Below are 43,935 nucleotides of genomic sequence, written 5' to 3'. Positions count from 1 at the left end.
GACCGGGGTGCGGTCCGGCCGGTGCGGGCGGCCCTCTTCCCCCTCCAGGAGAGGGCCGCGCTGGGGTGCGGCCCGGGACCCCTCCGGCCCGGGTCGCACGGCGGTGGGTGCGGCGGCGTCCCATGGGAGGTGATGCCGCCGCACCGGCTTTTTAGGCCGCGTCCCGGTAGGGGCGGCGGGGGTGGTGCGGCGCGGCGGCGAATGCCGGGGAAGGAACGCCGCCGCACCTGCTCGGGGAAGACGAGGGCACCAGGGGCGTCGGGAGAGGCGAGGACGCCGAAGGTATCGGGGACGCCGACGCGGCCGACGTGGTCGGAGGGGCCGGGGCGGTGAGGGGAGTCTCGCGGCGGACGGTCACGGCCATGACCGCCTCATACATCCGCCTCTCCAGCTCCTCGGCGTCGGCGCCCTCGATCATCAGCGGCTCGGACGTCGCCCAGGCGGCCAGGGCGTAGAAGCGGCGACTGCCGACGCCGTACAGGATCGTCCAGCTCGGCCATGCCTGCGCCAGCCGTTCGGCCTCGGCTCGGGCCGGGCCGTCCCACAACCGGCGGTGCACCGTCGTGGGGCGGACCTGCCCGGCGCGGTGACGACCGGAAGTACCGGAGGGGGGCGAGTCGTGAAGGGCGCGGCGCCACATCATGACGTCACCTTCCCCGCCGCCGTCTCCTCCTGGCGGGCGGTCTCGGCCCGCAACTCCTCGAAGGTGTCGGCGTCCACGGTGCGCTCGGCCCCGGCGTAGGCGGCCTGGCTGGAGAACGGCTCCCGGCGGCTGGCCCAGAAACGGCCCCTGTCGCTGAGGAACACCTGCCACCCGGGGATCACCGGCCTCGCGGACTGGGGCGTTGTGGATCTACCATCGTGCATGGATCGGACCTCCAGTGTCCGGTTGAGGGCTCGTCTGGACGCCGGCAGCGTCCGGCGAGCCCGTTTTATGGGGTGGGGAAGAAGGCTCTGGAAGGCGCCGTACGGGGTCGGCGGCCGGTGCGCAGGCGGGGTGGTCTCGGTCTCGCGAAGGCCGTCGGCGCTCGGAGGCAGGCCGCGGGGTGCGTGGCGCCGGCCGTCGGGGTGCGGGACGTCGGCCGTTCGCACGCCGGGGTGGCGCGGCGGTGGCCCTGAACGGGGGCGCCGGACGGGGCTGGGCGCCCGTTTGGGCAGCGGCGGTCGTACGGCGGGCGCAGCTGGAGCGATCGCGGGCTGTTCGGGACGGCGCTGGGCGGGCACCAGGGGGATGACCTCGGTGGGGGCCACGTCGGCGGGTGGCTCGAAGACGGGCAGGGGGTGGCCGAGGCGGCGGGCCTGAAGGCGCATCCGCATCAGCGCGCCGGACGGCTGCACGTACTCGTGGTCGGTGGACTGGCCGGGACAGCCGTGCGCGTAGGGCGCGTGGCCGCAGGCGGCGCACCCCATCGGCATGGGTACAGCGTCGGCGAAGCAGCCGCAGCCGTCTCGGGGCGCCGTGGTCCGGTCGAGGACTGGAGCACTAGGGTTGTTCATGGGTCAGGAGGTCCTTCCTGATCAAGGACCCGTCATCGGTGTGCGATACCGGTGGCGGGTTCGCTTTGTCTAACGCAGTAAATCGAAGGGTAGGGCGCGTCTAGGCATGCCTAGGCGTGTCCATGCGTGCTTAGGCATGTCCGATATCGCCCAAGCGCGATGCAACCAAATACCGTCGCTTCCATGATCGAATTCGAGCCTGGTCGGCCGAAGTGGGAGCAGATCGCCGAGGTCTACGAGCAGCGTATTCGCAGTGGCGAGTGGCCGCCTGGGCACAAGCTCCCGAGCATTGTGGCGATCATGGGGGAGCATGGCGTAGGGAACAACACCGGTCGTCACGTTCTCCAGCACCTGCGGGATCTCGGGCTCGTGAAGCTCGTACCGAGCTTGGGCACCTTCGTACTGCCGCAGGGGTAAACCACCGTTCGGAACGGCTAATCCGCGTACCCCTGTCATGATGACCTCACTCACAGTGGTGATATTGAGAACTCATCATGCGCGTGCCGACGGCACGCGCGCAAGACGTCGGCACAGAGAAATATCGCGCTGGACACGGCACACTGGTGCCCATGCCTATGAGGTCCCCCACTGTCCGGCATCGTCGCCTGGGTCGTGAGCTGCGCAGACTCCGAGAGGAGGCTGGTCTCGGTACCAGTGAGGCGGCGCTTCGGCTCGGATGGTCGCTCAGTAAAGTCCATCGCGCCGAGGGCGGCCGGATCACGGTTTCCGAGACGGACTTGATCCACGCCTGCGATCTGTTCGGGGTCGACAGTTACACCAAGGGCGGGCTGATCCAGCTCGCTCGTGATGCCAACCGGCGCGGCTGGTGGACGGCGTACTCCGACGTGTTCACCGGTAACTACGTCGCACTCGAAGCGGAGGCCACGGCCATCCACACATGGGAGACGGCGGTGATTCCCGGTCTGCTCCAGAGCGAGGACTACGCGCGAGAGGTCATCCGCGCCCGGCACCCGGACCTGAGCGCGGGCGAACTGAAGCGGCGTGTGGACGCCCGCATGGTTCGCAAGATCAATGTCGTTGGGCCGAACGCTCCGACACTGCACGCCTTGATCGACGAGGCGGCCATACGTCGTCCTGTGGGCCTGCCTGACACCATGGACCGCCAGCTCGGCGATCTTCTCCAGGTCATGGAATGGCCGCACATCACAGTGCAGGTCTTGCCGTTCAGTGCGGGAGCGCATCCGGGGATGGAAGGGGCCTTCTCGGTCCTGAGCTTCGACCCAGAGGATCCAGACGTCGGCTACGTTGAGAGCCCGGCGGGAGAGGTGTACGTCGAAGCAGCCGACCAGGTGCGGAACCTTATCCTGCTGTTTGAGCGCCTCGCCGGCGCGTGCCTGTCCCCCGAGGAGTCCGCGGTGCTCGTCGCCGCGGTGAGGAGCAAAGCATGATCTCCCCCGACCTGTCCGGCGCTGAGTTCCGCACGTCGAGTCTTAGCGGCGGCAATAACAACTGCGTTGAAGTGGCGACGAACCTTCCCGGTGTAGTTGCCGTCCGCGACAGCAAGGACCCCTCCGGCCCGGTGCTGACTTTCTCCCCGGCGGTCTGGAGCGACTTCCTCGCGGGCATCCGCAGCGGAGACCTCTGACCTCAACCGCGAAAGGCGCCGCGTGGCCGGGCACCTTGGGATGCCGGCCGCGCGGCCCCGTTGTCCCTCGCCGCTGTGGAGGCCGTCACGGTAGCCCCCCGGCACGGTTTCAGCGCCGGCGGTTTCGCCTATTGCCCAGGACCGAGCGCTTTCCGAAGCAGGGCGCCGGCTTTTGGTCACGCCGCCGCCCCGATGCAGCCCGACGATCGCCTCATCGTGGTTGAGGTCTGCTGTGGTCGGGGCGATCGAAGATCCAGGGTTCGTTTCTCACCCTGACTCACCGGGGATGAGGGTGAGCGCCTTTGCATCGAGAGGGAAGGAGGCGCAAGAGCATGTACGGCCGCCGTAGCGGCCGTGTGCCGCGGACGATTCGTCCTAGCCCAGCGACGGCGCCTAAGACCAACCAATATGGCCTTGCCCTGGTGGGGGCGAGGCTATTCGGGCACAGCAGCGGCTGGGCTCCAGTCGCCACCTGACGAGCGTCTTCGTGCGGCTATCCTCTACACCGCGCGGGAACGGCCACACACGGCTATCAGGCGTCCGTTCGACACACGTCGATTACGGCACGACTACTTCATGAAGCCTCGTGAAATATTTGGACTGCTCTGAAGCGATAACCATCCTGCGGAAATTCTTCCCACGTGAATGTGACGGTTTCTCCTACAGTAAGCGCTCGATATCCGCTTGCAACGATCAGAGAAAAATGCGCCCACACTTCTCCTGGGACATCGGGGGACGAGATAACTCCCCAGCCCTCTATGTCGTGCCAGGCGGTTACCGTGCCGGTGACCGCATCATGATCGCTGCTTGATGTCACTATGAACTGGCCGCCTCGTACTGGAGTTCGACGTCGGATGTGTACGTGTCTTCCATGCTACTCTGCCAGGCGCCATCGAAGTTCGAAAGCCGGTATTGGAACATGAATCTCAGGGTCGCCGTTCCACCTCCACTGACGTTGTGGCGGAACGTGCAGTTCCCCGAGAGGGCGTAGTGCCAGTTCTGGCTCACCTGGTGAGGGCCAGGAACGTAGGCGTGCCAGATGTACCCCACCCGCTGGACCTTGTGTGCGCTCCAGCTGGGGAAGCTGGGCAGCCTCGCGTTGCAGGTCATGTCGCTGACCGCTATTGCCTGGACTGCCGGGCATCGAAGGCCGAGTTCACATCCGTAACCCTGAATACGGTGTCCTTTTTCGTGAAGACATGCACTCCGGTGAGATCGGCATGGGCAGTTCCACCGAAAGCGGTGGCGAGCAGAGCCGTGGCGGCTGCGAGCGCGCGGGCCCGTACACGTAATTTCACTTAGCATTTCCCATCGCTCGATGTGCGGGAAATTACGCATTGCCGTCTGGGATGCCACAACTCGAATCATGCTTCGTCAGACAATTCCTCCGGCGAGGATCACTTGCTTGGCGGTACATGATTAAAGCCGGGACTCACAACCCCAAAAAAGGATTTTCCCCACCATGAGAACACGCGACACCCGCCGTGAACCGGCGACTACTGAAACCGACGGTCACTGAGGTGATCTCAGCGATTTTCATTTCAGGTAGCCGTGTTCGAAATAGGTGAGAACGAGTGCGGCTTTGACGAGGTCGCCGATTCTGCTGGGGCCGGCGGTAATGTGCTGGAGGGTGCGCCGACGTTGGGTGAGCAGGGCGAAGCCTCGTTCTCCCAGACAGCGCAGGGCGCGCAGGAGCGCGTTGCGGGTACGGGTGCCGAGGTCGAGGGGCCGGCCGTCGGAGGGGTGTCCGACCGGGGTGAGAATGCCGATGTCGATGCCGTCGTAGCCGGAGTCGGCCAGGGTGGGAAGCCCGTCGGCGGCGGCCTTGTACAGCGCCCCCGGGACGTGTGCGCGGGCGGCGGTCAGGTCGTGTACCGATCCGGGTTCGACGTCGGAGACCCACAGCGGCAGGCCGCAGGGCGCGGACAGCGCCTGGATGTTGCCGCCGTGACGGTGGGCCTTTCCGGAGTACCACAGGTCGATGGGCTCGCCTTTGACGCTGATGGTCTTTTCGGCGCAGCGGTCGGTGGTGATGACCGTGCCGTCCAGGATCAGGTGGGTGAGGCCCTCATCGACGGCGCGCCGCAAAGCCTGGTGCAGGTCGGGTGCCTGGTCGGCCAGGACGTCGATGACCTCGTCGATGTAGCGGTAGGCGGTCGCGCGGGAGACGCCGTGGCCGCGGCCGAGGGCGGCCCGGTCGGTGCGGTCGCGAAACCAGCGCAACCCCATCACCGCCTGGTCAAAACAGGTCAGCGCCCGAGAACCCGAGCGGGTGCCCAGCCGGCGGCGCTCGGCCGCCAGGAGCAGGGAGAGGTGGCAAACCAGCTCCCGAGAGACGTCGAGCGTGGCTCGATAGGTGATCACGTGGGGCTTTCTGGACTGAAGACGGCTTGTGGTGAGACCTCTTCCACCGAAAGCTCCACGCCTATTTCAGGGGGATCGCGATCCATCCCGATTCATGTCTGCCTATGTCGCTTTGAAGGCATCGAATCGCAACCGCCCTTATTGATCTTGCTGAGATCACCTTACTGAGGTGGGCCTGGCTCATGCACACCCGGTCTGTGGAGTGACCGGCGAGGTTGGTGAGCGCGGAACGCAAGTCAACCCACCACTGTTCGGGCAGATGCGGATCCGTGGTGATGTCCCCGGTCGCCGAGAGCGCCGGGTCGTCCACGCGAGTCATCTCGTCAGCGCGCCACACGACACCGCGGGGCGGATCTGACCAGACGGCCGCGGCCGACCACTGCGGGCGCGGTACCCCCTCGATGGCTGCTGCCGCCTCGAAACCGGACCATGCCTGAGTGTCGATCTTTTCGGTCCGGCGCCAGGCAAGGCGCACCCAGGTGCCCGCGTCGGTAGGGAATCCGGCGGTGCCGTTGTATTTGCTGTAGTGCCCGTCCTGCCGCTTGAGCTGCCGCCCCAACCGCCGCTCGACGCTCTCCAAAACGTCGTCGAGCGGAACGGTGGACAGATTGTCCAAGTTGAGTTGCACCGCCGGTCCTTTCCGGCTGCGCCTTATTGGCTCACCGTAGCCTTCCGACGCAGCAGTGCCCGATATCGTTGCACCGTCTCGGCGTTGACCTCCAGAGAACCGGCACGCGTCAACTCGGCAAGGTGATCGAGACGCGAGGTGCTGACGGCGAGCTGGGTCACCTCTGGAATCGCGAACGCCGCCGCGATCGCCGTCTGTAATGCTGTTCCCCGCTGCCTCGGAGCAAGGAACAGCGGGATGCCGACAGGTCACGTCCAGCGGCTGCGGGTAGGGGCGGCTGGGGACCTGCATGTGGCGCCTAGGACGCAGGCGATCACGGCGGACGGGTCAGCAGAGGGCCCAGCGGCTCCTCAGTGAGAACGGAGGGGGATCGGCGATGCATGAACCTATCGCGGAAACGTCTACCAAGCCCCTTTGTGTGACTCTACGCTTACGGGCGAACGCTCCACGTCAAGGGTCAAGTAGGGAGAAGCACATGGGAACACATGAAGGTCCCCGCAAGCCACCCCCGAAACCCATAACGCTGCCGAAACCGCACCCTGACGGCAGCCCGCCACCGGGTCAGCACGAGAAACCGACGCCGAAGTGACCGCCGCCGTAAAAACACCCTGGCAGGAATTACGAGAACTCCTGCTGAAGACCGGGACGATGGCGCCGGACTGGGCGCAGGCGGGCGACGCGGTTCCACGAGGGGTCTTTCTCCCCGACCTGATGTGGCCCTTCGACAACGACCTGGACATCCCCGTCTCCAAGCCGGCCGACCCTGAGGCGTGGAGCCGCTGGGCCGATTCCAACGTCCCCATCACCACCCAATGGGACGACGGCCACCACACCGGGATCGCGCCCGGGGAGTGGCGGACCAGTTCCAGTTCCACACCCAGCCTGGTGTTCTCCATGTTCCGGGACCTATCGGTGTTCGACGGCGCGAGAGTGCTGGAGATCGGGACGGGGACGGGCTGGTGCGCCGGTCTGCTGTCGGCCCGGCTGGGTGAGCGCAACGTCGTCTCGGTCGAGCTCGACGAGGCGGTGGCAGACCGTGCGCGCGGGGCGCTGCACGCGGCCGGATGGCATCCGGAGATCGTCACCGGCGACGGCCTGCTCGGCTGGCCGAACCGGGCACCGTACGACCGGATTCTGGTGACCGCCGCCGTCCGTGACGTGCCCCGGTCCTGGATTGACCAGGCCCGGCCCGGCGCCGTCATCGTGATGCCCTGGGGCACGCGCTACAGCTATCGGGACGCCGTCGCCCGCCTGGTCGTCGCCGACGACGGGACCGCGGGCGGACGTTTCACCGGGCCTGCGGGGTTCATGCCGTTGCGCTCCCAGCGTCTGGACTGGCCGCGGCACACCGATTACATTCCCGGCGACGACTGGCCCGCGGGCACTCGTGAGTCGGTGACCAGGCTGGCCGCGTCGTCGGTTGTTCCGGAGAACTCCTACGCCGCCGCCGTGTTCGTACTCGGGCTGCTGGTCCCCGACTGCGTCCACAACCACGGCCGTGCTGACGACGGCACGCCTGTCATGTGGCTGTACGGGCTGGCGGATCGGTCATGGGCGGCGGTGTACTTCTACGGTGTAGACGGCCGCTCAGTCTCTCAGGTGTATCAGGGCGGTCCGCGCAACCTGTGGGACCAGGTGGAGGCTGCCCACGGGTGGTGGGTTGATCGGGGGCGGCCGGGACATGAGGAGTTCGGGCTCACCGTCACCGCCGACGGGCAACAGCGCGTGTGGCTGTGTGATCCCTCCAACCTGGTCTCCCGCATGACGGCTGGGCCCGGCGGGACGCGGTGAGCACGCCCTTTCCCATCGAAAATCCCGGTGGGGGACCTCGCCTTCAGATGATGGGGAATGCCGTCCTTAACGGCCCGGTCTCGTACACGCGGAGGATGGTTGGTGACCTGTGTACTTCTCGCCGAGGATGACATCGTCGGCCCCGCGCCTGCGGGGATGGTCTGCTCGGGTACGGCGTGGCCCTTAACGACGTCGTGGTGCTGGCCGCCGCCCTGGAGCGCACCGGCTGAACCCATGGTGAAGCACCCCACTCCCGCGGGCGGGGCGCTTCACCCAGCCGGCTCCAGACCCTTTACCAGCATCTCGGCGCGGGCTCCCACAGCGTCGACATCGTCCAGTGAGTGAACCTGCGCCCCCAGGCCGGCGAAGATCTCCTTCGCCTCGTCGAAACAACGCTCCTGCGGCGGGGTCTCCGGTGGCATGACGACCACCTGCAGGTCCACCGCCGCGTCGATCGTGCTGATCTGCCGGGTGGTTGTGTCGATCACCCGGGCCTCTTCGCCGCCTCGGAGCCGATCCAGTGCGTACCCCCATGCCTTCACCTGCATCGACACCTCATCGAGGCTGGATCGCCTGAACGACCACGCCTGCGTCAACTGCACCGCGTGCCCGTTGGCGATCGCGAAGTCCACCGTGTAGTTCACATGAGCGCCCACGAACACCTGGGGGCGCTTGCGCACCAGCGATGGATCGATGTCCACGCGGCGGTACACGTCTCGGAGCTCGCGGGTGATGGCGTCTTTGTTCATTGAGGCCTGACGGGGCTGGGTCACCGGATCAATGATCATGTGCCCGAATATGAGCTCCAACGCTTCTTGGGCGCTATTCGCCAGGATCGGTGCCGGCGGGCTGAGCTGAATGGTATTGCGGTGATCGTGGTGCAATCCCCGCAGCCACTCCTCGTCGAGGATCTCACTCTCCAAAGGCGTGCGCTGGGCATCGATCATCGTCTCCAGTCGCAGCATGAAACCGCTTGCGACGTCCAGCACGGCGACGGGGGCGAACCTGCGGATCCGGTCGGTCTTGCTGAGCCTGCGGATGCCCCAGTCGCCGGTGACCGGATCTCCCGCTATCGCCCCGTAGTTGACAAACTCGCCTGTTTGTGGATCGGGGAGACATCTGATGATCGAGTAAATATAGCGACTCATCTGGACTTAACCTCCCTTCCAACCAATGCTCGGATACGACTGGCGACAGATGGCGCCCGGTATTCAAGGAACCAGCCGAGCGCCTCCAGATCGTCGTTACTGACTGGCCACGATGCTGGCACGCCGCACAGGATGTTGACGAGAGCATCGCGATTGATTTTCTCAAGGGCCACCGACACTTCCTCAACCGCCTCCTCGTTGAGGTCACGCGGAGCGTCGGGGAGCTCGTTGGGCTCGTCGGCACACTGGATCAGATACCGCCTCCCCCAGCTTCCGTCGTTGGAGGGCAGGTAGAGGCCGTGGTCGTGGCTGTAGACGCTCTCGTCGTTGTCGAGGTCGTACAGCCATTGAGGATCACTTCCAAAGCACCAGTCCCACATCGCGTAGACGCCCACCCGCCGCCTGGGGTTGTCGTCGTGCGTGTGCGACGCCAGGGCGGGCCGCCGTTCAATGACTTTGGACAGTGCGAGGCTCGCGTGTGCGATCCCTGCTTGGAGGTGTCCTTTACCCAACGGCCAGCCGGCCAGTTCCTCGGGGATGCGGATGAGGTTACTTTCGCATACGGGCGCGTTGATCAGCCGTCCGACGCTGGACACGATGTGCTCGATAGCCACTGACATTTTGGAGTGTTGTGGGTATGTGTCGATGCACTTGACCCAGTAACTTCTGCCGTCATCGGCGGCTGCCAGGAACGGGCGCGCGAAGCTGTTTCCACCTGTCGCCAGGAGAGCGGTCATCCTCAAGTCGTCGAAGTCGTCGTTCCGATCCTTGATGAGACCGTTCCGGTCTTCCAGCTCAACCAATGACCACTTCTCGTAGTGGAGTGGAGGGGCCCCGCCTTGGAGCACCTTAGAGCAATGGCGGAATCGTGGTGTCAGGTTTTGTCGGATAGAGACAGGTGGAAGGGATCTGCGGTTCAATGTGGATTGCGGACTTTGCTGTTATATCGGGCGCCCTGGAGCTCTTTACTCTTTTTCGTGAGGTTTTTGGGTTGAGCCACCGGTGGGGGAGGTGTCCCGGGCGATGATGACCTGGGGCCTTCGTGGATCTGGCGATCGGAGGCGCGGCTCGGTGGTCGGTCGGTGGGCGCATGGCGGAGTGGCCGGTGCGGTGGTTGTGCCGATGGTGGCGCGGCCTGTCTCCTCAGCGGTGCCGCCACGGAGGCGTTCGCTCCAGGGGGCGGGTCGAAGATGATCGGGCCGCCGCGGTCGTCCTTCTCTGTGGGGGTGTCGTCGGCCGGCCGGGGACAGGGGGCGGTCTTGGCCAGGGGGTCCGCGGTTTGGTGACGCTGGGTGATGGGTGCTTCGGGGTGAATGTGCAGGTCGCGACAGTCACCGTGCCGTTTAGACAGCAATGCGTGGCGTTTGGGTAATCAGTTCACCTGCTGGCCAGGCGTAATGTGCTTTTTCGCACTGCCTGCCGGGATGGGCCCCCTGCCAGGCTCCAGACACGGTTTGCTCAGTAACCACGATGCCTGCAGCATAGGCGTGGCTTTCCTGGAACAATCGACAGGGCGGTTAGAGTAAGTGCTTGACCATGGTTAACGGGGTCGGGAGTAATACGACACCGCGTCAGCCGGGGGATTGGCGCGAGCGGAGGCAAGATGGCTCGAAGGTCAACCGTCCGTGATCCTCGGATCACCGGCGACCCTGAGCTGTCGGCATACCCGGGGTCACCGCACGACCCCGAGTTCGACCGCGCTCCGGCTCAAGGCAGGGGGGCGCCGTCCCGGGCCCGCTGGTCCGGTGGTGGCGGGCGCTGGCTGGTGTGGACCGGCCGTGCCGTGCTTTGGGCGCTGATAGTGGTCATCGTGGTGAACGGAGTTCGTGCACCTTTTGAGCGCTTCACTCAGCAGAGCGGTTCGGGCGGGGCGTCCCCCGTTTCCCCGGACACCGGATTTCCCGTCACCCGGGCCACCTCTTTCGCCGGTCAGTTCGCCGCGGTCTATCTGAATTTCGAGGCCGTCCGCTCACAGGAAAGGGCGGCCAGGCTGGCTCCCTACCTGCCCGACGGCGCCGAGCCGCAGTTCGGCTGGGACGGGCTCGGGCGGATGGCCGCCGGCGCGGTGCAGCCGTACGGCTCGGAGGTCGTCGATGAGGAGAACATCGTCGTGACGGTGGCCTTCCAGTCGGGAAGCCGCCGCCAGCTGCTGTCCGTGCCGGTCTTCTACGACGCCGGAGCGGACAGGTTCGTTGTCTCCGGGCGTCCCGCCATCCTGCCGGCGCCGGCGCCGGCCGATCTGCCCCCGGTGGGCGCGGGCGAGAGGGACGACGCCGCCGAGGCCGAGCTCCGCACGCCCTTGGCCGACTTCTTCAAGGCGTACGCCGCGAGCGACACCGTGTCCCTGCAGCGCTACGCCGCGGCCGGGGTCACACTGGAGGGCTTCGGCGGCGCGTTCACCTTCGTGAACCTCAAGGACCTCGCCGTTCCCGCCGGTGGTGGCGCCACCCGGGACGTGACCGCGACGGTCGTGTGGGGGGTGCCCTCGGGGGCGACCCCGTCCGCCAGCCCCAGCCCCTCCGACCCGGGGGACATGGGTGGGAAGCTGGAGCAGTCCTACCGGCTCACCGTGGTCAAGCAGGGCGACAAGTGGTTCGTCAAGGACATCCGAGGCGCGAAACGGTCTGTGGGGTAACACATGATCGAATGGTGCCGGTTCACAGTGAGCAGACCCCCCCTGATCGGCGATCCGGCGTTGGGCGGGTTCGAATATGCGCGTCGCGAGCCCGTGACCCCCCGGGGCGCGATCACAAGCACGGAGGACGAGAAGTGATCCTGAAGACCATCCTGTTGAACGTGATCGACCTCGCCCAGCCAAGCACCCCTCCGGCGACCGTGAACACGCAGGGCCTGGCCGACTTTCTCCGTAAGTTCTTCGGCCCGCTCTTTCTTGTGATCGTCTCCGTTGTCGCCCTCTTCTTCCTCTTCACCCGTGAGATCACCAGGTTCATGCAGTTCATCATCCTGGCGATCGCCATCGGAGTGATCTTCTACGTGCCCAACATCATCGAGGTGACAGCCAAGGCGATCGCGGGCGCGCTGGGCATCACGGGGGGTTGAGACCGCCTCCGAGCGGTCAAACAACGAGTGGCGGAGAGGAGGAGCGCGTGGACCTGCCCACATATACCAATATCTGGAGGATTGAGAAGCGGCTCTACAAGCTGTACGACCTACGGCTGCCAACGCCGCTTCCGATCGTCTGGATCGGTGTGTTCGTGGGTGTGGTGGCCCCGTGGTCGCTTCTGCTCGCGTTTCTCGGCCTGCCCTTCGACGCGCCGTGGCACGTGCTCTACCTCGTACCGCCCGGGATCGTCACCTGGCTGTCCACCCGCCCGGTGATCGAGAGCAAGCGGCTCACCGAGCTGCTGCAGTCGCAGGTCCGTTACGTGGGCGAGCCACGCACCTGGTGCCGGATGGCCCCCGCAGCCGAGCCCTCGGAGATCACCCTGGCCGGCAGGGTGTGGCGGGCCGCCCCCGAGCCGGTCGCCGAGACCCGAGGCAAGGTCGCGGGCAAGGTTGGGCGCAGGGCCTGGTACGGCCAGGCCGGGCGGGCGGCGGCACCCTCTGGCGAGGTCCGTCCCGCCGTGGCCGCCGCCGTCGCGGTGGCCGCCGCTCCCACCGTCCGTGAACGTGCCCGGGGTACGGCTCCCGCTTCCCGCCGGGGCGCCGCTCCGGCCCTCGGCCGGTCCGTTGCCGCCGAGATGTCCAGGGGGGCGGCCTTCACCGGGCCGGCCAAGGCTCCGGTGCCCTCGGCCGGGTCCGTGCCGCCGCCTTCCGCCGAGTTTGTGCCGCCGCTGTCCGCCGGGTCCGTGCCGCCGTCCTCCGCCGGATCAGTGGCCCCGGCCTCCGCCGGATCGGCGTCCTCCGCCGCACCTGTTATCTCGGCTTCCGCCGTACCGGCCGATCGGGATCCCGCGCCTGGGGCCTCGACGCCCGCCGTACCGGCCACCCGGCCGGATCCGGACCCGGCCGGTTCCGCTCCCGGTGCCCCCGGCCCGAGCGCCGCCGTGCCGAGCGCCGCTGCGCCGAGAACTTCTGTGCCGAGGACAGCGGCTGTCCCCGCTGAGACCGAGGCTTCCGCGTCCGCGGCCTCGAAGGCTCCGGACGCTCCGATCGGCACCGAGGCGCTGCGGCGGCTGCGCAGGCTCGCCGCCTCCGCCGAGGTTGAGCGCGCCACCTCGTTCCGGGCCGAGCCCATCGCGCCCCCCGCGCCTTCGAGGGCTCCCAGGATCTCCGGAACCTCCAAGGCTCCCGGAGATGCCGGGGCTCCGGGGACGGCCGTGCCACCGCCTCCCGCACGTCGCTCCGACGGCCCCGATCCCGCCGAACGGTCCTCCGCGCCGAGGTTCGTCGGCCCCGCCCCGGCTGGACGGCGTGCCGCCGAGCCCGTGGAGAGGGAGGCGGACAGTTCACCGAGGGACATTCCGGCGGCTGAGGTACCGGCGGACGTTCAGCCGGAGGACACCCCGCCGGGAGACGCGTCGAGGGACGTGCCGGTGAGTGATGTTCCGTCGAGTGACTCCCGGGCGGCTGACGTGCCGGTGGGAGGTGTTTCGCCGGGGGACGCGCCGGTCGGGGAGGTTCCCGCCACGGTCGAGGAGGACGCTCGGGCCCAGCATCGCAGGGGACAGCCCGCACCGGCGGCGCAGTTCGCCGAGCAGCGGCGGGCGCGACCGCAGGAGCGGCCCACCGGGACACCGGCGGGCGTCTCGATCCGGGCGGTTTCCTCAGGTCCGGTCACCCCCGATCCGGTGGCGCCCGCTGTGCCGGTGCCCCGGCCGGCCCAGGCCGAGACCAGGGTCCGCCGGGTGGAGTCGGTCGTCGGCAGGGATTCGGCCGGTGGCTGGCGGCGGCTGGCACAGGTGGTCATCGGACCGGGCGGCGGGAGCCGTACGGACGGGTCGGAGCTCGACGAGGCGCGGGCCAGGGCGCTGTTCAGCGGCAGCCGCCGGGTGGTGGTGCTGGGCTGCACCGGCGGCGCCGGGCAGACCACGACCGCGCTCATGCTCGGTCACACCCTCGCGCGTTACCGCGAGGACAGGGTTCTCGCGGTGGACGCCAGCACCGGCGCCCACGCCCTGTCCCGCCGGATCGAGGCCGAGTCGCCGGAGACCCTGACCTCCCTGCTGGCCGGTCTCGACAACGTCCACGGCTATCTGGGCATGCGCGCCTACACCAGCCGCTGCGCCTCGGGCTTGGAGGTCGTCGCCGGGGACGCCGACTCCGGCGCCGAGCAGCGGCTCTCCGACCGCACGCTCTTCTCCGACCGGAGGCTCGGCAGGACCATGGACATCCTGGACCGGCACTACCGGCTGGTCGTCGTCGATCCGGCCGCGGCGCTGGCCGCCCGGGTGCTCCCCTACGCCGACCAGCTCGTCCTGGTCGTCCCGGCCAGCGAGGACGGGCCGGACGCGGTGGCCATGACCTACGAGTGGCTCGACGGGCACGGCTGCGCCGACCTGCGCCGGCGCGCGGTTCTCGTCGTCAACGGGGTGAGCCGCCGGAGCATGGGCGACGTGGAGCAGGCCGAGGCGGTCGCGCGCGGCCGGTGCCGGGCGATCGTGCGGGTGCCCTGGGAGGACGAGCTCGCCCCCGGCAGGTCCGAGCGGGTGGAACCGTCCCACCTGCGCGCACCGGGGCGCCGGGCGTATCTCGCACTGGCCGGGGTCGTGGTGGCGGGCTTCGGAGCGGTGCAGGCGGTTCGACCGAGCGAGGAGGAAGTGGCCCAGTGATCCCCCGGGCGCGAGGAGCAGCGGTGAACGGGCGTAACGAGGTTCTCAGGTGAGCGCACGCGGCGAGCGGGCCGGTGGTTCCGGCGGCCAGGCCGTACGAGCGCCGGCCGTACGAGGGGTGACGGTACGACCGGTGACCGTACGAGGGGTGGTCGCGCGGCCCGCGGCTGTACGGCCGCCGGCCGTGCGAGAGGTGACCGTGCGAGCGGTGAGGGAGGGGATGTGAGCCGTCCCTCGCGGGCACGCAACCGCCTTGCCGTCCGATACTTCGACGACCGCATCCTGCTGACCGACTCCTCGGTCTGGGCCTACTTCCGGCTGCCGACCGTGAGTTACGAGTTCATCACACCCGAGGAGCGGGAGGCGCTGGCCACCAACGTCACGATCGCGCTGGCGGCGATCCGGATGCCGGACGCCGAGGTGCACCTGCGGGTGGCGCACCGCACCTATCCGGCGGCCGAGTGGGCGATGGCGCTGAACGCCACCTCCGACGAGGGCCCCGGCTGGCGTGACTACCTGGAGGAGATGTACCGGCACGTCTGGGCCAAGGACTTCTGGACCAAGGAGGTCTACCTCGGCGTACGGCTCGGCGCACGTGGCAGGCAGCTGGGCGCCGGGGTGCTCTCCCAGCTCTTCGGCTTCTACCAGCGGGGTGAGAAGGCCCTGGGCATCGAGGACGACCACGTGCCCAAGGCCGAGGTCGCCAGGTGGAGCGAGCAGGCCGAGCGGCTGGGCCGGGCGCTCTCGTCGAGCGCCCTCTATGCCCGGCACGCCACCTCCACCGAGATCGCCTGGCTGTTCCAGCACGCCGCGACCGGTTCCCTCGGCGACCCCCCGGCCTCGGCCAGCCCCAAGCGGCGCTGGGGCAGGGGGGAGATCGAGGCCCTCGTCGAGGGGCAGGTCCACAACGGCAGGTCGCTGCTGCGGATCGAGCAGCCGCACGGTGACTCCTACGTCGCGCACCTGTCCTTCGCCCGGTTCCCCGACCTGATGCCGTTCCCGGACGGCGAGCCGTGGATGCACTTCGCCGACCAGCTTCCCTTCCCGGTGGAGGTCAGCTCCAGGATGCGGCTGATCTCGCCGGTCAAGGCCAGCAAGGACGTGGCGCGCAAGCTCGCCCACGCCCGCGACATGGACATCCACATCCGGGAGGCGGGCGCGGAGGCGCCGCTGGCCCTGGCCGAGCAGATCGACGCGGCCCGGATGCTGGAGCACGGCATCACCAAGGAGCGCCTGCCCTTCGTGTACGGCTGGCACCGGCTGATCGTGTCCGCCCCGACGGAGGAGATCTGCGTGCAACGGGTCGAAGCTGTGGTGGAGCACTACCGCGACATGGGCATCGACATCGTCAACTCCACGGGTGACCAGTTCTCGCTGTTCTGCGAGGCGCTGCCCGGTGAGAAGGTCCGGGTCAACGCCTACGCGCAGCGGCAGCCGCTCCGCACCATCGCGGGCGGCATGGCGACCGCCACCGTGGACCTGGGCGACCGGGTGGACGAGGGCAACGCCGGCTGGATGGGACCGTACGTCGGGGAGACCCTGGGGCGGGCCCGCAGCATCGTGCACTTCGATCCGCTGGTGGCGGCGACCCGCAACCGGCCGACCGCCATCGCGATCACCGGTGAGCCGGGCGGCGGCAAGACCACGCTGGCGCTGCTGATGATCTATCAGATGGCGTTGCGCGGGGTGACGGTCGCGGTCATCGACCCCAAGGGCGACGCGGACTCCCTGGTCCAGCTGTTGCAGCGGCGGGGCAGGAAGGCGCGGATCATCCCGCTCGGCTCGGCCGCGCCCGGCCTGCTCGACCCGTTCTCGTTCGGGGACGACCTCGCGGCCAAGAAGACGATGGCCAGCGAGACCCTGCGGTTGCTGCTTCCCCGCATGTCGGAGGAGCGCGAGTCGGCGATGATCCAGGCGGTCGCCGCGGTCTCCAACGGGGACGGTCCCTCGCTGGGCAAGGTGGTCGACCACCTGGAGCAGACCGAGGACGCCGCCTCCAAGAACCTGGGCGCCGTGCTCCGCTCGATGTCGGAGATGCACCTCGCCCGGCTCTGCTTCGACCCCTCGGGCGGCGACCAGATCGACACCGAGGGCTGGACCACGGTCTTCACCCTGGGCGGTCTGACCCTTCCCGACGCCTCCACCGGCCGTGACGACTACTCCTACGAGCAGCGGCTCTCGGTGGCGCTGCTCTACCTGGTCGCGCAGTTCGCCCGGGGGCTGATGAACGGCCTGGACCGGCGGACGCCCAAGGCGATCTTCCTGGACGAGGCGTGGGCCATCACCTCCACGCCCGAGGGGGCCAAACTGGTCCCCGAGGTCAGCCGGATGGGCCGGTCCCGTAACACCGCGCTGGTGCTGGTCTCGCAGAACGCCGGCGACCTGCTGAACGAGCAGGTGACGAACTGCCTGTCGTCGGTGTTCGCGTTCCGCTCCACCGAGCGGGTCGAGGTCGACCATGTGATGGCGCTGCTCGGGGTGGAACCCTCCGAGGAGCACAAGGCCGTGCTCCGCTCACTGGGCAACGGCGAGTGCCTGTTCCGGGATCTGGACGGTCGTGCGGGCCGTATCGGGGTGGACCTGATCTCCGACGAGCTGCTCCGCTGGCTCGATACGAATCCGACCCACGACAAACCCGACGAGAACATGCATGATCTCATCGGGGGCGATGGAGTCAGTAGGCCGGGGGCCGCGGCGCTGGAGGTACGGTCATGAAGGGCTCCCGCAAGGGACGCGGGCACTCCCGCAGGGGACGGCTGACCAAGCGGATCGCCATCGCACTGGTGGCCCTGTCCGCCTTCCTCGTCTTACCGATGCTGCTGCCGACGGGCACGTCCACCGCCGTCGCGGCAGCCCCCTGTGACCTCTCCCCGGACCTGTCTCCCGAGGTCGCGGGGTCGGGCGTGGACGGGCTGCTCAAGCCGCCGCCACCGGATCCGGTCGCCCCCGGCGTGTCGGCGGTGCCCGCCCCGGTCGCCCCGCAGGGCAACTACGCCACCTACGGCATGAGCGGTCTGTACTGGCACACCCACAACCTCGGCTGCGACGACGTCGCCGCGGTGATGGGCAACATGACGGCCAACACGATCTTCGCGTGGGCCAAGGCGCTGAACCGGCTGACCATCACCACCTACCAGGCGGCGGCGACCGAGGGCCCGCTGGACTCGATCAAGAACGTCGTCGACGACATCGTGATCAACCTGTCCGAGGCGATGTACTGGCCGTTTCTGCGGCCGATCGTCATCCTCGGCGCCATCTGGCTCGCCTGGTACGGGCTGATCCGCAAGCGCGCGACCACCACCGCCGAGGGCGTCATCTGGATGGTCCTCGCGGTGACCGTCGCGGTCTGGTTCTTCAGCCGTCCCGGTGACCTCACCGGGCTGGGCAAGGTCGTCACCGACAAGACCGGTGAGGTTGTCAACTCCGCCTTCTCCGGTCTGCCCCGCGCGGGCGGGGTGTCCTGCCTTCCGGCCAAGGGTGACGCCAATCCCCAGGTCAAGCCCGGTGGTTACGGTCAGAGCGGTGTGCCGGGAGTCGACCAGAACGCCGAAGCCCTCTGGTCCACCCTGGTCTGCAAGCCCTGGTTGATGGGTGAGTTCGGCACCGCCGACCCCAAGGCGCCGGTGGTGCAGGTGTTCGGTGCGAAACTGCTGGACATCCAGGCGCTGGACGCGACCGAGATGCGTGCGGCCCAGACCGCCAACACCAATGCCCACCAGGCACGGTATGAGGAAGAGGTCGCCAACAAGCTGCAGAACACGCCCATTTTCTTCCTCTTCCAGGGAAAGGATTGGACGAACCGCCTTGGCATCGCGATCGGCGCGCTGATGGCGGCCATGGTCGCGGGGCTGCTGATCTTCCTGGTGGCCGTCTCGCTGCTGGTGCTGAAGGTCGGGTTCCTGCTTCTGCTGATCCTCGCGCCGGTCTTCCTGCTGCTCGGCGTCCATCCGGGCTCCGGCCGGATCATCGCGATGCGCTGGGTGGAGATGCTGGTCGGCACGTTGCTCAGGCAGGCGGTGCTGGCCCTGGTCCTGAGCGTTCTGGTGTACGGCTACGCGCTGATCATCTCCACCCCGATGCCGTGGGGCATGCAGGTCATGTTCATGGCCCTGCTGACGATCGCGGTGTTCTTCTACCGGCGGCCGTTCCAGCACCTGTTCGCCTCCATGGACGGGCACACGCTCACCACCCGCATGCTGGGTGACGCGGCCTCCGCGCCGACCCTGCAACGTGCGGCGGGGGCGCTGCCCCCGGTCACGGCGGCCAGGGTGGGCCGCTGGGGCATGCGCAAGGCCGAGCCCGTCCTCCAGGCGGCGGCCATCGCCGGTGGCGCCTCCGTCGCGACGGCCGCCGCGACGGTGGCCCAGGGCAAGGTCCGCGGCGAGGACGGCGGCCAGGGCGGCACCCCCTCGGGCACCCGGGTCCCGGCCGGGGCGCAGCCCACACCGCTGGACACCGACTCCCAGACGGGCACGCGGCGCAAGGGCGCGGGGCGTCCGGTCACCGCGGCCCGTGCCGGTTCGGCGCCGCCGCTCAACCTGTCCGGCGGTGCGGCGGGCGGCGCGTCCCCGGCCAGGTCGCCCGGCCCGGCCCGGAGCGGCGCCGGTGGCGGCTGGTTCGGCGGCCGGCCCGGTGGCGGCTGGGCCCCGCAGGGCGGCTCGGGTTCGGCGGCCGGTTCGGCCCCGGCCTCCGGCGGCAGGCCCTCCGCGCCCTCGTCAGGGGGCAGGTCCTCCGGCGGGTCCGCGGGGGGCGGCCGATCGGGCGGCGGCATCTTCGGCGGAGGCGGCGGTGCCGGTGGTGGCGGCGGCAGCATCTTCGGCGGTGGTGGCGGTTCCCGGCGCTCGGAGCCGAGTTCCCGCGGCTCGGGCTCGCGGAACGGCTCCGGTTCGCGGAACGGCTCCGGTTCGGGGAACGGCTCCGGCTCCCGGGGCGCTTCGAGGTCGGGCGGCGGCATCTTCGGCGGGGGCTCCGGCTCCTCCGGGTCGAGGGGCAACGGCTCCGCGCCCGGCGGCCGGTCCTCCGACGCGCCCCCGCTCTGGCTGCCCAGCCGGCCGGACCGCGGCAGGGAGGCCGACGAGGTGGCCGCGCCGTTCTGGCTCCGTGCCTCGAATCCCGATAAGGACTGACGATGATCGAGGGGGGCAACCGCAGGGGATTCGTCTTCGCGGTGCTGGTCGTGATGCTCGCCGCGGTCGGCGTCTACCTGACCATGTGGCCGGACTCCGACGGCGGGAAGAGGCCCGGGAGCGGTTCGGCGCCGAGCCGTACGGCGTCGGGGGCGAGGGTGAGCGCCGAACCTGAGCGTCCACGGGCGACGGCCAGCAACGCCCCCTTCGACGTCTACTCCTACCTGCCGATGACCAGGCAGGAGCTGGCCGCCGCCGCCGACTACGCGCAGCGGTTCACCGCCGAGTACGGCACCTTCGGCTACGACGAGGAGCCGGCGGCCTACGGCGACCGGCTCAAGGGGTACACCACGGACGAGTTCGCCGGGGTGCTGCTGCGCACGATCACCTCGCCGGGCACGGTCGAGGCGAACCGGGCCGACCAGGTCGTCTCCGTCGGGACGGCGAAGGTGAAGAAGATCCGGCAGATCGAGGACGCCTCGGTGGTGTTCGTGGTCACCGGGACCCAGAAGGTCACCGCCAAGACCGGGGTGAAGGAGCGGATCGAGGACTACGCCGTGACCCTCATCGAGGTCGGTGCCGACTGGCGGGTCCACGACCTGCAACCGGCCGACTCCGGCCAGGACGGAGACGACCAGTCCGCGCAGACCGGCGCGCCCGGATGACGGGCGACCGGAAGGTCTACGTCGCGCTGGCCGTCGCCCTGGCGGGCCTCTGCCTGCTCACGATGGTCATGGCGCCGATGATGATGGTCAGCGCCATCCCGTCCTTCACCGGGCTGAGGCTGCCCGACTGTGAGGACAAGACCCGGCTTGTCGCCGACGAGTCGGACACCGCGAGCTCCGACATCCCGCCGGACTATCTCAAGCTGTACCGGAGGCACGCGGAGAAGATCGGCGTGCAGTGGAATGTGCTGGCCGCGATCGGCAAGAGGGAGACCGACCACGGGCGCTCGACGCTGCCCGGGGTCGGCAGCGGCACCAACTACGCCGGGGCCGCCGGGCCGATGCAGTTCCTGATCAGTACCTGGGGCGGCAAGGCGAAGATCAAGATTCCGTCGAAGTTCAACGGCTACGCCTCCGACGGGGACGGCGACGGGTGGGCGGACGTCTACAACCCCGCGGACGCCATCCTGGGCGCGGCGAAGATGCTCAAGCGCAACGGCGCGCCCGAGCAGGTGCGGCGGTCGCTGTTCGTCTACAACCGGGCCTGGTGGTACGTCGACCAGGTCATGGAGATCGCCGGAAGGTACGCCAGGGACGGCGCGGTCGGGGTGCCGCCGCAGGCGGACGCGGCCTGTGACGATCCGCTGCTGGAGGCGGCGCCCTCGGGTACGGTGGCCGGGATCCTGCAGTACGCCCTCGCCCAGCGGGGCAAGCCGTACCTGTGGGGCGGCACGGGGCCGGACGCCTACGACTGCTCGGGGATCATCTACATGGCTTACCGGAGCGTCGGCCTGACCATCCCGCGCACCACCTTCGGGCAGTGGCCCTTCGGGGTGAAGGTCCCCGACGGTGAGGAGCAGGCGGGCGACCTGGTCTTCTTCAACGCCGGTCCGGGCACCGGGGTGGACCGTCCGGGCCATGTGGGCATGGTGGTCTCGCCGGGCACCATGGTCGAGGCCAGATGCCGCCTCTGCGGACCGATCAAGGTCACTTCCTACAGAGAACGCACCAGTATCGTGGGTTTCACCCGGCCGTTGCAGAATCCCCAGATCCTGGCGCAGCTCAAATTGAAGGAGCAGGGCTGACACAATCGGGTCCCATGAACAAGGTCGTTGTGGGAGCCGCGATCGTCGACGGCGACGGCAGGCTGCTCGCCGCCCAGCGCGCCGACCCGCCCGAACTCGCCGGTGGCTGGGAGTTTCCCGGGGGGAAGGTCGACCCCGGTGAGGACGATCGCACGGCGCTGATCCGGGAGTGCAAGGAGGAACTCGGCGTCCTGGTCGAGGCGGGGGAGCAGGTCGGCGGCGACTGGCCGCTGGCCGGTGGCTACGTGCTCCGGGTCTGGCTGGCGGAGATCGTGGAGGGGGAGCCGGAGGCCAGGGAGCACCTTGACCTGCGCTGGCTGACCGCGGACGAGCTGTACGACGTGGAGTGGCTCCCCGCCGACCTGCCGATCGTGCGGGCCGTACAAGGCCGGCTCGACGAGGGTTGATCGGCTACGTGCTGTGACATAAAAGCACTGGACGTGTTGTTGTTGTCGCGTGTCCGTATCGGGGGATCGGAGAAATGCGGTGACCGGATGGTGGCGGCGTGCCCGGGTCGTGTCGGCTGTGGGGGCGGGAACGCTCGTTCTGGGTGGGGGATCGGCGGTCTACGCGATCGAGACGGGTGAGTCCGTCGCCGCGCCGTCGGACGTGTCGGGCGTGTCGGGCGTGTCGGGCGCGGAGGATCTCAACTCCCGGTCACGATGGGTCCGCACCGGTGACGTGATCCGGTTCCGGGTGTGGCTGCGCGGGCCGGGGAGCGACGCGCGGCTGGTGGTCGTGACGACACCCGCCGGGGCGTTCAGGGGCATCGACTGTCCCGCGCCGGGGGGTGACCGTGAGCCGGTCCGGATCGAGCGGCGGATGTGCCCCGTGGGCGAGGTGGGGGCGCGCAGGCCGGTGGACGTGCTGCTCGCCGTGCCCGAGGACGACCAGGACATCGAGTTGACCGCCGTGGCGCGGATGTTCACGCCCGAGGGCGAGTGGACGACCCAGACGGCCCGGACCAGGATCGAGGCCCCGGTGGCCCTGGCCGTGCAGGCGGCCGGGGCCGCCGCGCGGGAGAAGGCGCCGGGAACGCCGGATTCGCCGGGAACGGTGGGAACGGTGGGAACGGCGGAGGCCGCGGAGGTGGGGCGGGCCGGGCGGGCGCTCACGGCGAGGGGTACGGAGGTGCCGGGGCTGGAGGCCGACCTGGTGCCGACGCCGGCTCCCGGCGTGTTCCCCGAGGCCCCGGGGACGGTTCCCGCGGACTCCCGGACGTCTGCCGGAGTTCCCGCGGGTCCGGGGGCGGCCGGTACGGGCTCGGGGGGACCGGCGACAGGTACGCCGACGCCGGGCGCGGCTGAGCCGTTCTCGTCGCTGAGCCCGTCGGTGCGTGAGGTTCTGGAGGTCCCGGGGGTGCTGCGAGACCTCGGGGTCGTGGGGGAGCCCGAGGCGCATGCCGTACCGCCGGTTCCGCGGCCGGAGGCGGTCCCGGCGGCCTCGGGGTCCACGGTGCCGGAGGGTGGCGCGGTGCCGGAGCCCCAGATCGGGGAGCCGGAGTCGGCCGTGTGGCCCGACTCTCCGCCGCTCAGGCCGCTCAAGCCGCTCAAGGGCCGGAAGTCGTCCCGTCCTCCGGCTGCCGGGCCGGTCGCCGGGACGGCACCCGCGGCCCCGGTGGCGCCTCCCGCCCCGGCGGGGCTGGCCGAGGCCGGGCAGATGCCTCAGCTCTGGAACGACCCCAACCTGAGGATGCCGCTCGCCGCGCCCACCCCGATCGTGTCGCCGCCTCCTCCGCCCGTGGCGGACTCTCAGCCTCCGGGCGCGCCGCTTCCCCGTGATGTGGACGGGCCGGGGCCGGAGACCACGCCGGTCGCCCTGTCAGGCCCGTTCCTGGCGGGGGCGCGGGGGCTTCCGGCGGTGGGGGCGGCGGTGGGCGGTCTTCTCGGCCTGCTCTGGTTGCAGGCGAGGATTCAGCGTCGGCGTGGACCTCGCCCTGTGTAATAAAAAGGGCTTTGCTGTTAGTTTTACCCAACTAGTATTTCCTTGACTGACTCAGCGTGCAGAGGAAATTCTCGGAGGGCATCCGTGACACGATCCCGGCGTGCGGCAGCTGTCTCCGCCGTGTTCATGTCCTTGGGGCTGTGCGGTGCGGTGGTGTTCGCCTCCGGGCCGTTCACCGCCCCCAACTCGGCCGACGCCGCCCAGATGGCCGCGGTGAATCCCACCGAGATCCCGGGGTGTGACGTCGACCCCGCGGGCCCGTGCGAGACGGTGACGGAGGAGCCCAACCCGGTCGTCACCGTCACGGTCACCGCCGACACGTCGCCTCCGGTGCCGCAGAAGACGGTGACCACCACGGTCACCGTGCCTCCGGCGACCTCTCCCGCCAAGCCCAAGCCCCCGAAGGTCAAGCCTCCGAAGGTGACGGTTCCGGAGACGTCGGCGCCCGTGGTGGTCCCGCTGCCGACCTCGGCTCCCGTCATCCAGCCTTCCGCGGTGGTCCCGGAGCCGACGCCCACGGAGCAGGATCCGGTCTTCCCCAGCACCGAGCAGGTTCCCTCGCAGCTCTCCACCGCCCCGGCCGAGCCGACCTCGGTCGCCACGTTCGACGACCCCACCGCCGCCTCGGTGCCCTACGAGATCCGCAACGCGGGTTCCGGGTTCAACGCCCCCGAGCTGAGCCGTCAGCTCGGTATCCCGGCGCTGATCCTGGTGCTGCTGGTGCTGTTCGGTGTGCTGATCTTCGAAGGCAGGCTCCGCCGCCTGGCCCACGCCTCCGCCGTACGGCGGGCCGGCCCCCGAGCCCCCGGGCAGCGCGACTTCGTGGGCCCGATGGGATACCCGGCCGGTCCCGGCTACGTGCCCGCGCCGGGTTTCCCGCCCACGGTCTACCAGAACGGTACGGCCTACGCCCCGATCATCAGCTTCGTCCCCATGCAGATGTATCCGGCGACCCCGGAGGACTACTCACCCGAGCAGTACCCCCAGTCGTACGAGCAGCCGACGGCCCACATCCCGGGGCAGGACGACGCCCCGCACCCCTTCACCGGCCCCTTCCCGCGGAGTTCCGAGGGTTTCCCCGGCGAGGCGTTCCCGCAGGAGCCGCCGCTTTCCGGCGGTCAGGGGGCGGAGCCGTTCGACTACTTCGGCGGCCGCTCCGGGACGGCCGCGCCGGAGCGGCCGGGGCTCCGGGATGACGGCGTGGCGCAGCAGGGGGTCGGCGAATTCCCGGGGGCGCCGTTCCCCCAGGAGCCGCCGCGCGGCGGCCGGGGACCGTTCGCGGTGGGGGGCCGGTCCGGGAGTGAGGCGCCGTTCTCCGGGCCGCAGCCCTCTCCGCCCGGGGCCGCCGAGCTCAACGAGACGGCGGTCTATCCGCTGCCGGGCCAGAAGGACGGCAGGAGGAAACGCGGTCTCTTCCGCCGTTCCAGGTGATCCTCCGCTCCGGGGGGCCGTGCCGGTTCTCCGGGCGAGACACGCCGGACGCGCCGACCACCCCGCCGGACGCGAAGGCGCCGGTCACGTGGACACGTGACCGGCGCCGTGGGGCGGGGGGTCAGCTCTTCGCGCCGGAGCGCTTGAAGATCTTGTTGCCCAGCCAGACCAGCGGGTCGTACTTGCGGTCGACGACGCGCTCCTTCATCGGGATCAGCGCGTTGTCGGTGATCTTGATGTGCTCGGGGCAGACCTCGGTGCAGCACTTGGTGATGTTGCAGTAGCCCAGGCCGTGCTCCTCCTGCGCGGAGTCCTTACGGTCGGCCACGTCGTAGGGGTGCATGTCCAGCTCGGCGATCCGCATCAGGAAGCGCGGACCGGCGAAGCCGGCCTTGTTCTCCTCGTGGTCGCGGATCACGTGGCAGACGTTGTTGCACATGAAGCACTCGATGCACTTGCGGAACTCCTGGGACCGCTCGACGTCGATCTGCTCCATGCGGTACTCGCCCGGCTTAACGTTGTCCGGAGGGGTGAAGGACGGGATCTCCCGGGCCTTCTGGTAGTTGAACGACACGTCCGTGACCAGGTCCTTGATCACCGGGAACGTCCGCATGGGCGTCACAGTGATCGTCTCGTCCTCCGTGAAGGTGGACATCCGGGTCATGCAGCCGAGCTTCGGCCTGCCGTTGATCTCCATAGAGCACGAGCCGCACTTGCCGGCCTTGCAGTTCCAGCGGACCGCGAGGTCGGGGGCCTGGGTGGCCTGGAGCCGGTGAATGATGTCGAGGACGACCTCGCCCTCGTTCACCTCGACGGTGAAGTCCTCAAGACCTCCCTCGCCGCCCTCGCCCCGCCACACACGGAACTTCGCCTTGTAACTCATGGTCACTCCTTGACCAACGCGTCGAAGTCGGCCAGTTCTTCATCGGTGATGTACTTCTCCAGCTCGCCCCGGTCGAACAGCTTGATCAGGTCGTCGCGCATGGGGGACTGCGCCCTCTCCTTGACCGTCACACCGGAGCCGTCCGGGGAGAGGCCGCAGAGCAGGATCTTGCGCCGCCACTGGGCGGACATGCCCGGGAAGTCGTCACGGGTGTGACCGCCGCGGCTCTCCTCACGGAGCAGGGCCGCCTTGGCCACGCACTCGGAGACCAGGAGCATGTTGCGCAGGTCGAGGGCGAGGTGCCAGCCGGGGTTGTAGATCCGGTTGCCGGTCGCGCCGACCCCCTCCGCCCGCTCCGCGAGCTTGTTCACGCTCTCCAGCGCCTCGGTGACCTCCTCGGACTTGCGGATGATGCCCACGAGCTCGTTCATCGTCCGCTGCAGCTCGTGGTGGACCTGGTAGGGGTTCTCGCCGGAGCGCCTCAAGGGGGCCAGCGCCTCCGCCTCGGCGGCGGACACGGAGTCGGCGGAGATCTTCGGCCGGGCGGTGAGCCCGTTCACGTACGCGGCGGCTCCGGCGCCCGCGCGGCGGCCGAACACCAGCAGGTCGGAGAGCGAGTTGCCGCCGAGCCGGTTGGAGCCGTGCATGCCGCCGGAGACCTCGCCGGCCGCGAACAGGCCGGGGACGTCCGCCGCGCCGGTGTCGGCGTCCACCTCGACGCCGCCCATGATGTAGTGGCAGGTCGGGCCGACCTGCATGGGCTCCTTGGTGATGTCGACGTCGGCCAGCTCCTTGAACTGGTGGTACATCGACGGCAGCCGCCTGACGATCTCGGCGGCCGGGAGCCGGCTGGAGACGTCCAGGTAGACGCCGCCCTGGGGGGATCCGCGACCGGCCTTCACCTCGGAGTTGATGGCCCTGGCGACCTCGTCACGGGGGAGCAGCTCCGGCGGGCGGCGGTTGTTGGCCTGGTCGGTGTACCACCGGTCGCCCTCCTCCTCGGTGGTGGCGTACTTGTCCTTGAACACCTCGGGGATGTAGTCGAACATGAAGCGCCTGCCCTCGGAGTTCCGCAGCACCCCGCCGTCGCCTCGGACGGACTCGGTGACGAGGATGCCGCGGACCGAGGGGGGCCAGACCATCCCGGTCGGGTGGAACTGGATGAACTCCATGTTGATCAGCTTCGCCCCGGCCAGCAGCGCCAGCGCGTGGCCGTCCCCGGTGTACTCCCAGGAGTTGGAGGTCACCACGTAGGACTTGCCGATCCCGCCCGTGGCCAGCACCACCGCGGGGGCGTCGAAGAGGACGAACGCGCCGTTCTCCCGCCAGTAGCCGAAGGCCCCGGAGATGGCGTCGCCGTCCTTCAGCAGGCGGGTCACCGTACATTCCTGGAAGACCTTGATGTACGCCTCGGCGTCGCCGTGCAGCTTCTCGTCCTCCTGCTGGAGCGCGACGACGCGTTGCTGCAGGGTGCGGATCAGTTCCAGGCCGGTACGGTCTCCGACGTGGGCCAGCCGGGGGTACTCGTGCCCGCCGAAGTTACGCTGGCTGATCTTGCCGTCCTTGGTGCGGTCGAACAGCGCGCCCCACGCCTCCAGCTCCCAGACCCGGTCGGGGGCCTCCTTGGCGTGCAGCTCGGCCATCCGCCAGTTGTTGAGGAACTTGCCGCCCCGCATGGTGTCTCGGAAGTGCACCATCCAGTTGTCGCTGCTGTTGACGTTGCCCATGGCCGCCGCCGCGCCGCCCTCGGCCATGACCGTGTGCGCCTTGCCGAACAGCGACTTGCAGATGATCGCCGTCCGCTTTCCCTGCTGGCGGGCTTCGATGGCCGCCCGCAGCCCTGCTCCGCCGGCGCCGATGACGACGACGTCGTATTCGTGACGCTCGATTTCCACTGGGTGATCCTTATGCGAACGGGAAGTTGACGATGCCCTTGGCGACGAGTCTCACGTAGAGGTCGGCTCCCATGACGGTGAACATCGAGATCAGCGCGAGCTCCTGGTGCTTGGCGTTGAGCTTGGAGACGAAGCCCCACGCCCGGTACCGGACCGGGTGCTTGGAGAAGTGGTTCAGACGTCCGGCCGTGATGTGACGGCAGGAGTGGCACGACAGCGTGTACAGGTTGATGAAGACGGCGTTGACCACCAGGATCCACGTCCCGAGGCCCAGCGGCTTGTCGACGAACGCCAGCACCGCGTCGTAGGCGAGGATCAGGCCGATCACGATCGCCGCGTAGAAGAAGTAGCGGTGGACGTTCTGCAGAATCAGCGGGAAGCGGGACTCACCGGTGTACTTGCTGTGCGGCTCGCTGACACCGCACGCCGGCGGCGACAGCCAGAAGCCGCGGTAGTACGCCTTGCGGTAGTAGTAACAGGTGAACCGGAAACCGGCCGGAAGTCCCAGGATCAGCAGTCCCGGCGGCAGGGTGTACCAGTCACCGAACGGTGCGAAGCCGAACAGCCGCGCCCCCTCCGGGCAACTCGTCGCCAGACACGGGGAGGAGAACGGGGCGTTGTAAGGAGGCACGAAGTAACTCGCGTCGAAGATCGCCCACGTGGCGTAGACGAGGAACGCTGTAAAGATGATGAAGGTGACCAGTGGATAACGCCACCACTGGTCGGTCCGCAGCGTACGCGCCTTGATCTGCGCGCGCTGCCTTCTGGCCGGACTGTCGGCCGTTGTCTGGGTCATCGGAGACCTCTCCACCTCCCACGGACCCTGCTCGCCAAAGGGGTCCGGGTAGTTTCAGTTGTGCCGCGCGCCGGGCCATGGTCGCGCCGGCTCACCGTGCGCGCGCGTATTGGTGGGGATACGTTACGACGCGGCTACCCGTTCATGTGAGAAGGGTCACTCACATTTTCACCGACCAGGTGTGATTCCTGTCACGTTGGTCAGGCAGGAATTACGGATCCGCTATGTTTTGCCAGGTGGAGGGGGGTGTAAGGAGATCTTCGGTCATGGGCTCCGGCCGTCGGGTCTGTCAGTACGGCTGGCCTGAACTGGGCAGTTTGACCACCGTCACGAAGAAGTCGTCGATCCGCCTGACCACGTTGATGAACTGATCGAAGTCCACCGGCTTGGAGACGTAGGCGTTGGCGTGCAGGTGGTAGCTGCGCAGGATGTCCTCCTCGGCCTCCGAGGTGGTCAGCACGACCACCGGGATGCCGCGCAGTTCCTCGTCCCCCTTGATGTCCTGGAGCACCTCCCGGCCGTCCTTGCGGGGCAGGTTGAGGTCCAGCAGGATCAGGTCGGGGCGGGGGGCCTCGGCGTACTCGCCCTCCCTGCGGAGGAAGGCCATGGCCTGCTCGCCGTCGTTGACGACGTGCAGCTTGTTCCTGACCTTGTTGAGCTCGAACGCCTCCCGCGTCAGCAGGATGTCACCCGGGTCGTCCTCGACCAGGAGCACGTCGATCCAGCGCAGGTCATTCATCCGTCTCTCCAAGGGGAAGGGTCCAGCGGAAGGTCGTTCCCGGCTGCTCGGGCTCGCCGTTCTCCACCCAGATCCGGCCACCGTGGTACTCGACGATCTTTTTGCAGAGCGCCAGCCCGATGCCGGTGCCCGCGTAGGCGTCCCGCCCGTGCAGCCGCTGGAATATCAGGAAGATTCGATCAGTGTATTTGCTCTCGATGCCTATCCCGTTGTCGGAGCAGGAGAACTCCCACACGTCCCCGTCGCGCCGTACCCCTATGTGGATCCGCGGCGGCTCCTGGGAGCGGAACTTGACCGCGTTGCCGACGAGGTTCTGGAAGAGCTGGGTGAGCTGGACCCGGCTGCCGCGCACCGTGGGCAGCTCGTCGAAGGTCACCGTCGCCCCGGACTCCTCGATCGGCACGGCGAGGTTGCTCAGCGCCGCCCGCAGGGGAAGGTGGGTGTCGACCGAGGTCCGCTCGCCGCCGAGCCTGCCGACCCGGGAGAAGTCGAGCAGGTCGTTGATCAGAAGCTGCATGCGCTTGGCGCCGTCCACCGAGAAGGCGATGTACTGCTTGGCCCGCTCGTCCAGCCGGTCGCCGTAGCGCTGCTCCAGCATCTGGGTGAAACTGGCCACCTTGCGCAGCGGCTCCTGCAGGTCGTGGCTGGCCACGTAGGCGAACTGCTCCAGCTCGCCGTTGGAGCGCCGCAGCTCCGCCGCCTGCTCCTCCAGCCTGCCCTGCGTCTCGGAGGCCCGGCGCCACTCGGTGAGGATGCGGCGGCGCATGGCGTCCACGTGGCCGGAGAGCTCGGCCAGCTCGGAGGGGTGCTCGACCTTGAGCCTGTGGTCGAAGTCCCCCTGGGCGACCGCGCGGACCTGTTCGTTCAGCTCGGCCAGCGGGCGCAGTACGGCGTACCGCACGATGAGCGTGGCGCAGATCAGGGCCAGGAGCAGCGCCACGGTCACCCCGCCGAGCGCGAGGTAGAACGCCTCCCAGCCCCGCTCCAGCCGTTCGCCGCCCTTGGCGTGCAGCCGGTTGAGGTGGTCCTCCAGCGCGGTGAGCGCCTGGCGGATCTCGGCGAACCTGGCGGCGTTGACGGGCGCGTTCCGCCGGTTACTGGCCTCGGTCCCCTCGGTCGGCACGGAGGCGATGAGCTTCTCCGCGTAGTCGCGCCGCCAGGACTCTCCCGCTGTCCTCAGCCGGGCGACCTCGGCGCCGACGGCCTGAGCCTCCGGCATCCGGGGCAGCAGCGCGTCGAGCGCGGTCAGCGCGGCGGCCTCCGCGACGACCGCGTCCCGGTAGCCCTGGAGGGAGGCCGCCTCGTTGGTCCTGCCGTACGCCCGCACCGAACTCTCCTGCGCGGTCAGCGCGTTGGAGATCTCCAGGGCGCGCAGCGCTGCGGGGTCGACGACGTTCACCACGTCGACCCCGGCCGCGCGCGTCTCCTCCATGGAGGTGATCGTGAAGAGGGCGGCGACCGCGAACAGCAGGACGACGACCGTCCCGGTGAACAGGAACCACTGTCCCAGCCGTAGTTTTCCGAAGCCGGTGGCGGGGGCCGGGGCCGGCAGGGGACGTAGACGGTCGCGATGGCTCAACGTTTCCCTCCGCGTGAGACGTGCACGGTGGCCAGGTCGTCGCTGAGCGAGTCGCCGTTGAGCTCGATCACCCGCTTGATCAGCCGGTCGAGGTGCACCCCGCCGTGCTCGTGGACCAGGGAGAGCAGCCCCTCGGTGCCGAGCAGGTCGGGCCCGCCGCCCACGGTGGCCTCGATCAGGCCGTCGGTGTAGAGCAGCAGGGACCAGTCGTGCCCCAGCGGCACCTCGATCTGCGACCAGCTCACGTCCTGGAAGATGCCCAGCGGCGGCCCGGACGGGGTGCCCGGCACCACGCCGATCACACCGTCGCGGATCAGCAGGGGTGGCGGGTGGCCGACCACGTGCATCCGCGCGTGGCTGAGCGCGGGATCGATCGTGGCGATGCAGAGCGTCGTGAAGATCTCCGCGGACTTGCGTTCCAGGCGGAGCACCGAGTCGAGGACCCGCAGCAGCTCGTTGCCGGTGTGCCCGGCCAGCACCAGGGCCCGCCAGGCGATCCGGAGCGCGACCCCCAGGGCGGCCTCGTCGGGGCCGTGCCCGCACACGTCGCCCACCACCACGTGCACGGCGCCGTCGGGGCTCTGCACGGTGTCCCAGAAGTCGCCGGCGAGCAGCGCGCGCTGCCGTCCGGGCAGGTAGCGGGCCTGATGCTCCAGCTCACCCGTCTCAAGCAGCGGGACCGGCAGCAGCCCGCGTTCGAGGCGGGAGTTCTCCTTGGTGAGCAGTTCGGCCTCGACCAGCCTGCGCTGGGCCAGGTCGGCGCGCTTGCGCTCCATCGAGTAGCGGACCGCCCGCACCAGCAGCCGGGCCTCCACGTCCTGCTTGACCAGGAAGTCCTGGGCGCCCGCCGCCACGGCCTCCGTGCCCACGTGGGTGTCGTTCAGCCCGGTCAGCACGATCACCGCGGCGTGCGGTGCCATCGACAGCACCTGCTCCAGCGCTTCGAGGCCGGTCGCGTCCGGCAGGGAGAGGTCGACGAGCACACACTGCACGTCCTCGGTCAGCCGCTTTCGGCCCTCCTCCAGACTGCGCGCCCAGATGATCTCCGGGGGGTTGTCCGCCTCGCCGAGCAGCTCCTCCACAAGGAAGGCATCGCCCGCGTCGTCCTCGATCAGCAGGAGCGTGAGCGTTTCATGGGGAGGGGCGGTCAATGACGCCTCTTCGTGGAGTCGGGGGATCCTATTAACGCTATGCAGAATAGTGTGACACCAGGACGTATAAGACAGTGATCGGCTTGCCGGGCACCGCCCGGTTATGTCCCTCAGTCGTCCGGTGTGACCGATCTCCTTCCGGAGGTGCCACTCCACGGGATGGGGACGGCGAAACCGGTGCGAAGGATCTCAAGAATGTCTCCGTCCAGGATCACGGCTGCCCCGGGTGAGTCCAGCACGCGCACCATCGCGTACAGCACGTCGGCGTGCGGCTGCCGCAGCAGTGCCTGTGCCTGGCCGTGCGCCCGCTGGTGCTCGCCTCGCGTGAGGAGCCTCGCGTAACCCCGGAGCATGTCCTGGCAGCGCTGGAAGCCGTCCTGGCGTGCTCGCTCCAACTGCCAGCGATCCAGCCGGAAGGTCCTGATGGTCGCCTCCCCCTTGGGGGTCCTCGCCCGGTGCTGAGGATGAGCTGGAGGTGATCTCCGGGGTCTTCGACGGAGGGGTCGACGAGCAGACACGCACCGGTCAGCGGGTCGCATGGATACTCGGCGCGCTTGGCATTGCTGTTGCAGTAGTCACAGGCCAGAAAGTGGTTGAGCCAGTCGAAGGCGCGCAGCGGGGCCAGCTTGATCGGTTCGAAGTGGTCGATCGCGGTGCCGAGACTGTCTCCGCAGTACATGCACCGTTCTATCCCGGCTGCCATGGGTTGCAGTCGCGCACGCAGGGCCGACCGTTCGGCGGTGGCGTTCTTCCAGCGACGGCGGGCCGCGGTCACGGTCACCGAACGGGAACGGAGGTGATCGGTGTGGTCGCGGAGCCTGTCGGTCAGCTCCGTGGGAAGACACGGGCGCACCAGCGGGATCACGAATCGGACCCGAGGGACTGAGATACCTCCCGTACCCGGGTGGACGGCGAACTGACGAGTTCCTCGCTGAGCCGCCGGTAGTCGTCGACGTCCGCCGGTGTCGCGGTCCCGTCTAGCACCTTGACCTCCAGGTCACCGAGGTCCTCGCGGAGCTCGTCCGCGCGCGAGGAGTACGGGGAGTCCACGCCGAACAGCTCGGTCACGATGGCGTCGTCGCCGCTGCCGTACACGATGCGGCGGTAGAGCTCCTCGTCCACGACACCCGGGGAGGCGTGCTCGTCCGGTCCCGGCAGCCGGATGAGGCCACCGGGGCTCGCGCTCTGGCAGATGTAGGGGCTGTGGGTGGTGACGATGAACTGGACCATCGGGAAGTGTGTCTTCAGCCACTCACCGATCTTCTGCTGCCAGCTCACATGAAGATGCGCGTCCACCTCGTCGATCAGTACGACCCCGGGGTAGGCGAGGGTCGGACGCCCGCCTCGGTTTTCGACGGTGAGCGTTCCGTACGCCACGTGCATCTGCCGCACGATGTCGAGCACGAGGGCGGTGACCGCGCGATACCCGTCGCTCATGTCACGCAGTGGTCTGCGCACGTTGTCACGGTGGACCCAGAGGCCGTCCGAATCCACCCGCATGATTTTGAATCCGTCGGGAAGGAGACCGTCTCCGAGCAGGGCGAGCACGGAGTCGAGAAGCTCCTTCGCCCCTGGACGCCCCTCCAACTGGAAAAGACGGCGCTCGACAAGCCAGCTCACGCTTTCGAACAGGGTGGCGTCCTCGTCGAAGAGTGTTCCGGTGGCCTGATGACCCGACCTGAGCGTGGAGCCTCCCCGGCCCATCTCGGCGACTGACAGTCTGCGGAACGGCCCGTACCCGGAGAGGAACCATCCCCCTCGCGGTTTGCGCAGCCAGAGACCGTCGATGCGGGGGTCGTCTCCCCGCCAGAGGCCGAGACCGTCGGGCGTCCAGCGCAGGGCGGCGGGGATGGGAGTGTCCGGCCGCGTGACGGTGAACGGGTCGCCGTGATCGAACTCCAGGTCGTAGCGGAACTCACAGCGGACGCTCGCCGTCGTGGGTTCGGCCGGGGATCCTCCCCAGCGATCGATGGCCACCCCGATGCGCGGGCCCGCGGAGGTCAGGGCGACGGCCTGCAGGAGCGTGCTCTTGCCGGAGCCGTTCCGGCCCGCCAGCACAGTCCAACCGGCGTATGAACCGTCGGGCCGGGTGAAGTCGAGGTTGACCTCTCGTGGACCGGAGAAACCACGCACGCCGGAGATCTTCAGATTCGCGACGTACACGTCATGCCCCTACCGTCCGCCTGTGTGAACCGCATCGCCGTGCGCCCAACTCTAGACGCGGGGCCAGGCCGATGTCCTGGTCACTCCGGAGGGATCAGTTCCAGGCCCTCGGGAAGGCTACCGTCGTGGGCGGCCTCGGCCAGGAAGAACAGCAGGGTGTCGCGGAAGGCGTGGGCGGCGCGGGTGGGCTCGACGTCCTTGCGGTGGGCGATGGCGATGGTGCGGTGCAGTCCGGGCGGCGCCAGCGGCGTCCCGGTCAGTCCCGGGCGGCCGTCCAGGACCATCGAGGGGACCAGCGCGATGCCCAGCCCGGCCTCCACGAAGCGCAGCACCGCGTCCATCTCCCCGCCCTCCACGGCCAGCCTGGGCTCGAATCCGGCCTGGCGGCAGGCGCCGAGCATGGCCTCCCGCAGGTCGTAGCCGCGCCGGAACATCACCATCGGCCGGCCGCGCAGCTCCTCGATCCGCAGATACGGCCCGCGCACCCGTGAGGAGGACGGGGAGACCACGACCAGGTTCTCCCGCAGGATCTCCTCGGTGACCAGGGCGGGGTCGTCGTTCTGCAGCGGCATGATGATCAATGCCAGGTCAAGCTGGCCCCGGGCGAGGGCGCGGACCAGGTCGCGGGAGCCGCCCTCCTCGACGAACAGTTCGATGCCGGGGTAGTCGCCGTGGAACCTGGCCAGCGCGTCGGCCATCAGCCCGGCGCAGACCGAGGGCGTGGCGCCCAGCCGGACCCGGCCCCGGCGCAGCCCGGCCAGCTCGCCGACCTCCCGCCGGGCGGTCTCGGCGTCGGCCAGCATCCGGCGGGCCAGCGGCAGCAGCGCCTCCCCGGCGGCGGTGAGGGTGACGTTTCCCCGGGCGCGGCTGAACAGCGGCGCGCCGAGGTCCGTCTCCAGGGCCTTGATCTGCTTGCTCAGCGACGGCTGCGCGACGCGCATCCGCTCGGCGGCCTGGGTGAAGTGACGGGCCTCGGCCACCGCCACGAAGTAGGCCAGTTGCTGGAGCTGCACGTTTCCCTAGCGTACGGCGGTGCCGGTGGCGGATCCGGGGCGCCCCCCGGTCTTGCGAGATCATGTGAGGTTGCTCGCACCCGCGGTGACCGCGCCGGGGTGAAAGACCCGCAGACGCAGAGATGATAGCCGGAGGCTATGGAAACGACATCCACGATGACTTGGACGAGGGGAAAGCCCGGTGCCTAGCGTCACAGGGTGACTGCCACGATTGAGCGCGGTTCCGCCACCGCGCGGGTTGACCATGCCGGGGGCACCCCCCCGAAGACCGTCAAGACTCGGACGCCCGGGAAATCCGGGAGGTCCGGCGGGTTCCTGGGCTCGTCCAACGGGAAAAAGGCGGTGATGGCCGTCACGGGCGCCGTTCTGGTGCTCTTCCTCGTCGGTCACATGGCCGGCAACCTCAAGAGCTTCTTCGGCGCCGGGTCCTTCAACGCCTACGCCGACTTCCTGCGGACCATGGGCGAGCCGATCCTTCCGCGCCGGGTCCTGCTGAGCCTGGTCGAGGTCGTCCTGGCCGTGGCGGTCGGGCTGCACATGTGGTCGGCGATCTCACTGGCCCGGCGGGCGAACAGGGCCCGCCCGGTCAAGTACGCGGCCAGGCGCAGGTCCCGGGCCGGCGGCTACGCCACGCACATCATGCGCTGGGGCGGCGTCACCATCCTGCTCTTCGTGATCTGGCACCTGCTGGACCTCACGTTCGGCGTGGTCAACCCGGCCGGCTGGAACGGCACGCCGTACGACCGGCTGGTCCAGGGCTTCGAGCCGTCGCGCTGGTGGGTCACGCTCTTCTACGTGGTCGCCGTCGTCATGGTCGGCCTGCACCTGCGGCACGGCCTGTGGAGCGCGTTCCAGACGCTCGGCCTGGCCGGGGCCCGGAGTTACCGCCCGCTGAAGGCCGTCGCCGCGGTGGTCTCCACGGTGCTGGTGCTCGGCTTCCTCGCGGTGCCCCTCGCGGTCACGGCCGGAGTGATCAGGTGAGCGGGGCGCGCGTGACCGGGCGGATCTTCCACATGGTGAATGGAGCGGTGAGCGGACGATGACCACGAACTACACCGAAGGCGACCCGATCCGCGACACCAAGGCCCCGGAGGGGCCGATCGAGGACCGCTGGGAGAAGCGGAAGTTCGCCGCCAAGCTGGTCAACCCGGCCAACAAGCGCAAGCTCAACGTCATCGTGGTCGGCACCGGCCTCGCGGGCGGTTCGGCCGCCGCGACCCTCGGCGAGCTGGGCTACAACGTCACGTCGTTCTGCTACCAGGACTCGCCCCGCCGCGCCCACTCCATCGCGGCCCAGGGCGGCATCAACGCGGCCAAGAACTACCGCGGTGACGGCGACTCGATCTACCGGCTGTTCTACGACACCGTCAAGGGCGGCGACTTCCGCGCCCGCGAGTCGAACGTCTACCGGCTGGCCCAGGTCAGTGTGAACATCATCGACCAGGCGGTCGCCCAGGGCGTGCCGTTCGCCCGCGAGTACGGCGGCCTGCTCGACACGCGCTCCTTCGGCGGCGCGCAGGTCTCCCGGACCTTCTACGCCAGGGGCCAGACGGGGCAGCAGCTGCTGCTCGGCGCCTACCAGGCGCTGGAGCGGCAGATCGCGGCCGGGACCGTGAAGATGCACACCCGCCACGAGATGCTCGACCTGATCGTCTCCGACGGCCGGGCTCGGGGCGTCATCGTCCGAGACATGGTCACCGGCAAGATCGAGCGGCACCTGGCCGACGCGGTCGTACTGGCCACCGGTGGCTACGGCAACGTGTTCTTCCTGTCCACCAACGCCAAGGGCTGCAACACCACGGCGATCTGGCGTGCGCACCGGCGCGGCGCGATGTTCGCCAACCCCTGCTACACGCAGATCCACCCGACCTGCATCCCGGTCAGCGGCGACTACCAGTCCAAGCTGACCCTCATGTCGGAGTCGCTCCGCAACGACGGCCGCGTGTGGGTGCCGGTCAAGGCGGGCGACGACCGGCCGGTGGCACAGATCCCCGAGGAGGAGCGCGACTACTACCTGGAGCGCGTCTACCCGGCCTTCGGCAACCTGGTCCCACGGGACATCGCCTCCCGCGCGGCCAAGAACGTCTGCGACGAGGGCCGGGGCGTCGGCCCCGGAGGCCTGGGCGTCTACCTCGACTTCGCCGACGCGATCCGCCGCCTGGGCCGCGAGGCGGTGGAGAAGAAGTACGGCAACCTCTTCGAGATGTACGAGCGCATCACCGGCGAGGACCCGTACACCCAGCCGATGCGCATCTACCCCGCCGTGCACTACACGATGGGCGGCCTGTGGGTGGACTACGACCTGCAGTCGACCATCCCCGGCCTGTTCGTGATCGGCGAGGCCAACTTCTCCGACCACGGCGCCAACCGCCTCGGCGCGTCCGCGCTGATGCAGGGGCTGGCCGACGGCTACTTCGTGCTGCCGACCACGATCGGCGACTACCTCGCGGACGGTCCCTACGGGGAGGTCGACGAGAAGGCCGTGGCCGAGGCCGAGATCAAGGTGCGCAGGAAGATCGACAGGCTGCTGTCGAACAACGGCACCCGTACCGCCGACTCCTACCACCGTGAGCTGGGCAGGCTCATGTGGGACTACTGCGGCATGGAGCGCACCGAACAGTCGCTGCGCAAGGCCCTGGAGCGGATTCCCGAACTGCGCGAGGAGTTCTGGAAGAACGTGAAGGTCTCCGGTGAGGCCGACGAGCTCAACCAGGCGCTGGAGCGTGCCGGCCGGGTGGGCGACTTCTTCGACCTGGCCGAGCTCATGTGCGTCGACGCGCTGCACCGCACCGAGTCGTGCGGCGGCCACTTCCGCGCCGAGTCGCAGGACGCCGACGGCGAGGCCCTCCGCGACGACGAGCACTTCGCCTACGTCGCCGCCTGGGAGTACGGCGAGCAGGGCCCGGTCCTGCACCGGGAGGACCTCGACTACCAGTACGTCACGATGAGCCAGCGGAGCTACAAGTGAGCGCGCCCGAGGCAGTGCCCGAGACGGTGGGCGAGACGGTGGGCGGGGCGGCCCACGAGGGACGAGCGGTCCGCGCGGCGAACGAGGAGCGGTAGGCGAACCATGGGGATGAACCTCACACTCAAGGTCTGGCGGCAGAAGAGCCCTCAGGACAACGGCCGCATGGTCACCTACCGGGTGGAGGACGTGTCGCCCGACATGTCCTTCCTGGAGATGCTCGACGTGCTCAACGAGCGTCTCATCCTGGAGGGTGACGAGCCGGTCGCCTTCGATCACGACTGCCGCGAGGGCATCTGCGGCATGTGCGGCATGGTCATCAACGGGGTGGCGCACGGCGAGCAGGTGGCCACCACCACCTGCCAGCTCCACATGCGGCACTTCGAGGACGGAGCGGTCATCACCATCGAGCCGTGGCGCGCCGCGCCCTTCCCGGTGGTCAAGGACCTGGTCGTGGACCGTTCGGCGTTCGACCGGATCATCCAGGCGGGCGGCTTCGTCTCCGTCCCGGCCGGATCGGCCCCCGACGCGCACAGCGTCCCGGTGAAGAAGGACGACGCGGACGACGCGTTCGACGCGGCGACCTGCATCGGCTGCGGCGCCTGTGTCGCGGCCTGCCCCAACGGGTCGGCCTCCCTCTTCACCGCGGCCAAGATCACCCACCTCGGCCTGCTCCCGCAGGGGCAGCCCGAGCGCGACTCCCGTGCCAGGGCCATGGTCGAGCAGATGGACACCGAGGGCTTCGGCGGCTGCACCAACACCGGAGAGTGCACCGCGGTCTGCCCCAAGGGCATCCCGCTGGACACCATCGCCCAGATGAACCGCGACTACCTCAGGGCGTCCAAGTAGGTTGAACCTGGGCGAGTTGCTGTTCGCAGTGGGGGCAGCCGGAAAAGCCGCAAATTTCAACCAGATATCTCGGCTGGGCCTGGGACATCAGACCCAGCCGAGACGGGCGACGACCGGCGGCTTGTAAGCCGCCGGTCGTCGCCCGTTGGTATCGCCTGTCGCTGAGGAGTCATATCGCTGGGACGGCTCGGCGGGGGAGCGGAAACTGGCCGACAGCCGACTTGTTACGTCTTACCCGAAGATTATGATCGTCAGTTCTGGTGATCATAGTCTTCGAACTCCCAGCGCCCCAGGCGACCTACCTTGGTGGCCAGTTCCACCCAGGTCGGTTCGTCCACCACTCTAACTCTTTGTCGAATGTAGGACTCGATTCGATCCCTGTTGAAGCTTGAGACGATTATACGGTGGTGTCCGTCGATGACACCGGAGTCGGCCGTCTCGCGCTCCAGGAAGGATGGAGTGCAGATCAGCAAATCAAAGGATTCGCTGTTGTCCCCGCCGACGGGGCCGACGAATGCCTGAAGAAGTACCTCGAAACACTTCGGGTTATCGGGGGTCTGGGATTCCCAGTCGAAGTCGGGGCTGTGGAAGTATTTTACCTCGGCCCTCACTGCTATTCCTTAATGTGTAGACGGCCGTTCAAGAAGTCCAATTGCTGGATGCTCGTATTCACGCGATATCTTCAACCGCCGGCCTTCTGATCGAGCTTCGAACGGCACTGCGGCTCAGGCAGTCGAATACGGCCGTTTTGGTTGCGCGTGGACTTCTAGAGTACACCTGGTCGGCAGAACCAACCACGAGTGGAAATACGGCATGGAATATAATCGGATCTGAGTCGTCGCTCGTCGATGAGCTTCTGATTTTAGAGCTGACTTTTTCTCGCATGCAAATCTTCGCCTTAGAGCGGAATGCGTCGAGTTCTACGCCGGTAACGTGGCCGATCTGGACGCTTCGCCGCCGGATTATACCCAGGAGGATGAGCATGCGATCCAAAGTGAACCAGCGAGGTGGAGGTCCATTTTTCAGCCAACGCAAATTGCATCCCACGGAAATTTAAAGAAGTAATCCGTAGCGGCAGGCCGCAGGGCGTGGACAGGGCCTGGATGTTGCCGCCTCCTCGCGGAGAAGCTGGACCTCGCGGCGCAGCCGGGCCGGCTCGTCTTTTTCGGCCAGGGTCAGGCCATCGGCGCGGCGGCCGTCGTCAAGGTCGGCCCGGCGCACCCAGACACGGGATCGACTGCGCGGAGGGCTCGAACTCCTTGGTGAGCTCTTCCGGCGAGCGTGCCGCGCGCACCGGTCCATCTGCCGGCGAGACTCCGGCGGATGGTTGTTCGGCACAGTGAACTCCTTCTTCCAGGAACCAGGGTTCCTCAGAGGTCAGGTGTCCACCAAACCGGGTCAACTCCAGCCAAAGAGGGCCGGGGGAGTCAACAACGTGTTAGTTGGGACCCGCGCCGGACTCCAGGGCGAAGAACTGGCACCCGCTGAAGACCTCAACCACGAGCGATCGGCCGGCTACCCAATACTTTTCTAAGTCGCGCACAACGGCAACCGGATAGATACTGGAGGGATGCGCGCCCGAAAGGTTATCTTCGTTCTGACGTTGGGTGTGGTCGCCTGTACCCCCAGCACCCATCCGACGAGGCATGAAAACGCCACCTCGGCATCGTCCCCGCCCACAGCCTCTGCGACTGTCAAGTGTGAAGTAGCGGTTGGTGGAGAACAAGCACCCCCTGCCGGATTTGAAATCGTTGGCGGTGCGGTAGCACTACCAACGAACCGGGCTCGGCCAGAGGCATTGCAAGCCGCCGAGGCAAAGCTCCCTGATGGGAAGAAGGGATTGTTCGCGAAACAAGGGCTGCTTGTGCGGCGGGGTGAACTTGTCGAGCTGATCGTTCCGAAGAATCTTCGGGATCGGTTTTGGATGGAATGGGGCAGTCTGGGGCCGCCAGGCGACCATGTGGTTGTGGATCGCTGCAACGCAGACGAAGAATGGTTGGCATTCACGGGTGGCTACACCGTCCGGCGTGCTGCCTGTCTTCCGGTAGATGTTCGAGTCGGGAACGGTGAGCCGCAACAAGTACGCATCGGTATCGGAGCACCGTGTCCGGGACAGCAACCCGCGCCCCGGCGTTGACTGGAGTTCCGTCCGTGAAGTGGCAGGCCGCAGGCATCGTGGGTCTATCACTTGGCCGCGGACGTAGGCGGAGAGTTGAGCTGGTCCGGCCTGCCGCGGAGTCAGATCGGTGATGCCGTAGCAGACTTCCTTGCTGTGACGTATGCCGTCCAGGCCGCCTCGATGGCGCAGGGTGCGGAAGACCTGAGCGGCATGGGGGAAATCGATGTCGCAGGCCGGGGCAGTGCGAAGGATGCGGTGCTCGGCGCGGGTGTGTCCGCGGTCGAACTCGCGGTGGGTAACGGTGGTGAAGTCGGTATCAGAGCCGGTCAGTGCGGTGATGGCGGCGGCGTGCAGGGTGGGCTGGTTGGTTTTGACGATCCTGACCTGTGAACGACGGGCTTGCGCCCGTCGTTCACAGGTCAGGCCATCCCGTCGCCTGTTGTTAAGGCGCGCAACTCTCGGGCAGCGGGCAGAGTCCGAGCCTCCCGGGGCAGGGCATCGATGATCTGGCCGAGAATCCGACGGCGTGACGCGCTGAAATGCCATCCCTCGGCGGCCGCAGTCGCGATATCGAGGCTGGTGGTCACATCCCGATCATGTGCGAGACCCAGAGCGTGAATCAGTCTGAGATCGGCGATGTCTCCATGAAAATCTGCCGGGCAGAGGGCCAACGCCTGCTCTACCGTGTTTGACGCTCTGGCCGTGTCCCCGACAAGAGCGGAGGGATATGCCTGACTCCAGTGCATTCTTCGTTCGGAAAAGCTCCAGAGCGGTGATTCCTGGCACACATCAGGGATCACCTCATACACCTGGCTGAGGTCACCCAGCGCGATCCGAGTAGTCTCAGTATCGCCGTTGGAGGCCGCCACAAAGGCCCGTGCGCTGAACGCCCGCGCCAGGCTCGTGGTCGGCACTCCATCAGCGATTTGTATGGCGTCGTCGACCAGTCGGGCCACGATTGGCCCTGGCCGTCCCGACCAGAAGGCGTATGTCGCTTCGCGGGCACGCACCCATACTCTTAGTTCACGATCCTTCGACGCGTCGGCGGCCCGGCGAGCCAGTTTCCACGAGCGCAGTGAGGCGTTCTTCTCGCCGATGTCGCTGAACTCCATCCCCAGAAGCGCCGCGAGCTGCGCGCTGATTCGCAGCAACCCCGTACGCGTGTCTGGAGACCGGCTGTTCGTGAGAAGCCGGGAGATCTCGACGAAGTCGGCGGTGGCACCGCTGATCAGACTGCCGGGGGGCCGGGTCACGTAGAGGAAGCCGTACTCGAAGACGGATTCCTCCCAATCTTCCAGGTCGGCGCCGTCGCGCCCGCCTATGGAGTGCTCCGTGCGCGAGAAGATCGTTTCTAGGGCGCCCGCCGGAATGGCGGCACCGGAGCTCAGGGCGGCGAGAAGTTGCAGAAGGGCACGACGCTCCATGTTGTCGCCATCCTCATAAAACGGGTGATTCTCCTCAGATGTACTGCTAGGTGAATACCCTAACTCCGAGATCGCAAGCAGCGCATCATGGCGAGCCGTCAGATTGTGGAGCGCGACGAGAACGCCGTCGGCATCGTATACGTGATCAAGCTTCTGGATCATGTCGGCCGGTACCGGGCGCTCCCCGCGCTCCCACTTCGCCAGGTGAGAGAAGTTCACATTCAGTTCTTCGGCCGCCTTGCGCAGACCTATCTTGCGATCATTCTCCCGCCACCGGCGCATAACCGCACCAAATACGAAGTTGGGGTCGATCGGCTTTCCTTGCTGCGCACCCATCGCTTCCTCGCGATCGTGGTCAAACGTGGCCACGCTGTGACCACGAAAGTATCTTTCTGTCAGCTCCCGACTACATCCACTATGGCACTGCCATAGGGCCAACGGCTCTGTAAATAACGGACCCGCCCGGCGCTTACGACGTCCGGACGGGCCCTCAACCGGACAATGGAGGTCCGATCTGTGGACGATGCTAGAGCCAAAACGCTCAACCCGGTGATTCCGGGTTGGCAGGTGTTTCTCAGTGACAGGGGCCGTTTCTGGGCTAGTCGGCGGGAGCCGTTCTCCCTGGAGGCGTTCCACGCCGGGGCCGAGCGGACGGTGGACGCCGACACCTTCGAGCAGTTGCGGGCCGAGACCGCCCGTCAGGAGGAGACGGCCGAGGTGGTGAACGCATGATGTGGCGCCGCGACCCCCGCGACTCTCACCTCTCCGGCACTTCGGGCCGTCACCGCGCGGGGCAGGTCCACACCGCCGTGGTGCACCGCCGGTTGTGGGACGGCCCGGCCCGCGCCCAGGCCGAACGACTCGCCCAGGCGTGGCCGAGCTGGACCGTCCTGTACGGCGTCGGCAGCCGACGCTTCTACGCCCTGGCCACCTGGCCGACCTCCGAACCGCTGATGGTCGACGCCACCACCGGCGAGGAGCTGGAGAGGCGGATGTATGAGGCGGTCATGACCGTGACCGCCCGCCGCGAGACCCCCCTCACAGCCCCGGCCACTCCGACCGCTTCGGCCACTCCGGCGCTCCCGGCCGCTTCGGCGCCCCCGAGACCTTCGGCATCCTCGCCTCTCCCGATGCCCCTGGCGTCCTCGTCTTCCCCGAGCAGGCGCGGCGGCGTTCCTTCCCCGGCAGCCGTCGCCGCGTCCCACCACCCCCGCCACCCCTACCGGGACGCGGCCTAAAACCGGCGCGACGGCGCGCAGGCCCCCGTAGCGCGCCGTCGGCGCCCGCGCCGGCGGTCACCAGAATGTAGTGGAGACAGATGTTAATACCAAACCTAATAACT

Annotated in this window: 38 protein-coding genes; 20 read left to right on the top strand and 18 right to left on the bottom strand. The window is 68.4% G+C overall.

Annotation, left to right across the window (positions count from 1 at the left end; genetic code table 11):
* Nucleotides 1-151 precede the first annotated feature (151 nt).
* Together ACWEF2_RS28920 and ACWEF2_RS28915 are read right to left on the bottom strand one after the other, a co-directional pair.
* The gene (locus tag ACWEF2_RS28920; protein ID WP_453819482.1) at nt 152-643 is read right to left on the bottom strand and encodes a hypothetical protein; all 492 of its coding nucleotides are present in this window, start codon (nt 641-643) and stop codon (nt 152-154) included.
* Nucleotides 640-1,497, bottom strand: a complete 858-nt coding sequence (locus tag ACWEF2_RS28915) for a hypothetical protein (protein WP_453819481.1) — start codon at nt 1,495-1,497, stop codon at nt 640-642. Before ACWEF2_RS28915 ends, ACWEF2_RS28920 begins: the two co-directional genes overlap by 4 nt.
* A 183-nt stretch (nt 1,498-1,680) precedes the next feature.
* Here ACWEF2_RS28915 and ACWEF2_RS28910 point away from each other — a divergent pair, with 183 nt between their 5' ends.
* The 3 genes from ACWEF2_RS28910 (at nt 1,681) to ACWEF2_RS28900 (ending at nt 3,103) form a co-directional block, all read left to right on the top strand.
* The gene (locus tag ACWEF2_RS28910) at nt 1,681-1,914 is read left to right on the top strand and encodes a winged helix-turn-helix domain-containing protein (RefSeq protein ID WP_355598806.1); all 234 of its coding nucleotides are present in this window, start codon (nt 1,681-1,683) and stop codon (nt 1,912-1,914) included.
* A 77-nt stretch (nt 1,915-1,991) separates the two neighbouring features.
* Nucleotides 1,992-2,906 (top strand): DUF5753 domain-containing protein, encoded by a 915-nt coding sequence (locus tag ACWEF2_RS28905; RefSeq protein WP_453819480.1) that lies wholly within the window; start codon nt 1,992-1,994, stop codon nt 2,904-2,906.
* Nucleotides 2,903-3,103 (top strand): DUF397 domain-containing protein, encoded by a 201-nt coding sequence (locus tag ACWEF2_RS28900; protein WP_453819479.1) that lies wholly within the window; start codon nt 2,903-2,905, stop codon nt 3,101-3,103. Before ACWEF2_RS28905 ends, ACWEF2_RS28900 begins: the two co-directional genes overlap by 4 nt.
* A 574-nt stretch (nt 3,104-3,677) precedes the next feature.
* Here the strand turns inward: ACWEF2_RS28900 and ACWEF2_RS28895 are convergent.
* The 3 genes from ACWEF2_RS28895 to ACWEF2_RS28885 form a co-directional block, all read right to left on the bottom strand.
* Nucleotides 3,678-3,920: a cold-shock protein gene (locus tag ACWEF2_RS28895; protein ID WP_453819478.1), complete on the bottom strand. Its 243-nt coding sequence runs from the start codon at nt 3,918-3,920 to the stop codon at nt 3,678-3,680.
* Nucleotides 3,921-4,639: 719 nt separating this feature from the next.
* Nucleotides 4,640-5,467, bottom strand: coding sequence for a transposase family protein (locus ACWEF2_RS28890; RefSeq protein ID WP_453819477.1), 828 nt, complete (start codon nt 5,465-5,467; stop codon nt 4,640-4,642).
* A gap of 61 nt (nt 5,468-5,528) precedes the next feature.
* Entirely contained in the window at nt 5,529-6,095 is a 567-nt protein-coding gene (locus ACWEF2_RS28885; RefSeq protein ID WP_453819476.1) for a hypothetical protein, read from the bottom strand.
* A gap of 585 nt (nt 6,096-6,680) precedes the next feature.
* Between ACWEF2_RS28885 and ACWEF2_RS28880 the strand changes: the two genes are divergently transcribed.
* Entirely contained in the window at nt 6,681-7,886 is a 1,206-nt protein-coding gene (locus ACWEF2_RS28880; protein ID WP_453819475.1) for a methyltransferase domain-containing protein, read from the top strand.
* A 269-nt stretch (nt 7,887-8,155) separates the two neighbouring features.
* Here the strand turns inward: ACWEF2_RS28880 and ACWEF2_RS28875 are convergent, their stop codons facing one another.
* Together ACWEF2_RS28875 and ACWEF2_RS28870 are read right to left on the bottom strand one after the other, a co-directional pair.
* On the bottom strand, nt 8,156-9,034 hold the full coding sequence (locus ACWEF2_RS28875; protein ID WP_453819474.1) for a DUF3037 domain-containing protein: 879 nt from the start codon (nt 9,032-9,034) through the stop codon (nt 8,156-8,158).
* Entirely contained in the window at nt 9,031-9,837 is an 807-nt protein-coding gene (locus ACWEF2_RS28870) for a HipA family kinase (protein WP_453819473.1), read from the bottom strand. Before ACWEF2_RS28870 ends, ACWEF2_RS28875 begins: the two co-directional genes overlap by 4 nt.
* A gap of 800 nt (nt 9,838-10,637) precedes the next feature.
* On the opposite strand from ACWEF2_RS28870, the gene ACWEF2_RS28865 reads away from it, so the two are divergent.
* The 10 genes from ACWEF2_RS28865 to ACWEF2_RS28820 all read left to right on the top strand — a co-directional run bounded on the left by ACWEF2_RS28865 (nt 10,638) and on the right by ACWEF2_RS28820 (nt 25,017).
* The gene (locus ACWEF2_RS28865) at nt 10,638-11,669 is read left to right on the top strand and encodes a conjugal transfer protein (RefSeq protein WP_453819472.1); all 1,032 of its coding nucleotides are present in this window, start codon (nt 10,638-10,640) and stop codon (nt 11,667-11,669) included.
* 155 nt (nt 11,670-11,824) lie between these two features.
* Complete coding sequence (locus ACWEF2_RS28860; RefSeq protein ID WP_453819484.1) at nt 11,825-12,094, top strand: hypothetical protein; 270 nt, start codon at nt 11,825-11,827, stop codon at nt 12,092-12,094.
* 47 nt (nt 12,095-12,141) lie between these two features.
* Entirely contained in the window at nt 12,142-14,766 is a 2,625-nt protein-coding gene (locus tag ACWEF2_RS28855; RefSeq protein ID WP_453819471.1) for a TcpE family conjugal transfer membrane protein, read from the top strand.
* A gap of 222 nt (nt 14,767-14,988) precedes the next feature.
* Nucleotides 14,989-17,481, top strand: coding sequence for an ATP-binding protein (locus ACWEF2_RS28850; protein ID WP_355599527.1), 2,493 nt, complete (start codon nt 14,989-14,991; stop codon nt 17,479-17,481).
* Nucleotides 17,478-19,892 carry a type IV secretion system protein gene (locus ACWEF2_RS28845; RefSeq protein WP_453819470.1) on the top strand — a complete coding sequence of 805 codons (2,415 nt, stop codon included), beginning with the start codon at nt 17,478-17,480 and terminating at the stop codon, nt 19,890-19,892. Before ACWEF2_RS28850 ends, ACWEF2_RS28845 begins: the two co-directional genes overlap by 4 nt.
* Before the next feature lie 2 nt (nt 19,893-19,894).
* On the top strand, nt 19,895-20,557 hold the full coding sequence (locus ACWEF2_RS28840) for a hypothetical protein (protein WP_453819469.1): 663 nt from the start codon (nt 19,895-19,897) through the stop codon (nt 20,555-20,557).
* On the top strand, nt 20,554-21,642 hold the full coding sequence (locus ACWEF2_RS28835; RefSeq protein ID WP_453819468.1) for an NlpC/P60 family protein: 1,089 nt from the start codon (nt 20,554-20,556) through the stop codon (nt 21,640-21,642). The genes ACWEF2_RS28840 and ACWEF2_RS28835 overlap by 4 nt, the downstream gene beginning before the upstream one ends.
* A gap of 14 nt (nt 21,643-21,656) precedes the next feature.
* The gene (locus ACWEF2_RS28830; RefSeq protein WP_355599531.1) at nt 21,657-22,049 is read left to right on the top strand and encodes a (deoxy)nucleoside triphosphate pyrophosphohydrolase; all 393 of its coding nucleotides are present in this window, start codon (nt 21,657-21,659) and stop codon (nt 22,047-22,049) included.
* A 79-nt stretch (nt 22,050-22,128) separates the two neighbouring features.
* Entirely contained in the window at nt 22,129-23,586 is a 1,458-nt protein-coding gene (locus tag ACWEF2_RS28825) for a hypothetical protein (protein WP_453819467.1), read from the top strand.
* Between the two features lie 120 nt (nt 23,587-23,706).
* Nucleotides 23,707-25,017, top strand: a complete 1,311-nt coding sequence (locus ACWEF2_RS28820; protein ID WP_453819466.1) for a hypothetical protein — start codon at nt 23,707-23,709, stop codon at nt 25,015-25,017.
* Between the two features lie 121 nt (nt 25,018-25,138).
* Here ACWEF2_RS28820 and ACWEF2_RS28815 read toward each other — a convergent pair whose 3' ends face one another.
* The 9 genes from ACWEF2_RS28815 to ACWEF2_RS28775 form a co-directional block, all read right to left on the bottom strand.
* Entirely contained in the window at nt 25,139-25,900 is a 762-nt protein-coding gene (locus ACWEF2_RS28815) for a succinate dehydrogenase/fumarate reductase iron-sulfur subunit (RefSeq protein WP_453819465.1), read from the bottom strand.
* Nucleotides 25,901-25,902: 2 nt separating this feature from the next.
* A complete protein-coding gene (locus ACWEF2_RS28810; RefSeq protein ID WP_453819464.1) occupies nt 25,903-27,795 on the bottom strand; it encodes a fumarate reductase/succinate dehydrogenase flavoprotein subunit in 1,893 nt (630 codons plus the stop codon).
* A gap of 10 nt (nt 27,796-27,805) precedes the next feature.
* Nucleotides 27,806-28,591 (bottom strand): hypothetical protein, encoded by a 786-nt coding sequence (locus tag ACWEF2_RS28805; protein ID WP_453819463.1) that lies wholly within the window; start codon nt 28,589-28,591, stop codon nt 27,806-27,808.
* Nucleotides 28,592-28,880: 289 nt separating this feature from the next.
* Nucleotides 28,881-29,330, bottom strand: coding sequence for a response regulator (locus ACWEF2_RS28800; RefSeq protein WP_453819462.1), 450 nt, complete (start codon nt 29,328-29,330; stop codon nt 28,881-28,883).
* The gene (locus ACWEF2_RS28795; protein ID WP_453819461.1) at nt 29,323-30,909 is read right to left on the bottom strand and encodes a sensor histidine kinase; all 1,587 of its coding nucleotides are present in this window, start codon (nt 30,907-30,909) and stop codon (nt 29,323-29,325) included. The genes ACWEF2_RS28800 and ACWEF2_RS28795 overlap by 8 nt, the downstream gene beginning before the upstream one ends.
* On the bottom strand, nt 30,906-32,060 hold the full coding sequence (locus tag ACWEF2_RS28790; RefSeq protein WP_453819460.1) for a PP2C family protein-serine/threonine phosphatase: 1,155 nt from the start codon (nt 32,058-32,060) through the stop codon (nt 30,906-30,908). Before ACWEF2_RS28790 ends, ACWEF2_RS28795 begins: the two co-directional genes overlap by 4 nt.
* 110 nt (nt 32,061-32,170) lie before the next feature.
* Complete coding sequence (locus ACWEF2_RS28785; RefSeq protein ID WP_453819459.1) at nt 32,171-32,455, bottom strand: hypothetical protein; 285 nt, start codon at nt 32,453-32,455, stop codon at nt 32,171-32,173.
* A gap of 466 nt (nt 32,456-32,921) precedes the next feature.
* Nucleotides 32,922-34,223 (bottom strand): AAA family ATPase, encoded by a 1,302-nt coding sequence (locus tag ACWEF2_RS28780; RefSeq protein WP_453819458.1) that lies wholly within the window; start codon nt 34,221-34,223, stop codon nt 32,922-32,924.
* A gap of 80 nt (nt 34,224-34,303) precedes the next feature.
* Nucleotides 34,304-35,236, bottom strand: a complete 933-nt coding sequence (locus ACWEF2_RS28775; RefSeq protein ID WP_453819457.1) for a LysR family transcriptional regulator — start codon at nt 35,234-35,236, stop codon at nt 34,304-34,306.
* A 198-nt stretch (nt 35,237-35,434) separates the two neighbouring features.
* Here ACWEF2_RS28775 and ACWEF2_RS28770 point away from each other — a divergent pair, with 198 nt between their 5' ends.
* The 3 genes from ACWEF2_RS28770 to ACWEF2_RS28760 all read left to right on the top strand — a co-directional run bounded on the left by ACWEF2_RS28770 (nt 35,435) and on the right by ACWEF2_RS28760 (nt 39,050).
* The gene (locus ACWEF2_RS28770) at nt 35,435-36,217 is read left to right on the top strand and encodes a succinate dehydrogenase cytochrome b subunit (protein WP_453819456.1); all 783 of its coding nucleotides are present in this window, start codon (nt 35,435-35,437) and stop codon (nt 36,215-36,217) included.
* 58 nt (nt 36,218-36,275) lie between these two features.
* Nucleotides 36,276-38,204: a fumarate reductase/succinate dehydrogenase flavoprotein subunit gene (locus ACWEF2_RS28765; protein ID WP_453819455.1), complete on the top strand. Its 1,929-nt coding sequence runs from the start codon at nt 36,276-36,278 to the stop codon at nt 38,202-38,204.
* Nucleotides 38,205-38,312: 108 nt separating this feature from the next.
* On the top strand, nt 38,313-39,050 hold the full coding sequence (locus ACWEF2_RS28760) for a succinate dehydrogenase/fumarate reductase iron-sulfur subunit (RefSeq protein ID WP_453819483.1): 738 nt from the start codon (nt 38,313-38,315) through the stop codon (nt 39,048-39,050).
* A gap of 251 nt (nt 39,051-39,301) precedes the next feature.
* Here the strand turns inward: ACWEF2_RS28760 and ACWEF2_RS28755 are convergent, their stop codons facing one another.
* Nucleotides 39,302-39,661 carry an Imm8 family immunity protein gene (locus ACWEF2_RS28755; protein WP_453819454.1) on the bottom strand — a complete coding sequence of 120 codons (360 nt, stop codon included), beginning with the start codon at nt 39,659-39,661 and terminating at the stop codon, nt 39,302-39,304.
* 1,601 nt (nt 39,662-41,262) lie between these two features.
* Between ACWEF2_RS28755 and ACWEF2_RS28750 the strand changes: the two genes are divergently transcribed.
* Nucleotides 41,263-41,559: a hypothetical protein gene (locus ACWEF2_RS28750; RefSeq protein WP_453819453.1), complete on the top strand. Its 297-nt coding sequence runs from the start codon at nt 41,263-41,265 to the stop codon at nt 41,557-41,559.
* Nucleotides 41,560-41,588: 29 nt separating this feature from the next.
* Here the strand turns inward: ACWEF2_RS28750 and ACWEF2_RS28745 are convergent, their stop codons facing one another.
* Nucleotides 41,589-42,962 carry a helix-turn-helix domain-containing protein gene (locus tag ACWEF2_RS28745; RefSeq protein ID WP_453819452.1) on the bottom strand — a complete coding sequence of 458 codons (1,374 nt, stop codon included), beginning with the start codon at nt 42,960-42,962 and terminating at the stop codon, nt 41,589-41,591.
* 147 nt (nt 42,963-43,109) lie between these two features.
* On the opposite strand from ACWEF2_RS28745, the gene ACWEF2_RS28740 reads away from it, so the two are divergent.
* Both ACWEF2_RS28740 and ACWEF2_RS28735 read left to right on the top strand, forming a co-directional pair.
* On the top strand, nt 43,110-43,325 hold the full coding sequence (locus tag ACWEF2_RS28740; RefSeq protein ID WP_453819451.1) for a hypothetical protein: 216 nt from the start codon (nt 43,110-43,112) through the stop codon (nt 43,323-43,325).
* Complete coding sequence (locus ACWEF2_RS28735) at nt 43,322-43,831, top strand: hypothetical protein (protein WP_453819450.1); 510 nt, start codon at nt 43,322-43,324, stop codon at nt 43,829-43,831. The genes ACWEF2_RS28740 and ACWEF2_RS28735 overlap by 4 nt, the downstream gene beginning before the upstream one ends.
* Nucleotides 43,832-43,935 lie beyond the last annotated feature (104 nt).

This window comes from Streptosporangium sp. NPDC004631 (assembly GCF_053601935.1).
This window is presented reverse-complemented; position numbering and strand designations above follow the sequence as displayed.

Excerpts from the sequence above, each read along its gene's own strand:
- ACWEF2_RS28920 (WP_453819482.1), bottom strand. The coding sequence starts at position 643 with ATGATGTGGCGCCGCGCCCTTCACGACTCGCCCCCCTCCGGTACTTCC.
- ACWEF2_RS28765 (WP_453819455.1), top strand. The coding sequence starts at position 36,276 with ATGACCACGAACTACACCGAAGGCGACCCGATCCGCGACACCAAGGCC.
- ACWEF2_RS28905 (WP_453819480.1), top strand. The coding sequence starts at position 1,992 with ATGCGCGTGCCGACGGCACGCGCGCAAGACGTCGGCACAGAGAAATAT.
- ACWEF2_RS28845 (WP_453819470.1), top strand. The coding sequence starts at position 17,478 with ATGAAGGGCTCCCGCAAGGGACGCGGGCACTCCCGCAGGGGACGGCTG.
- ACWEF2_RS28800 (WP_453819462.1), bottom strand. The coding sequence starts at position 29,330 with ATGAATGACCTGCGCTGGATCGACGTGCTCCTGGTCGAGGACGACCCG.
- ACWEF2_RS28910 (WP_355598806.1), top strand. The coding sequence starts at position 1,681 with ATGATCGAATTCGAGCCTGGTCGGCCGAAGTGGGAGCAGATCGCCGAG.
- ACWEF2_RS28865 (WP_453819472.1), top strand. The coding sequence starts at position 10,638 with ATGGCTCGAAGGTCAACCGTCCGTGATCCTCGGATCACCGGCGACCCT.
- ACWEF2_RS28735 (WP_453819450.1), top strand. The coding sequence starts at position 43,322 with ATGATGTGGCGCCGCGACCCCCGCGACTCTCACCTCTCCGGCACTTCG.
- ACWEF2_RS28915 (WP_453819481.1), bottom strand. The coding sequence starts at position 1,497 with ATGAACAACCCTAGTGCTCCAGTCCTCGACCGGACCACGGCGCCCCGA.
- ACWEF2_RS28875 (WP_453819474.1), bottom strand. The coding sequence starts at position 9,034 with ATGAGTCGCTATATTTACTCGATCATCAGATGTCTCCCCGATCCACAA.
- ACWEF2_RS28840 (WP_453819469.1), top strand. The coding sequence starts at position 19,895 with ATGATCGAGGGGGGCAACCGCAGGGGATTCGTCTTCGCGGTGCTGGTC.
- ACWEF2_RS28835 (WP_453819468.1), top strand. The coding sequence starts at position 20,554 with ATGACGGGCGACCGGAAGGTCTACGTCGCGCTGGCCGTCGCCCTGGCG.
- ACWEF2_RS28805 (WP_453819463.1), bottom strand. The coding sequence starts at position 28,591 with ATGACCCAGACAACGGCCGACAGTCCGGCCAGAAGGCAGCGCGCGCAG.
- ACWEF2_RS28760 (WP_453819483.1), top strand. The coding sequence starts at position 38,313 with ATGAACCTCACACTCAAGGTCTGGCGGCAGAAGAGCCCTCAGGACAAC.
- ACWEF2_RS28815 (WP_453819465.1), bottom strand. The coding sequence starts at position 25,900 with ATGAGTTACAAGGCGAAGTTCCGTGTGTGGCGGGGCGAGGGCGGCGAG.
- ACWEF2_RS28900 (WP_453819479.1), top strand. The coding sequence starts at position 2,903 with ATGATCTCCCCCGACCTGTCCGGCGCTGAGTTCCGCACGTCGAGTCTT.
- ACWEF2_RS28830 (WP_355599531.1), top strand. The coding sequence starts at position 21,657 with ATGAACAAGGTCGTTGTGGGAGCCGCGATCGTCGACGGCGACGGCAGG.